The sequence below is a fragment of the Streptomyces sp. NPDC086787 genome (assembly GCF_044745865.1).
Classification (GTDB): domain Bacteria; phylum Actinomycetota; class Actinomycetes; order Streptomycetales; family Streptomycetaceae; genus Streptomyces.
The window spans coordinates 1-57671 of record NZ_JBIVBC010000015.1 but is presented as its reverse complement, the minus strand read 5'-3'; the positions used below and the strand labels follow the sequence as shown (position 1 = coordinate 57671).

Below are 57671 nucleotides of genomic sequence, written 5' to 3'. Positions count from 1 at the left end.
TTGCGTAACCAAAAGGCAACAACGGAATCACTTGTTGGAGTGCCGTCCCTCTGTCAGGATCGGCACTCAAATCGAGCTGGAGCTACGCCACCCACCCCGGAAAGGGGTGCCGGCGGAGGAGAGCGAGACATGGACAACCCGGGCACCGCCACCCCGGACCGGTTCCCCGCGCGGGAGCGATTCGCGGACGGCGCGCAGTTCATCGCCGGCCGTCTGACCAAGGGCACGTCCGGCCGTCACCACAGCGTGGTCGACCCCGCCACCGGCGCGGACGTGTACACGTACGAGCTGGCCGGAAAGGACGACGTCGACGCCGCGGTCGCGGCGGCCCGGGACGCCTTCCCGGGCTGGGCGTCCGCCACCCCGGGCGAGCGCTCGGACGCGCTGCACCGCTTCGCCGCGGTGGTCGCCGACCGGGCCGAGGAGTTCGCCCGCGCCGAGTCCCTCCAGTGCGGCAAGCCGCTCAAGCTGAGCCGGGAGTTCGACGTCCCGGGGACGATCGACAACATCGCCTTCTTCGCGGGCGCGGCCCGGCACCTCCAGGGCCAGTCCGCCGGGGAGTACTCGGGCGACCACACGTCGTACATCCGCCGCGAGCCCATCGGGGTCGTCGGGTCCATCGCCCCCTGGAACTACCCGCTCCAGATGGCCGCCTGGAAGATCCTCCCGGCGATCGCCGCGGGCAACACCATCGTGCTGAAGCCCGCCGAGCTCACCCCGCTGACCTCCCTGCTGTTCGCCGAGGCCGCCACGGAGGCCGGGATCCCCGACGGCGTGATCAACATCGTCACCGGCGCGGGCCGTGAGGCCGGAGAGCACCTCGTCGGTCATCCCGACGTGGCCATGACCTCCTTCACCGGCTCCACCGCCGTGGGCAAGCGGGTCGCCGAGATCGCCACCGCGACCGTCAAGCGCCTCCATCTGGAGCTCGGCGGCAAGGCGCCGTTCCTGGTCTTCGACGACGCGGACGTCGAGGCCGCCGCCCACGGCGCGGTCGCCGGTGCGCTGATCAACACCGGGCAGGACTGCACGGCCGCCACGCGCGCGTATGTGCAGCGGCCGCTCTACGAGGCCTTCGTGGAGAAGACCGCGGCCCTGATGGCGACCGTCCGGCTGGGCGACCCCTTCGCGGCCGGCACCGACCTCGGCCCGCTGATCTCGCACACCCAGCGCGACCGGGTCGCCGGTTTCGTGGACCGCGCGCGGGCCTACGCAGACGTGGTCACCGGTGGTGAGGCCCCGCAGGGCGAGCTGAAGAACGGCGCCTTCTACCGCCCCACCCTGATCACCGGCGCATCCCAGGACAGCGAGGTCGTCCAGTCGGAGATCTTCGGGCCGGTACTGGTCGTTCTGCCGTTCGACAGTGATGATGAAGGGATCCGGCTGGCCAACGACACCCCGTACGGTCTGGCCGCCTCCGCGTGGAGCCGTGACGTCTACCGGGCGAACCGCGCCACCCGCGAGATCAAGGCGGGGTGTGTGTGGGTCAACGACCACATTCCGATCCTCAGCGAGATGCCGCACGGCGGCCACAAGCAGTCCGGCTTCGGCAAGGACATGTCGGCGTACTCGTTCGAGGAGTACACACAGATCAAACACGTCATGTTCGATAATACGGCGGTGGTCCGCAAGGACTGGCACCGCACGATCTTCGGGGACCGCTAGCGACAACAGGCCGCACGACCGCGGCCGCATCTCCCGAAAGGGCACCACGCGCATGGACCAGTACGAGCCCGACCGCCCGACGGCGGCCCAGGCGGCCGCCCTGCGGCGCAGTCTGCGCAATGGCAGGGCAGCCATGAACCGGCGGTCGCTGCTGCGCGCCTCCGCGGGCGGCGCGCTCGCGGCGGGCGGACTCGGGGCGCTCAGCGCCTGCGGGATCCCCGCCGCGGGTCAGACCAAGGGCGGCACCTCGGCCCAGGACCACTCGAAGGTGGAGAAGACCGTCAACTTCTCCAACTGGACCGAGTACATCGACCTGGACGACGGCGGCAAGCACCACCCGACGCTGGACACGTTCCGCAGGCGGACCGGCATCCAGGTCAAGTACACCGAGGACATCAACGACAACAGCGAGTTCTTCGCCAAGGTCAAACCGCAGCTCGCCGCGGGCCAGGACACCGGCCGCGACATCATCGTCGTCACGGACTGGCTGGCCGCCCGGCTGATCCGCCTGGGCTGGGTCCAGAAACTGGACGCCTCCAACCTGCCGAATGCCTACACCAACCTGTCGCCGCAGTTCCGCGACCCCGACTGGGATCCGGGCCGCGCCTACTCGTACCCGTGGCAGGGCATCTCGACCGTCATCGCCTACAACAAGAAGGCCCTCGACGGCGTCGAGGTGAAGTCGGTCTCCGACCTGCTCGACAACCCCAAACTCAAGGGCCGCGTCGGCTTCCTGTCGGAGATGCGCGACAGCATGGGCATGACCCTGCTCGACATGGGCAAGGACCCCGCGAACTTCACCGGCGACGACTACGACGCGGCGATAGCCCGGCTCCAGAAGGCCGTCGACAAGGGCCAGATCCGCCGCTTCACCGGCAACGACTACACGTCCGACCTCACCAAGGGCGACCTGGCGGCCTGTGTCGCCTGGGCCGGTGACGTCGTACAGCTCAAGTCGGACAGCCCCGACGTCGACTTCGTCATCCCCGACAGCGGCTACATGACGTCGACCGACAACATGCTCATCCCCAACAAGGCGCGGCACAAGACGAACGCCGAGCGGCTGATGGACTTCTACTACGAGCCCGCGCAGGCCGCCGCCCTCGCCGCCTACATCAACTACGTGACTCCGGTCGACGGCGTGAAGCCCTACCTCGCGAAGATCGACAAGGATGCGGCGGACAATCCGCTGATCGTTCCCGACAAGGCCATGCAGGCCAAGTCCCATGCCTTCCGCTCACTGAGCCAGAAGGAAGAGACGGCCTACGAAGCACAGTTCGCGAAGCTCACAGGGGCGTGACGATGATGACGAAAGACACCAGCGGCGACGTCCGCCTCACCGGGATCGGCAAGACCTACGGCTCCTTCACCGCCGTACAGCCGCTCGACCTGACCGTGCCACAGGGCTCCTTCTTCGCCCTGCTCGGCGCCTCCGGCTGCGGCAAGACCACCACCCTGCGCATGATCGCCGGTCTGGAGGAACCTTCCTCCGGCACCGTGCACCTCGGCGACCAGGAGGTGACCCACCTGCCGCCGTACAAGCGGCCGGTGAACACCGTCTTCCAGTCCTACGCCCTCTTCCCGCACCTGGACATCTTCGAGAACGTCGCCTTCGGCCTGCGCCGGCGCGGCATCAAGGGCGTGAAGAAGCAGGTCGTGGAGATGCTCGACCTCGTCCAGCTCGGCGAGCAGGCGCGCAAGAAGCCGCACCAGCTCTCCGGCGGCCAGCAGCAGCGTGTCGCGGTCGCCCGCGCACTGATCAACCACCCGAAGGTGCTGCTCCTGGACGAGCCGCTCGGCGCCCTCGACCTCAAACTGCGCCGCCAGATGCAACTGGAGCTCAAGCGCATCCAGACCGAGGTCGGCATCACCTTCATCCACGTCACGCACGACCAGGAGGAGGCCATGACCATGGCCGACACGGTCGCCGTGATGAACGCGGGCCGCGTCGAGCAGCTCGGCTCGCCCGCCGACCTCTACGAGGCCCCGCAGACCACCTTCGTCGCCAACTTCCTCGGCACCTCCAACCTCATCGAGGCCGAGGTCGACACCAAGAACGGCGAGGACATCATCGTCAGGGCGGGCGGCGGCAAGCTGGTGCTGCCCGGGGCGCGCTGCTCCGCGCCGACGACGACCGGCGGCAAGGTGCTGGTGGGCGTCCGTCCGGAGAAGATCTCCCTCACCCACGCCGACGACGCGGGCGCGATCGCCGAGGGCCGCAACCGCATCACCGGCAGGATCGCCGACTCCAGCTTCATCGGCGTCTCCACCCAGTACGTCATCGACAGCCCGGTCTGTCCCGAGTTCGAGGTCTACGTGCAGAACGTCGACCGTGACGCCCGGCTGGTGCCCGGCGCCGAGGTCGTCATGCACTGGAACCCGGCCCACACCTTCGGTCTCGACGCGGCCCAGGACATCGACGCCGGCGTGGAGAGCGTCGAGGAAGAGGCCGCGTAGACATGTCGACGCTCACCGAGGCGCCCCCGCCGCTCGCCCCCGCCGAGCCCGAGAAGAAGCCCCCGCGCAAGCGCGGCAGATGGACCCCCTACCTTCTGCTGCTGCCCGGCATCCTCTGGCTGATCGTCTTCTTCGCGCTGCCGATGGTCTACCAGGCCTCCACATCCGTGCAGACGGGTTCCCTGGAGCAGGGCTACAAGGTCACCTGGCACTTCGCGACCTACTGGAACGCGCTGACCGACTACTGGCCGCAGTTCCTGCGCTCCCTCTACTACGCCGCCGCCGCGACCGTGCTGTGCCTGCTGCTCGGCTACCCGCTGGCGTATCTGATCGCCTTCCGCGCGGGCCGCTGGCGGAACCTGATCATGGTGCTGGTGATCGCGCCGTTCTTCACCAGCTTCCTGATCCGCACCCTGGCCTGGAAGACGATCCTCGCGGACAACGGCCCGGTCGTCGGCGCCCTCAACTCGCTGCACGTACTGAACGTCACCGACTGGCTCGGCTGGACCGCCGGGGACCGGGTGCTGGCCACACCGCTCGCCGTGGTGTGCGGACTGACGTACAACTTCCTGCCGTTCATGATCCTGCCGCTCTACACCTCGCTGGAGCGCATCGACGGCCGGTTGCACGAGGCGGCGGGCGACCTGTACGCCCGGCCGTGGACGACCTTCCGCAAGGTCACCTTCCCGCTGTCGATGCCGGGCGTGGTCTCCGGCACGCTGCTCACCTTCATCCCCGCCGCCGGTGACTACGTCAACGCCGAACTCCTCGGCTCCACCGACACCCGGATGATCGGAAACGTCATCCAGACCCAGTTCCTGCGGATCCTGGACTATCCGACGGCGGCCGCTCTCTCCTTCATACTCATGGCCGCGATTCTCCTCATGGTCACCCTCTACATTCGCCGGTCCGGGACGGAGGATCTGGTTTAAATGCCCTTCGTCAACTGGCTCAAGCGCCGCCTTGTCGTCATCGCTGGACTGGTGACACTCGGCTATCTGCTGCTGCCCAATGTCGTCGTCACGGTGTTCTCCTTCAACAAACCGAAGGGGCGCTTCAACTATGAATGGCAGCAGTTCTCCACGGACGCCTGGAAAGACCCCTGCGGTGTCGCCGACATGTGCGGCTCGCTGTCCCTGAGTCTCCAGATCGCCGTGTGGGCGACGATCGGAGCCACCGCCCTCGGCACGATGATCGCCTTCGCACTGGTCCGCTACCGATTCCGCGCGCGCGGCGCCGTGAACTCGCTGATCTTCCTGCCGATGGCGATGCCCGAGGTCGTCATGGCGGCCTCGCTGCTCACCCTCTTCCTCAACCTGGGCGCCCAGCTGGGCTTCTGGACCATCCTGATCGCCCACATCATGTTCTGCCTCAGCTTCGTCGTCACCGCGGTCAAGGCGCGTGTGATGTCGATGGACCCGCGCCTGGAGCAGGCGGCCCAGGACCTCTACGCCGGCCCGGTGCAGACGTTCCTCCGGGTCACCCTGCCCATTGCGGCCCCCGGAATCGCGGCGGGCGCGCTGCTCTCCTTCGCGCTCTCCTTCGACGATTTCATCATCACCAATTTCAACGCGGGTTCGACCGTCACCTTCCCCATGTTCGTATGGGGCTCGGCGCAGCGCGGCACGCCCGTCCAGATCAATGTCATCGGTACGGCCATGTTCCTGGTCGCCGTACTGTTCGTGCTGACCTCGATGGTCATCACCCATCGCCGCAACAAACAAAAGGCATGACCGCAAGAACTCTGTAGGGAGTTGAAATCATGGCCCCAAGCGCCATGACCCGTTGGACCAAGTCTCTCTCCGAAGCACAGCCTGTTCCGTACTGGTTCGAAGACCCCGGAAAGCCCCACCCCGAGCCCGCCCTCACCGGCGCCGAGACCTGCGATCTGCTGGTCGTCGGCGGCGGGTACAGCGGACTGTGGACCGCGCTCATCGCCAAGGAGCGCGATCCCGGGCGGGACGTCGTACTGCTGGAAGGCCGCGAGGTGGGCTGGGCCGCCTCGGGCCGCAACGGCGGATTCTGCGCCGCCTCCCTCACCCACGGACTGGCCAACGGACTCGCCCGCTGGCCCGGCGAGATCCACCAGCTGGAGGAGCTGGGCGCGCGCAACCTGGACGAGATCGAGAAGGCGGTCGCCCGCTACTCGCTGGACTGCGAGTTCGAGCGCACCGGCGAGATCGACGTCGCCACGGAGCCGTACCAGGCGCGGGAACTGCGCGATTGGCACCAGGAACTGGAGAAGCAGGGCCTGGCCGACGGCATCGAGTACCTGGACGCCGACGCCGTGCGGGCCCAGGTGAACTCGCCCACCTTCGTGGGGGGCCTGTGGGACCGCCGGGGCGTGGCCATGATCAACCCGGCCAAGCTCGCCTGGGGACTCAAGCGGGCCTGCCTGCAACTGGGCGTGCGGGTCTACGAGCACACTCCGGCCCTGGATCTGAAGACGTATGGCGCCGGAATGGCCGTACGCACCCCCTACGGCTCGGTCCGCGCCCGTAAGGTCGCGCTCGGCACCAACATCTTCCCGAGCCTGCTCAAGCGGGTCCGCTCGTACACCGTCCCGGTCTACGACTACGCCCTGATGACCGAGCCGCTGACCACCGAGCAGCTCGCGTCGGTCGGCTGGCAGGGGCGCCAGGGACTCGGCGACTCGGCGAACCAGTTCCACTACTTCCGGCTGTCCGCCGACAACCGCATCCTGTGGGGCGGCTACGACGCGATCTACCCGTACGGCGGCAGGATGCGCGCGGAGTACGACGACCGCCCGGAGACGTACGCCAAGCTCGCCGAGCACTTCTTCACCTGCTTCCCGCAGTTGGAGGGGCTCCGCTTCACGCACGCGTGGGGCGGCGCGATCGACACCTGCTCGCGCTTCTCGGCGTTCTTCGGCACCGGCCACCACGGCAGGGTGGCCTACGCGGCCGGCTACACGGGGCTCGGCGTCGGCTCCACCCGGTTCGGCGCCGATGTGATGCTGGACCTGCTGGACGGCGAGGACACCGAGCGCACCCGCCTGGAGATGGTGCGCAAGAAGCCGTTGCCCTTCCCGCCCGAGCCCTTCGCCTGGACCGGAATCGCCCTCACCAAGTGGTCGCTGGCCCGCGCGGACGCGCACAGCGGACGGCGCAACCTGTGGCTGCGGGCGATGGACCGGCTGGGGCTGGGCTTCGACAGCTGAGGAACCGCTGTTCGTGGGGGAACCCGCGTAATGCCCGCACGGAACCTCCCTCTCCCCCTTCGACGCGATCGCGTCACGAGGCAGAGGGAGGTCCTGTGATGGCTGGGGCGAGGACGGCGGTCGAATGGCTGGCATCCGTGGCACCGGATCCCGACGCCTGCCGCTGGGAGTGGGAGCGCAGCCCCCAGGGCATCGCGCTGCTGCCCGCCGGCCGTGCCTGGGACGTCCTCATCCTGCCCGCCGCACTCGGCTACCCCACGCTCGACGTGCTCACCCGGGTACTGGACCGCCCCGGCCCGGTACTGGTCGACTTCGGCGACGAACGCATGGGCTTCCTGGTGCCGCCGGGCACGGCCGCCCGCTGGCTCGGCACCGGCATCCGCACGGCAGGTCCGGGCACCTGGATCGTCGTGCCGTACCCGGGCCGCCCCTCCCGGGGAGCCCGCTGGCTGATCCCCCCGGACGGCTCCGGCACCCTCACGGACCCCGTTCTGCTGGAGCTCGCGATGCACGAGGCTGCGGCGTGCCTGGCGCGGAGACCGGCTACGAAGGAGGACGGCCGCCGGGCCGACGGGTGCCGTGACTGACCACCGGCCACAGCCCGCACAGGAGCACGGCACACAGACACCAGCCGGCCAGCACGTCCAGCGGCCAGTGGTAGCCGTGCCGGACCAGGCCGAAGCCGACGGCGAGATTGACCGTCACACAGGCGGCGAGCAGCAGGCGGCGGGCCCGCGCCGTGCGCGGCCAGGGCAGGAGGAGCAGCGTGGCCGCCCCGTAGGCGAGGGCGGCGGTGGCGGTGTGGCCCGAGGGGTAGTAGCCGACGCCCGGGGGCATGACGGAGGTTCCCCGGCGCGCGGTCCAGTCTTTCAAGGGGACGACCAGCGCCGGGAGCAGAGCCATCAGGGCAGCCGCGGCGGCCGGTGGCAGCCACCACCGGTCCAGTCCGGCGGCCCGTCCGCGCCAGGCCGCGTAGCCCAGGGCCAGGACGAGCACCGGTACCGCCACCTGGACGTTGCCCAGGTCGGCCAGGAGCCCGGAGAGCCGGTCGGGGTGGACGAGGGCGCGGCTCAGCCGCACGTCCGCGCGCAGCAGCGGACCGGCGGCGGCGACCTGCCAGGTGATCAGTGCGAAGAGCAGAGCGGGAACCGCCCCGAGAAACCACGGCCACAGCCGGACGGGGAGCCTCATCGGCCGCGCCCGCTCCCCTTGAGCACCTCGATGCCGCTCAGGTCGGTGTCGTCGGGATCGCCGCCGAGCCGGTGGACGAGCACCCAGCGGCCGTCGTCGGTCGCACCGGCGAAGACCGACGCGTCGCGGGTGGCGCCGTTGTGCCAGTGCAGCGGGCCGGTCCGCTGCCAGGTCGGCGCGGGCTCCCCCAGCCGTCGTTCGACCAGGAGCCGTACGACCAGGTCGGCCGCCGCGCGCGGAGTGGCCCACAGGCCGCCGGCCGGCAGGATCGGACCGCTCATCGTCCAGGGTTTGCGCGCCCTGCCGAACAGGCCGGGCGCCGACAGCCGGCGGGCGGGATCGGGGTCCGCGGATATCTCGGTCACGTCCAGTGGTCCGAGCACGTACGCGTCGACCAGCTCCTCGTAGGTCGTGCCCGAGGCCGCGGTCAGCGCCGCGCCGAGTACGGCGTAACCGAGGTTGGAGTACTCCTCCTGCTGTCCCGCGGGGCGCACCGCGACCGAGTCCAGCCGGCTCAGCACGTCGTGCAGCGCGGCGGTGTCGAACGGTACGTAGGGGTCCCGGCCCGCCGCCTGTGGAGGCAGCCGGGGCAGGCCGGAGGTGTGCTCGGCCAGGTGCCGCAGGGTGATCCCGGTGCCGGGTGCCGCGGGCAGCCAGCGCTCCACGGGGTCGTCGGGGCTGAGCGCGCCGATGGCCGCCAGCCGCAGCAGTGCGGTACCGGTGACGACCTTGGTGAGCGAGCCGATCTGCACGAAGCGATCGAGGGCGTGGCCGTCGCGGACGCTCGGGGGGCCGAAGTCACCCAGGACACATGTAGGAATGCGGCGCATGGCCACCAGTGTCCGGGAAGGAGGTCGGCCGCCTCGGAACAGGGGGGGTGGTTCCGAGGCGGCCGTCCGGACCGGAACGCCGCGCGCCCCGGGGGGTTTGGGGCGGGCGACCGTCCGATCGGTGAGGAGATCCGAAACCGTGGGCTTCGGTTGTGTGCGCGAGGCACGACCAGGTCGAAGCTGGGGAGGCCGCGACCCGATGCCGCCCACAGTCCCCTGTGGGCGGGGTGTATCTCTCATCTGGAGATGAACCTACGGCAGGGTGTGGCTCCGAGACAGACGGAATCGCGTCCCGACATCCACCTCGCACACCTTCTTCACATGCCCTGCCGTTCGCCGGGTCAAAGGACCGGAATCCTGTGCCTGAGCTGGGATCCCATTGTGTGTCAGATTCGCGCGAACGCCTGCTCGATGATGTCGAGGCCCTCGTTCAGCAGGTCGTCGCCGATGACCAGCGGGGGCAGGAAGCGCAGCACGTTGCCGTAGGTGCCACAGGTCAGGACCAGCAGACCCTCCTGGTGGCAGGCCTTGGCGAGGGCTGCGGTGGCCTCGGCGTTCGGCTCCTTCGTCGTGCGGTCCTTGACCAGCTCGATGGCGATCATCGCGCCACGGCCGCGGATGTCGCCGATGATGTCGAACTTCTCGGCCATGGCGGCGAGGCGCTCCTTCATGATCGCCTCGATGTGCTTCGCCTTGCTGTTGAGGTCCAGCTCCTTCATCGTCTCGATGGCGCCGAGCGCACCCGCGCAGGCCACCGGGTTGCCGCCGTAGGTGCCGCCGAGGCCGCCCGCGTGCGCGGCGTCCATGATCTCGGCGCGGCCGGTGACGGCGGCGAGCGGCAGACCGCCCGCGATGCCCTTCGCCGTGGTGATCAGGTCGGGAACGATGCCCTCGTCCTCACAGGCGAACCACTGGCCGGTGCGGCAGAAGCCGGACTGGATCTCGTCGGCGACGAAGACGATGCCGTTGTCGGCCGCGAACTGGCGGACGGCCGGGAGGAAGCCCTTCGCCGGCTCGATGAAGCCGCCCTCGCCGAGCACCGGCTCGATGATGATCGCGGCGACGTTCTCGGCGCCGATCTGCTTGTTGATCATGTCGATGGCCTGGGCGGACGCCTCGGCGCCCGCGTTCTCCGCGCCGGTCAGCCAGCGGTAGCCGTAGGCGACCGGGACGCGGTAGACCTCGGGGGCGAAGGGACCGAAGCCGTGCTTGTACGGCATGTTCTTCGCGGTCAGCGCCATGGTGAGGTTGGTGCGGCCGTGGTAACCGTGGTCGAACACGACGACGGCCTGGCGCTTGGTGTACGCACGCGCGATCTTGACCGCGTTCTCGACGGCCTCGGCGCCCGAGTTGAACAGCGCCGACTTCTTGGCGTGGTCGCCCGGGGTCAGCTCGGCGAGGGCCTCGGCGACCTCGACGTAGCCCTCGTACGGGGTGACCATGAAACAGGTGTGGGTGAAGTCGGCCAGTTGGGCGCTCGCCCGGCGTACGACGGCCTCGGCGGAGGCGCCGACGGAGGTCACGGCGATGCCGGAGCCGAAGTCGATCAGACGGTTGCCGTCGACGTCCTCGATGATGCCGCCGCCCGCGCGTGCGGTGAACACGGGCAGCACGGAGCCCACGCCCTGCGCGACCGTGGCGAGACGGCGGGCCTGAAGCTCCTGCGACTTCGGGCCGGGGATGGCGGTGACGACGCGGCGCTCCTGCGGAAGGTCGCTCATGGGGGGCTCCTGGGGTATTGCGGACTCTTGTCTTCTTTTATCTCGCAGGCTAGGACCGGTGATGGAGGGTGGGCATGCTCCATGTGGGCGTTGTCAGGACGTCTGCTTGTCCGCCGTGGACATAGCGAGCCGGACCGGCAGGTGGAGCCCGGTCGGTGCTCTCGGCCACGTAAGCGGTGAACTCCCCTTGCCGGGGCGTTAGATTGACTCGCTGATGGTGCACGGAACGGCAGGTCAGGGGGCAACGGCGATGGACGGCGACGGGACACAGGACGCGCGGGGCACGCACGCCAACCCCGTACCCCGTCCGGCGGTGCCACAGGACGCCGCCATCACCCCACGGGAGGCCTCCGCGCCGCCACCGCGGCCCGCGCTGCCACCAGGGGTGCCCCCGCTGCCCGACGGCTCGCAGTTCCTGGCGTGGCTGCGGGCGCCACGGCCGGAGGCGGCACCGGGAGTGTGGCGGTTCGGGCACCGGGCACGGCCGGACCAGGAGCCCGAGAGGATTCCTACGCGCCAGCTGCTGAGCGGTGCGCTGATCGCCTTCCTGGTGGGGTGGCTGGTCTGGTCGCTGCTGTGGAACGGATACCTGGGCGGCTGGTGGCTGCTTCCGCTCTTCGCGATGATTCCCGACTCGTGGGCGCCCCCGCAGTCCACGAGCGCGGCGGTCTTCGGGTACGTCTGGTACGCGATCGTCGCCGCCGCGATCCTGATCACCGTCGGCCGGCTGGGCCGCTGGGGCGACGTGTGGCGCCGGTTCGTCGCCCCCCACGTGAAGCAGAAGGAGCAGCGGGAGGTCGTACCTCCCGTCGAGGAGGACCCCGCCCAGTGGCCCCATCTGCGCGCCGCCGGGGCCGACGCCGCCGCCGACCGGCTCGCCACCGAGGCCCGCGCCGGGCTCATGCGGGACGTGGACCACGCCCGGATCGCCCGCGCCTGGCAGGGCGTGCGCAGTGGCCGGCACAGCCTCACCGCCTTCACCGACGCCGTGGTCAGGGAGGGTGCCGCCGCCTGCCTGCACCCCTCCGGGGAGCGTGACCTGCCGGGCCGGTTCGCCCGGCACGACCTGGTCACCGGGCAGGTGCGGATCGGCACGACGGCGGACGACCCGCGCAACCCCTATCACTACCGTGCCACCGGAATCGCCCTCGGCACCGACCTGCTCGGCACCTCGCTGCTCGCCGTCGGGCCGCCCGGCTCCGGCAAGACCGGGAGCGTCGTGCGCCCGCTCGCCGAGTCGCTGTGCCTGCACGCGCTCGCCGGACGGGCCGCCGTCGTGGTGGTCGGCGCGGCGGGCGCCGGGCTCGGCACGTCCGACGCGTACGACGTCGTCGTACGGATCGCCCACCCCGACTCCGAGTACGACCTCGACCTCTACGGCGGCACCGCCGACCCGGACGAGGCCGCCGCCATACTCGCCGAAGCCCTGGTCGGAGATCTCGCCGACCCGCACCCCGGCGGCGACAGCCGCCGCTCCACCACCGTCCTCGCCCAGCTGCTCGGCCCGTTCCGGGCGGTCCACGGCCGCTTCCCTTCCGTACCGGAGCTGCGGCAGCTCCTCGACGGCGCCCCGGGTCCGCTCACCGCGCTGCGGCAGGCGCTCCAGGACAGCGGCCAGGAGTCGCTGCTGCGCGAACTCGACGCGCGCGAGCGTCAGCTGGGCCACCCGGGGGACGTGGGCGCGGTCCTCGCCGACCGGGTCGCCCTGCTCGACCGGCCCGCCTTCGCCGGGTTCTTCGACACCTCGGGACACTCCCGGCCCTTCTCGCTCAAGGCGCTCGACCATCCGGTCCGGGTCCGTATCGACCTGCCCGAGCGCGGCCACGCCGACGCCTCACGGATCCTGGCCCGGCTGGTGCTCGCCCAGTTCACGGCGAGCGTGTCGGTCCGCGAGGACCGGTCGCTGTTCGCGTGTCTGCTGCTGGACGACGCGACCGGCGCCGTCACCCCGGACGCCGTCCGCGGCATCCAGCGGCTGCGCTCCGCCAACGCCGGCGCCGTGCTCACCCTGCGCACCCTGGACGACGTACCCCGGCCGCTGCGCGGCCCGCTGCTGGGCGCGGCCGGCTGCCGGATGGCGCTGGCCGGACTGACCCCCTGGGACGGGCAGGACTTCGCCGAGGTCTGGGGCAAGGAGTGGACCGAGACCCGGGACGTGACCGACCGGCAGATCATTGCCGAGACCCCGGCGGGCAAGGCCGTGCACATGCTGCGCCGGGTGGTCACCGGCAAGGCGCCGACCGCCCGGGCCGTGACCGTCCGCCAGGTCGAGCGTGAGCGCTGGTCCGCCTCCGAGCTGGCGCACGGGGTGCCGCCCGGGCACGCGGTGCTGTCGCTCACGAATGTCAGGGGCGAGCACGCGCCACCGCTGCTGGTGAACCTTCGCGGCTGACGTGTTTTTCACCCCGTTTCCCCGGTACGTCCATAACACCACCGGGGCACCGTACGGTGAGGCAGAATCGACATAGGCTGTTCATACGAACCGGCCAAATGATCGTGATGATCGCCTGATCTCCCCAGACCTGAAGGCCTCATGCCCCCGACGCTCGCCTCGCTCGTCCACCACTCCGCGCTCAAACTCACCGTGCGCGCGGGCGAGGACCGCCTCGACGTACCCGTCCGCTGGGCGCACGTGAGCGAGCTGGCCGACCCCGTGCCCTACATGGAGGGCGGGGAACTGCTGCTGATCACCGCGCTCAAGCTCGACGCGGCCGACCCCGACACCATGCGGCGGTATGTGAAGCGGCTGGCCGGCGCCGGAGTCGTCGGCCTCGGATTCGCCGTCGGCGTCAACTACGACGAGATCCCCGGCGCCCTCGTCGACGCCGCCGAACAGGAGGGCCTGCCCCTGCTGGAGGTGCCCCGGCGCACCCCCTTCCTCGCGATCAGCAAGGCGGTGTCCGCGGCGATCGCCGCCGACCAGTACCGTGCGGTCACCGCCGGGTTCGCCGCGCAGCGGGAACTGACCCGACAGGCACTGAGCGCGGGCCCCGAAGGACTGCTCGCCGCGCTCGCCGCGCAGGTCGACGGCTGGGCGGCCCTCTACGACGCCTCCGGCGCCGTCGTCGCGACCGCACCGGAGTGGGCGGGCCGGCGGGCGGCCCGGATCACCGCCGACGTGGAGCGGCTGCGGGAACGGCCCGCGCCCGCCTCGTCCGTGGTCGGCGGCGCCGAGAACCCCGAGAACACCGACCGGGTCGAACTCCACACCCTGGGCACCGGCAGGCGTCCGCGGGCCGCCCTCGCCGTGGGCACCGCCGCCGCCCTGGGCACCGCCGAACGGTACGCCGTGCACTCCGCCATCGCCCTGCTCACCCTCACCACCGAACGCTCGCGTTCGCTCCAGGAAGCCGAGCAGCGGGTCGGCGCGGCCGTGCTGCGCATGCTGCTCGCCGGACAGCAGGACCACGCCCGCGCGGTCGCCGGGGACCTGTACGGCGGGCTCCTCGACGCTCCCTTCCGGGTGATCGTCGCCGAGTCGGGGTCGGCGTCCACCGCCCGCGACCCGCTGGGCGGCCTCACGGAGGCCGTCGAGGCCGCCGCCGCCCGCTCCGGCGAGGCCGTACTCGTCGTGCCGGAGGGCGAGCGGCTGATCGTCCTCGCCGCGGACCAGGGCGCGGCGGTCGCCTCCTGCGCCGAGTACGCGGCGGCTCTCGATGCGGCACGGGCCGTACCCGAACCGACCCCCGTGGAGGAGGACGAACTGGTCGTCGGCCTGTCCGCGCCCGCGGGGCCGATCGCCGCCGCCGCCGCGTACAAGCAGGCCGAACAGGCGCTGTCGGTGGCCCGGCGGCGGGGCCGGGTGCTCGTCGAGCACGAGCAGCTGGCGGCCGGTTCGGTGCTGCCGCTGCTCGCCGACGACGCGGTCAGGGCGTTCGCGGACGGGCTGCTGAGGGCCCTTTACGAACACGACGCCACCGGGCGCGGGGACCTGGTCGCGTCCCTGCGCGCCTGGCTCTCCCGGCACGGGCAGTGGGACGCGGCCGCGGCCGACCTCGGTGTGCACCGGCACACCCTCCGGTACCGGATGCGCAGGGTCGAGGAGATCCTGGGACGCAGCCTCGACGACCCGGATGTCCGGATGGAGCTGTGGCTGGCGCTGAAGGCGACCAGCCCCGATTAGTGCCGGGCCACTGGCCAATCCGGCGCATGCCCGCTTCCCACCAGTACGACTCGGACAAGCGCCCTCGGCACACCCCCGTCCTACCGTGGGAAACGAAAGAAAACGAAACAAGACACACCACCCCCAACTCGGAAGGGCCGGGACTCGCACATGACTTCCACCTACGCCTTCTGGCTCGCCGGCCGCCAGGTCACCGGCGAGGACAGCTTCGACGTCACCTCCCCGTGGGACGGACGGCTGGTCGGCAAGGTCAGCGTGCCGACGGACGCCCAGGTCGAGGAGGCCGTGGCCGCCGCGCACGCGGTGCAGGACGAGTTCGCCGCCACCCCGGCCCACGTACGTGCCGCCGCCCTGGACCACGTCAGCAGGCGTCTCGCCGAGCGCACCGAGGAGATAGCCCGGCTGATCTCCGCCGAGAACGGCAAGCCGATCAAGTGGGCGCGCGGCGAGGTCGGCCGTGCCGTGTCCGTGTTCCGCTTCGCGGCCGAGGAGGCCCGGCGGTTCAACAGCGGCGAGGCCCAGCGCCTGGACACCGACCTCGGCGGCCAGGGCCGGCTGGCGCTCACCCGCCGCTTCCCGAAGGGCGTCGTCCTCGGTATCGCGCCGTTCAACTTCCCCCTGAACCTGTGCGCCCACAAGGTCGCCCCGGCCATCGCCGCCGGCGCCCCCATCATCCTCAAGCCCGCCCCGGCCACCCCGCTGTCCGGCCTGATCATCGGCGACCTGCTCGCCGAGACCGAGCTGCCCGCGGGCTCCTGGTCGATCCTCCCGGTCGCCAACGAGAAGATGCCCGCCCTGGTCCAGGACGAGCGCCTGCCGGTCATCTCCTTCACCGGTTCCGAGCAGGTCGGCTACGCGATCATGGACTCGGTGCCCCGCAAGCACTGCACCCTGGAGCTCGGCGGCAACGGCGCGGCCGTCGTCCTCGGTGACTTCGCCGGCGACGAGGACCTCGACTGGGCCGCGACCCGTATCGCGACCTTCTCCAACTACCAGGGCGGCCAGTCCTGCATCTCGGTGCAGCGGGTGATCGCGGACGCAGCCGTGTACGACCGGCTGCTGCCGCGCATCGTCGCCGCCGTCGAGGCCCAGGTCACCGGCGACCCGTCGGAGGACGGGACGGACGTCGGCCCGCTGGTCAGCGAGGCCGCCGCCGAGCGCGTCGAGTCCTGGGTCAAGGAGGCGGTCGAGGCGGGCGCCACGCTGCTCACCGGCGGCGACCGCGACGGCGCCTCCTTCGCGCCGACCGTCCTCGCGGACGTCCCGGCCGACACGAAGGTCGCCTGCGAGGAGGTCTTCGGACCGGTCCTCACCGTGCAGAAGGTCACCGGCGAGGCCGCGGCCTTCGCAGCCGTCAACTCCTCGAAGTACGGCCTTCAGGCGGGCGTGTTCACCCACGACCTGCAGACCGCCTTCCGCGCCCACCGCGCGCTCGAGGTCGGCGGCGTGGTCATCGGCGACGTCCCGTCCTACCGCGCCGACCAGATGCCGTACGGCGGCGCCAAGCAGTCCGGCGTCGGCCGCGAGGGCGTGAAGTTCGCGATGGACGACTACACCTACGAGCGGGTACTGGTCCTGACGGGCCTCGCGCTCTGACCCACCTCCGAGAGAGCCCGGCACCGCTGTCTGCGCTGCCGGGCTCTTTTCACTGCCCTGGACACCGGACCTCCCGCCAACGCGGCGCCTCGTCGTCGGGATCGTCCGGCGAGGCGAAGTGGAACGGCACCCCCAGGTGACGGGCCGGAGCCCGTCCCGCCTCACCGGCGACCACCGCCGGCCCGGGCTCGCCCCGACGCCAGTACACGGTCGCCAGGCAGACTTCCCCCGCCGGCTCCTCCAGTACGGCGACCAGGACCACGAACCAGTCGTGGACCGTGTCGCCGTCCCAGACGGCCTCCACCGCGACCACCCTGCCCGGCTGCGCGGCGGCACGGGCGGCGAGCGAGGCGACGTCCAGCGGATCGGGCGGCGCCCTGCGCACCCGATCACCGAGCACCTCATAACGCTCGTGGACGACCCGCTGCGCGTCGTACAGCCCCACCCCCACCCCCAGCGGGCGCAGCGCCTCCCACACGACCCTGATCGCCTGGACAGGGCGATCGGCCGGCACGTCCGCGTCGACCTCCCCACGGGTCGGCTCGTCCAGGTAGGGCCACCACGTCGTCATGAGCCGGACAGTAACGTCAGGCCCGGTCGACCTCCGCGCGCAGGGCGTTGTAGTCCGCGAACGCCGTCGCGACGTCGGTGTCGGTCAGGCCGTAGCGGGTCAGGTCGTAGCGGTGGGGGCGGGTGCCGTGGGGGCGGGCGGCCACCTTCGGGAGGCGGGCCGCGTCGGCGTCGGTCCAGCGGGCGCCGACGGCCGCGTAGAGCTTCGGGGCGCCCGCCGCGGGGTCGGATCCCAGCCAGGAGTAGGGGACGTCCACCAGTGACTCCGGGGGGATCGCCGCGCGGGCGGCGAGGCCGCGGGTCACGGACCGGCTCAGCAGTTCCAGCCAGGTCGCGCCGATGCCGTGCAGGTCGACGGGGCGGGTGCTCACCGCCATGCCGTGTTCGACCAGGCTGCAGAACGAGGCCACGGCGGTGGCCGGGTCACGGTGCGTCCACACGATCGTGGCGTCCGGAAAGACCGCGCGCAGCGCGTCCAGGTTCTCCAGGTGCAGCGGGGACTTCAGCACCCAGCGGCGGCGCGGACGGCCGTACTGGAGGACCTGGTACACCTCCTTGAGGTGGCGGTAGTCGGGGACGAAGTCCCGTCGGTCGTGCCAGCCCAGGTACTGCGGGATACGCGCCTGGGACAGCGGCATCACGGTGTGCGGCAGCGCGAAGGTGCACTCCTCGGGGCCCTCCGGCCGCAGCGCGTGGATGTCCCGGAAGCCCGGCGTGAACCGGTCGATCGAACCGACCAGCAGCCGCGCGGCCCTGACCGACTTCGCGTCCCCCTCCGGCCCCCGGTCGAGATCCGGGGTGAGCAACTCCCACAGCAGCGGACAGCGGTGCTCCTCGGACAGCGACAGCACCCCGTGGGTGAGTGTGGTGGCGGTGCGCGGCAGACCCACCACGAACACCGGTCGCTCGACCGGCTCGGCCGCGATCCGGGGGTGCTCGGCGATCAGCCGCCGTATCCGGGCCCGGTTGGCCAGATGCCGGCCGACGTGCCCCCGGGCGGACACCCAGCCCACCGGCGTGAGGTTCTCCGCACCGGCCCACCAGCGCAGCAGGGTCCGGAAGTCGTCCGCGAACCGCTCGTCGCCGTCGGCGAGACCCGACTCGGCGAGCAGCCGGTCGAACACCCGGTCGGGGGTGCGGCGGGAGCGGAAGTCGAGCCGGAGCAGCAGATTGGCCAGCGTGAGGGAAAAGGGGCCGGAGGACACGAGGGGGAGTCCCTTCTGCGGGCGGGCGGGGAGAGAGGCGCGGGGGAAGGCGGGGAGAACGCGGGGGAGCGATGCACGGAGACCGACCGAAAGCTACCTCGTGCCCCTCCGGTAACTGACGCTCCATACCGGCCAGTTGAGAGACGTGTACGGCGGAAACCGGACCGCTCCGCACCCGGCCCCGACGACTTGCGCCGCCGCCTCGCCGACACCCGTTCGGCGCAGTGCGTCCCATCCCTCCCGGATCCGCCCCGGGACCGGGCACCGCAGGGGGCCCCAGGGCCCGCCGCCGGCCGCCCCGCGCACCGAACCCTCGCGCGAGGACTGGTGGGGTCGCCCCATTTCGGGTACCAACGATCCAGTAGCACTGGTCGGTAGTGAACGGTCCCCTGACTCCCTATTCGCGGCGAGGTGAACCTCATGTCCGCCCCCACCACCAAACCCACGGTCACCGAGCGCGAGGCACGTCAGGTGGCGGAGGCCGCCCGGGAACAGGACTGGCGCAGGCCGAGCTTCGCCAAGGAACTGTTCCTCGGCCGGTTCCGGCTCGACCTGATCCATCCGTATCCGCTGCCGGCCGACGAGGACGCGCAGCGCGGCGAGGAGTTCCTCGCCAAGCTCCGTGACTTCTGCGAGACCCGCATCGACTCGGCCCGCATCGAACGCGAGGCGCGGATCCCGGACGAGGTCGTGGACGGGCTCAAGGAGCTCGGCGCCCTCGGCATGAAGATCGACACCAAGTACGGCGGCCTCGGCCTCACCCAGGTCTACTACAACAAGGCGCTCGCCCTGGTCGGATCGGCCAGCCCCGCGATCGGGGCCCTGCTCTCCGCCCACCAGTCGATCGGTGTCCCGCAGCCGCTGAAGATGTTCGGCACCCAACAGCAGAAGGAAACCTTTCTGCCCCGTTGTGCCCGCACCGACATCTCGGCCTTCCTGCTCACCGAGCCGGACGTCGGCTCCGACCCGGCCCGGCTGGCCACCACCGCCGTCCCGGACGGCGACGACTACGTGCTCGACGGCGTGAAGCTCTGGACGACCAACGGCGTGGTCGCCGATCTCCTCGTCGTGATGGCACGTGTGCCCAAGTCGGAGGGGCGCAAGGGCGGGATCACCGCGTTCGTCGTGGAGGCGGGCTCGGAAGGCATCACCGTCGAGAACCGCAACGCCTTCATGGGCCTGCGCGGCATCGAGAACGGCGTCACGCGCTTCCACCGGGTCCGGGTCCCGGCGGCCAACCGGATCGGCCCCGAGGGCGCGGGCCTGAAGATCGCGCTCACCACGCTGAACACCGGCCGGCTGTCGCTGCCCGCGATGTGCGTGGGCGCGGGCAAGTGGTGTCTGAAGATCGCCCGGGAGTGGTCGGCGGCCCGCGAGCAGTGGGGCAAGCCGGTCGCGCTGCACGAGGCCGTCGGCTCGAAGATCAGCTTCATCGCCGCCACCACCTTCGCGCTGGAGGCGGTCGTCGACCTGTCCTCGCAGATGGCGGACGAGCAGCGCAACGACATCCGCATCGAGGCCGCCCTCGCCAAGCTCTACGGCTCCGAGATGGCCTGGCTGATGGCCGACGAGCTGGTCCAGATCCGTGGCGGCCGCGGCTTCGAGACGGCGGAGTCCCTGAAAGCGCGCGGCGAGCGCGCGGTCCCCGCCGAACAGCTGCTGCGCGACCTGCGCATCAACCGCATCTTCGAGGGCTCCACCGAGATCATGCACCTGTTGATCGCCCGCGAGGCGGTGGACGCCCACCTCTCGGTCGCCGGTGACCTCATCGACCCCGAGAAGTCCCTGTCGGACAAGGCGAAGGCCGGCGCGAACGCGGGCGTGTTCTACGCCAAGTGGCTGCCCAAGCTGGTCGCCGGACCGGGCCAGCTGCCCTCCGCCTACGGCGAGTTCAAGCACGGGGTGGACCTCTCCCCGCACCTGCGCTACGTCGAGCGGCACGCCCGCAAGCTCGCCCGCTCCACCTTCTACGCCATGTCCCGCTGGCAGGGCCGGATGGAGACAAAGCAGGGCTTCCTGGGCCGAATCGTGGACATCGGCGCGGAACTGTTCGCGATGAGCGCGGCCTGTGTCCGGGCCGAGCGGCTGCGCCGTGACGGAGACCACGGCCGGGAGGCCTACCAGCTCGCCGACGCCTTCTGCCGGCAGTCCCGGATCCGGGTCGACGAGCTGTTCCAGCGACTGTGGAGCAACACCGACGACCTAGACCGCAAGGTGGTCAAGGGTGTCCTCGGCGGTGCCTACGAGTGGCTGGAGCAGGGCGTCGTCGACCCGTCGGGCGAGGGTCCCTGGATCGCGGACGCGACCCCGGGCCCGAGCACCCGGGAGAACCTGCACCGTCCCATCAGGTGACGGTCAGCCGGTGTCAGCGGGTATCAGCAGGTAGCGGTCAGCACCACTTGTCGCTGGGATCCCGCGTCGTCCAGGAGCAGGAGTCGACCTTGGCGCCGTTCGCCTTGGTCAGCGTCGCCGTGTCGCTGGTGTTGTTCCACACGTAGGCGCGCCGGTTCTGGTACTTGTCCGACGTGGTGTCCCGGCCGCTGCCGGTATGGATCTTCATGTACTTCCCCGCGCCGATCGTGACGTTCGGGAAGGCGTACCTGTGGTTGGAGACGTCCTTCAGGACCCAGCCCCTCAGCGAGACCGCCGAGCGGCCGGTGTTCCTGATCTGCACCCACTCGCCGTTCAGGCTCGCGTTGGACCGGGTGTCCGAGCCGGGGCTGTCGAAGTAGACGTGATGGATGGTCACGCCACCGGCGGCCTCGGCCGGGGTGCTGAGTACGGTGCCGGTGAGCAGTGCGGCGCCCGCGAGAGCGGGCAGCGCGGCGCGTATGCGCAGGGTGAGCATGGCGAGATCCCCCCAGGATGTCGTCAGGACGTCGTCCTCGGGCCGGTCGGAGTACCGGCCAGGACTGAAGTGCTATCACATGATCTTCACGTGTACTTCACAAAGGGGATTTCGTCCCATTCGCTCACGAGCCCTGATAAGGCACCCGCGCGGGGGACGCGCTGTCCACCCGGCCTCCGGTTGCGGCAACAATGGGGGAATGACCGACAGTCCCGCCAGTCCGGCGCCGCTCGCCGACCCGCACCTCGTCTACGACCCCGTCGGCACCGACGGCCCCAAGGACGTGGTGATTCTCGGCTCCACCGGGTCCATCGGCACCCAGGCCATCGACCTAGTCCTGCGCAACCCCGACCGCTTCCGGGTCACCGCGCTGTCCGCCAACGGCGGCCGGGTGGGCCTCCTCGCCGAGCAGGCGTACCGGCTGCGGGCGCGGACCGTGGCGGTCGCCCGCGAGGACGTCGTACCGGCACTGCGTGAGGCGCTCGCCGAGCAGTACGGCGCCGGTGAGCCGCTCCCCGAAATCCTCGCCGGACCCGACGCGGCCGCCCAGGTCGCCGCGTCCGACTGTCACACCGTTCTCAACGGCATCACCGGTTCCATCGGCCTGGCCCCGACGCTCGCCGCCCTGGAAGCGGGCCGTACCCTCGCGCTCGCCAACAAGGAGTCGCTGATCGTCGGCGGCCCGCTGGTCAAGGCGCTGGCCAAGCCGGGCCAGATCATCCCGGTGGACTCCGAGCACGCCGCGCTCTTCCAGGCGCTCGCCGCCGGCACCCGCGCCGACGTGCGCAAGCTGGTCGTCACGGCCTCCGGCGGCCCGTTCCGCGGCCGTACCAGGGCGGAGCTGGACCGGGTGACCGTCGAGGACGCCCTGGCGCACCCCACCTGGGCGATGGGCCCGGTCATCACCATCAACTCCGCGACCCTCGTCAACAAGGGCCTGGAGGTCATCGAGGCACACCTGCTGTACGACATTCCCTTCGACCGCATTGAGGTTGTCGTGCACCCGCAGTCGTATGTCCACTCGATGGTTGAGTTCACCGACGGATCCACGCTTGCCCAGGCGACGCCCCCCGACATGCGCGGGCCGATCGCCATCGGTCTCGGCTGGCCCGAACGGGTGCCGGACGCGGCGCCCGCCTTCGACTGGAGCAAGGCGTCCACCTGGGAGTTCTTCCCACTCGACAACGACGCCTTCCCGTCCGTGAACCTCGCCCGGCACGTCGGACAGCTCGCGGGCACCGCGCCGGCGGTGTTCAATGCGGCCAATGAGGAGTGCGTCGAGGCGTTCCGGGCCGGTGTCCTGCCCTTCAACGGGATCATGGAGACCGTCACCCGGGTCGTCGAGGAGCACGGCACTCCGAACACGGGAACCTCGCTGACCGTGCCGGACGTCCTCGAAGCGGAGACCTGGGCACGAGCCCGGGCCCGGGAACTGACAGCGCACAAGGCGACTGCGGAGGCGCGTGCATGACAGCCCTGATGATGATCCTCGGCATAGTCGTCTTCGTGGTCGGCCTGCTGGTGTCGATCGCCTGGCACGAGCTGGGGCATCTGTCCACCGCCAAGCTCTTCGGCATCCGCGTGCCCCAGTACATGGTCGGCTTCGGCCCGACCATCTGGTCACGCAGGAAGGGCGAGACGGAGTACGGGATCAAGGCGATCCCGGCCGGCGGCTACATCCGCATGATCGGCATGTTCCCGCCCGGCGAGGACGGAAAGATCACCGCACGCTCCACCTCGCCCTGGCGCAGCATGATCGAGGACGCCCGCTCGGCGGCCTTCGAGGAACTCAAGCCCGGCGACGAGACCCGCCTCTTCTACACCCGCGCCCCGTGGAAGCGGGTCATCGTGATGTTCGCGGGCCCCTTCATGAACCTCGTGCTCGCCGTCGCCCTGTTCTTCACGGTCCTCATGGGTTTCGGCATCTCCCAGCAGACGACCACCGTCAGCGAGGTCTCCAAGTGCGTCATCTCGCAGAGTGAGAAGCGGGACACCGACACCTGCAAGAAGTCCGACCCCGTCTCCCCGGCCGCCAAGGCCGGACTGAGGGCCGGTGACAAAATCGTCTCCTTCGACGGAGTGCGCACCGACAACTGGAACACGCTCTCCGACCTGATCCGCGCCAACCCGGACAGGACCGTCGCCATCGTGGTCGACCGCAAGGGCCACGAACTGACCCTGCACGCCACTCTGGTCAGCAACACCGTCGCGAAGAAGGACTCGCGCGGACAGGTGATCGACGGGTTCACCCCGGCCGGCTTCCTCGGCTTCAGCGCCGCCAACGGCATCGCCCGGCAGGACTTCGGCCAGTCCGTCACCTGGATGGGCGACCAGCTCAGCCACGCCGTCGACTCCATCGCGGGCCTGCCCGGCAAGATCCCGGCCCTGTGGAACGCGGCCTTCGACGGCGCCCCGCGCGAGGCCGACTCCCCGGTCGGCGTGGTCGGCGCGGCCCGCGTCGGCGGCGAGATCTTCACCCTCGACATCCCGCCGACCCAGCAGCTGGCCATGGCCCTGATGCTGGTCGCGGGCTTCAACCTCTCCCTGTTCCTCTTCAACATGCTCCCGCTGCTCCCGCTCGACGGCGGCCACATCGCCGGCGCCCTGTGGGAGTCGATCCGCCGCCACCTCGCCAGGGTGTTCCGCCGCCCGGACCCCGGTCCGTTCGACGTGGCCAAGCTGATGCCGGTGGCCTACGTGGTGGCCGGGATCTTCATCTGCTTCACGATCCTGGTCCTGATCGCGGACGTGGTTAACCCGGTGAAAATCTCCTAGCCACACCGAGTTCGCGGCGGCCCGGGACGATCTGTCCCGGGCCGCCTTCCATCGAGTGGGTTTGCGGGTGGGGATGTGCTCCGATTCCGCGGTGTGACGTAATCTCGAAGCCTGGAGCCCGCCCGTACGGGACCGGAACCTGATCCACGACATGGGGTTGCACAGCAGATGACTGCGATTTCTCTCGGCATGCCGTCCGTCCCGACCAAGATCGCCGAGCGCCGCAAGAGCCGGCAGATCCAGGTCGGCTCCGTGGCGGTCGGCGGGGACGCGCCGGTGTCGGTGCAGTCGATGACCACGACGCGTACGTCCGACGTGGGCGCGACCCTTCAGCAGATCGCGGAGCTGACCGCGTCGGGCTGTCAGATCGTGCGGGTGGCCTGCCCGACGCAGGACGACGCGGACGCCCTCGCGACCATCGCCCGCAAGTCGCAGATCCCGGTCATCGCGGACATCCACTTCCAGCCGAAGTACGTGTTCGCCGCGATCGAGGCGGGCTGCGCCGCCGTCCGGGTGAACCCGGGCAACATCAAGCAGTTCGACGACAAGGTCAAGGAGATCGCCAAGGCGGCGAAGGACCACGGCACACCGATCCGTATCGGTGTGAACGCGGGCTCGCTGGACCGCAGGCTGCTCCAGAAGTACGGCAAGGCCACGCCGGAGGCCCTCGTCGAGTCGGCGCTGTGGGAGGCGTCGCTCTTCGAGGAGCACGACTTCCGGGACATCAAGATCTCCGTCAAGCACAACGACCCGGTCGTCATGGTCGAGGCCTACCGTCAGCTCGCCGCCCGGTGCGACTACCCGCTCCACCTCGGTGTCACCGAGGCGGGACCGGCCTTCCAGGGCACCATCAAGTCCGCCGTGGCCTTCGGCGCCCTGCTCTCCCAGGGCATCGGCGACACCATCCGCGTCTCCCTGTCGGCCCCGCCCGTCGAGGAGGTCAAGGTCGGCAACCAGATCCTGGAGTCCCTGGGCCTCAAGCAGCGCGGCCTGGAGATCGTCTCCTGCCCGTCCTGCGGCCGGGCCCAGGTCGACGTCTACAAGCTGGCCGAGGAAGTCACGGCGGGCCTGACCGGCATGGAGGTCCCGCTCCGGGTGGCCGTCATGGGCTGCGTCGTCAACGGACCGGGCGAGGCCCGCGAGGCCGACCTCGGTGTCGCCTCCGGCAACGGCAAGGGCCAGATCTTCGTCAAGGGCGAGGTCATCAAGACCGTCCCCGAGTCCAAGATCGTGGAGACCCTCATCGAGGAAGCCATGAAGCTGGCCGAACAGATGGAGGCGGACGGAATCGCCTCGGGCGAGCCGTCGGTCTCGGTCGCGGGCTGAGCCACCGGACCCGGGCTGTGCCACCGGCCCGGGCGGCCCCGGGCCGACGCCGCGTAGTGGGCGTTACCGGGCGGCGCCGCAAAGGCACGCCAGGTACAGTGCGGAGATCAGCAGATCCCAGGGTGAGGCTCCCGCACTTGTTGACGCAGACCACCACCAGGGTGCTCGAACCGGGCGACCTGGATGCCGCGCTCGCGGTCCTCGACCGTGAGCCGGTCACGAACGCCTTCGTGACGTCCAGGGTGCGCGTCGCGGGCCTCGACCCCTGGCGGCTCGGCGGAGAGATGTGGGGCTGGTACGAGGGCGGCATGCTGACCTCACTGTGCTACGCGGGCGCCAACCTCGTCCCCGTCTGCGCCACCCCGCGCGCGGTGCGCGGCTTCGCGGACCGCGCCCGCAGGGCCGGCCGCCGCTGCTCCTCCATCGTCGGTCCCGCCGAGTCCACCGGCGCACTGTGGCGACTCCTCGAACCGCACTGGGGACCCGCCCGCGAGATCCGCGCCCGGCAGCCGCTCATGGTCACCGACCGCATGCCCACCGACATCGCCCCCGATCCCTATGTCCGCCGCATCCGCAAGGACGAGATGGACACGATCATGCCGGCCTGCGTGGCGATGTTCACCGAAGAGGTCGGCGTCTCCCCGATGGCCGGTGACGGCGGACTGCTCTACCAGGCCCGGGTCGCCGAACTGGTCGGATCCGGCCGTTCCTTCGCCCGTCTCGACGACCACGGCAAGGTCCTCTTCAAGGCGGAGATCGGCGCCGCGACCCCCGAGGCCTGCCAGATCCAGGGCGTATGGGTGGCCCCCGAGTACCGGGGCAAGGGCCTCGCCGCCCCCGGCATGGCCGCCGTCCTGCGCTACGCGCTGGCGGACGTGGCCCCGACGGTGAGCCTCTACGTCAACGACTTCAACACCGCGGCCAGAAGGACGTACCGCCGGGTCGGGTTCAAGGAAGTCGGCGCGTTCATGAGCATCCTCTTCTAGAGCAAACGTTCCGGCGTGGCCCGTGCGACCGGCACACCGTGTCGTGTTCCGGCCGCGCCCCACAGCGCACTCCTGAGCCCGCTGCGATCCCTGTAGTCTCCCCGCATGTTGCGCTTTCCCGGTCACGGTCATGGTCACCGCAACCCCGACGACGTCGTGATCGGCCCGCTCGACCTGCCGGCCCACGTGGACGAGGCCCTCGCCGTACAGGCCGTCGCCTTCGGGCTCGGCGCCGACGAGGTCGCCGTGCGCAGGCAGATCGTGCTGCGCCACATGACCTTCCCGGGAGCCCGCGCCCTCGGCGCCACCACCCCCGACGGCCGACTGGCCGGGTTCGTCTACGGCATGCCCAACGACCGCATCCACTGGTGGTCGACCGTCGTGGAGCCCTATCTGCGCGCGCAGGGCCACGAGGGATGGCTGGACGACTCCTTTGTGATCACCGAGCTGCACGTCCACCCGGACCGCCAGAACCAGGGGATCGGCCGCGCCCTGATCACCACCATCACCGACAGCGCCCCCGAACCCCGCTCGATCCTGTCCGCCATCGACACCGACAGCCCAGCCCGCGGCCTCTACCACTCCCTCGGCTACCAGGACCTGGCCCGCCAGGTCCACTTCCCGAGCGCCGCCAAGCCGTACGCCGTGATGGGCGCCCCGCTCCCGCTGCGCCGTCCGCAGTCCGCCCCTTAGGACCCCATAACCGATTTCCACCGGCCCCGCGCACCCGGCTAACCTCCTAGCCATCACCACTTTCCCGGCAGGAGTACGAGAACCATGGCCAACGCACCGGTCCAGCGCATGTCCCAGTTGATGGCGAAGACGCTGCGCGACGACCCGGCGGATGCCGAGGTCCTCAGCCACAAGCTCCTCGTCCGCGCGGGCTACGTCCGCCGTACCGCGGCCGGTATCTGGAGCTGGCTGCCGCTCGGCAGGAAGGTCCTCGCCAACGTGGAGCGCGTCGTGCGCGAGGAGATGGACGCGATCGGTGCCCAGGAGGTGCTGCTCCCCTCCCTGCTGCCGCGCGAGCCGTACGAGGCGACCGGCCGCTGGGACGAGTACGGCCAGGAACTGTTCCGGCTCCAGGACCGCAGGGGCGGCGACTACCTCCTCGGACCCACCCACGAGGAGATCTTCACCCTGCTGGTGAAGGACCAGGCGTCCTCCTACAAGGACCTGCCGGTGATCCTCTACCAGATCCAGAACAAGTTCCGTGACGAGGCCCGCCCCCGGGCCGGCATCCTGCGCGGCCGCGAGTTCCTGATGAAGGACTCGTACTCCTTCGACCTGGAGGACGAGGGCCTCGCCCAGTCGTACGCCCTGCACCGCCAGGCCTACCAGCGGGTGTTCGAGCGCCTCGGCCTCGACTACCGCATCTGCGCGGCGACCGCCGGCGCGATGGGCGGCTCCAAGTCCGAGGAGTTCCTCGCCCCGGCCGGAGCCGGCGAGGACACCTTCGCCGACTGTCCGAACTGCGACTTCGCGGCCAACACCGAGGCGATCACCTACGAGCTGAAGCCGGTGGACGGCTCCGGCGTGGCCGCCGCCGAGGAGATCCCGACCCCCGACACCCCGACCATCGAGACGCTCGCCGCCCAGCTCGGCGTCCCGGCCTCCGCCACGCTGAAGAACCTCCTCGTCAAGGTCGACGGCGAGATCGTCGCCGTCGGCGTGCCCGGGGACCGCGAGGTCGACCTGGACAAGGTCGAGGCGCACTTCGCCCCGGCGACCGTCGAGATGGTCACCGAGGCGGACTTCGCGACCCGCCCGGACCTGGTCCGCGGCTATGTCGGCCCGCAGGGCCTGGAGAAGGTCAAGTACCTCGCCGACCCGCGGGTGGCCCCCGGCACCTCCTGGATCACGGGCGCCAACAGGGAGGGCATGCACGCCAAGAACGTCGTGGCGGGCCGTGACTTCGAGGTGGACGAGTACGTGGACGTCGTGGTCGTCCAGGAGGGCGACCCCTGCCCGAAGTGCGGCACCGGCCTGAAGCTGGACCGCGCCATCGAGATCGGGCACATCTTCCAGCTGGGCCGCAAGTACGCCGACGCCCTCAAGCTCGACGTCCTCGGCCAGAACGGCAAGCCGGTCCGCGTGACCATGGGCTCCTACGGCATCGGCGTCTCCCGTGCCGTCGCCGCCCTCGCCGAGCAGACCGCCGACGAGCACGGCCTGGTGTGGCCCCGCGAGATCGCCCCGGCCGATGTGCACGTGGTCGCCGCGGGCAAGGCCCTCCAGACCGAACTCGCCCTCGACGTCTCGGAGAAGCTGCGCGCGGCCGGACTGCGCGTCCTGGTCGACGACCGGCCCGGCGTCTCCCCGGGCGTGAAGTTCACCGACGCCGAACTCATCGGCGTCCCGCAGATCCTGGTCGCCGGCCGCCGCTCCGCCGAGGGCGTCCTCGAACTCAAGGACCGCAAGACCGGCGCACGCGAGGAACTGACCGTCGAGGAGGCGATCACCCGTCTGACGGCGGAGTAGAACCTGGCACGCTGCCATCGCCCGCCCTCGACCGGCGCCGACCGGTCGGGGGCGGGGGTGTGTCGGCCCAGGGACGAGGGTCGCCGAAGGGGCGGCCGTAACCCGGCCGCCCCGGCGCCTACAGCCAGCCCGCGAACTCCAGCAGCAGCTCCGCGTCACGGGCCCGGCCCACCCGCAGGGCCCGGACACCGGACTCCACCGCCCGGAACAGGGTCCAGCCCCGCAGCCGTTCCTGGTCCACGTCCAGGGACTCCGCGAGCCGCTTCACACGGCGCCGGGTCGTCGCCGCTCCCGACGGGGAGGCGATGAGATCCTCCACCCGGTCCCGTACCAGGCGCGCCAGATCGAAGGCGCACTCGCCGAGCACCGGGTCCGGGCCCACCGCCAGCCACGGCGACCGCTCACCGGCGAGAACCTTGCTCTGCCGGAAGGTGCCGTGCAGCAGCCGGTGTTCGGGCGGCGCGGCCAGCAGCTCCTCGCGAGCCGCGAGCGCCCGGTCGACCAGCGGGGCGGCCTCGGGCTCGGCCAGGGCACTCGCCCGCATCGCCGCCGCCTGCCGTCCGGTTCGCTCGGAGACGGTCTCGAACACCCGGGCGGCGTCCGCCTCGGGCGGCTCCACCCACAGTCGCCGCAGCGTCCCCGCCGCCTCCAGCAGCGCCTTCGCCTCAGGCAGAGAGCGCACCGACACATCCGGGTGCAGCCGTTCGAGCAGCAACACCCCTTCGGCGGCGAACGGTTCCAGCAACTGCACCGCGCCCCGCCCGTCCCAGTGGGCGAGCGCCGCCCGTTCGCTCTCCGGCCGGGCCCGCGGCGGGGCCAGCTTCAGCACGGCCGGGGTCCCGTCCGGCCGCCGTACCAGCACCACCAGACTGCCGCGCCCGCCCGGCATCTGCACCCGCTCGACGGTCAACTCACGCGCCGCTACGGCCTGTCGGGCCGCCTCCGGCAGCTTCTCCAGCCAGTCGTCACCCTCGGGCGCCGTCTCACCGAGCGCCCGCACCAGGCGCTGCGGCGGTTCGAAAGCCATGCGCGAGTCGTTTCCTTCCTGCTGTCACCGGCCGACGTACGGCGTCACGCCGTCGCGGTCGCCGAGGGGGTGGGCGTCGGCGTGGACCTGGGCGAAGCCGTAGCGGCCGTCTCGCCGGCCCGTTCGGCGAGACCAGGGAAGGCTACGCTCTCCCCGCGCCAGCGCACCGCGCGCACCGCTGCCTCACGCAGCGCCGCTGCGGCCGCGCCGCGCCGTGCGCCGTCGCTCGCCCGCACCAGGTCGGAGTACACACCGGCCACCCGGTCCTCCAGTTCGGCCGCGAGCCGTACCGCCGCCGCCGAGTCCGGAACCGCGAACGGCAGCGCGTAGGCGGCGCTCGCGGCGACCGGCTCCGCGCCCAGATCGCCCACCTCCCGCGCCAGCGCGTCCCGCCGGGCGCGGTGCGCGTCGTAGGCCGTACGGGCCTGGGCCTGGCGCGCCGTGCCGATCCGGCCGCCGACCACGCCGTAGCCGTACACCGCCGCGTGTTCGGCGGCCAGGGCAGCCTGAAGAGCCGTCAGCTCGTCCTTCCCGGCCGCGTCCTTGGTCCCGTCGCTCACTTGGCGCCCTCCGTCAGCAGATACGCGTGCGCCGCCCCGGCCGCCGCCACCGAGGCCAGCAGCCGCGCCAGTTCGCCGGGGGCGTCCAGCAGGTCCTTGGCCCGGCGGTCGGCCAGCGCCCGCTCGTCGGCGGCGAGCGCGGCCACCGCGCCCTGTGAGTCGGCCGGCGCCGACGGGGACGCCGAGCCGGAAGCGGAAGCCGAGGCGGACGGGTTGGCCGGGCCGGGCGCCCCCGACGCGTCGTCCGCGAACGCCTTCGCGTGCGCCGCGACCTCCGCCCGCAGCGGCCGCAGCCGCTCCGCCAGCGCCGGATGCGCGGCGATCACCGCGTCGTACCGCGCCACCAGCCCCAGGCTGTCCCGCGACGCACGCGCGCGTGCCCGTTCGACGGCCGACCGGACGGCGGCCGGGCCGCCGTCCGCACCGCCGGGGGAGCAGCCCACGAGCAGGGCGGCCCCCGCGGCCGAGGCGAGCAGGGTTCTTCTGCGCGGTCCCGAAGGGGTGCGCGACGGCGGGGGGAACGGCACGGCAGACGTCCTCGGAGAACTCGTACGAAGAAAAGGGCGGGCACGCCACTGATCACGGTACCCGCGCACCCCACCGGCACCGCTCACCGGCACCGTCGGCCCGAGGGTGGACGGCAACACACCCCACGACCGGATACCCTTTGACCAGACACGCGATCAATCCCACAACAGCACACGCGGCCGAGGAGTCACCCGGATGAGCACCACCCAGAGCGAGAGGCTGCGAGAACTTCTGGAACCGCTCGTCATCTCACAAGGCCTCGATCTCGAAGAGATCGCTGTGGACTCCGTCGGACGCAAGCGGGTGCTGCGCGTCGTCGTCGACTCCGACACCGGTGCGGACCTGGATCAGATCGCCGATGTGAGCCGCGCGCTCTCGGCGAAGCTCGACGAGACGGAAGCAATGGGCGAGGGCGCCTACGACCTGGAGGTCGGCACCCCGGGCGCGGAGCGCCCCCTCACCGAGTACCGCCACTACGCGCGCGCCGTGGGCCGGCTGGTCCGGTTCCAGCTGGGCGACGGTGGTGAGCTCGTCGCCAGGATCCTGGAGGCCGACGCGGAGGGCCTCGACCTGGAGGTGCCCGGCGTCAAGGGCCGCAAGGCCACCGCGCGCAGGCTCGCCTTCGCCGACGTGGACAAGGCACGCGTGCAGGTCGAGTTCAACCGCAAGGACTCGAACGAGAAGTCCATCGAGAACGAGAAGGAAGAGGAGGCGTAGCCGTGGACATCGACATGAGTGCCCTGCGGGGCTTGGTTCGGGAGAAGGAGATCTCCTTCGACCTGCTGGTCGAAGCGATCGAGTCGGCCCTCCTCATCGCCTATCACCGCACCGAGGGAAGCCGCCGGCACGCGCGCGTGGAGCTCAACCGGGAGACCGGGCATGTGACCGTGTGGGCGAAGGAGGACCCCGAGGACGTCGAAGAGGGCCAGGAGCCCCGCGAGTTCGACGACACCCCGTCCGGCTTCGGCCGTATCGCCGCGACCACCGCCAAGCAGGTGATTCTCCAGCGGCTGCGCGACGCCGAGGACGACGCGACGCTCGGCGAGTACGCCGGGCGCGAGGGCGACATCGTCACCGGTGTCGTCCAGCAGGGCCGCGACCCGAAGAACGTCCTGGTCGACATCGGCAAGCTGGAGGCCATCCTGCCGGTGCAGGAGCAGGTGCCGGGGGAGACCTACCCGCACGGCATGCGGCTGCGTTCCTACGTCGTCCGGGTGGCGAAGGGCGTGCGCGGGCCGTCGGTCACCCTTTCGCGTACCCACCCCAATCTGGTGAAGAAGCTCTTCGCCCTGGAGGTGCCGGAGATCGCCGACGGATCCGTCGAGATCGCCGCCATCGCCCGTGAGGCGGGGCACCGCACCAAGATCGCCGTTCGCTCCACCCGTTCGGGCCTGAACGCCAAGGGTGCCTGCATCGGCCCCATGGGCGGCCGCGTCCGCAATGTGATGGGCGAGCTGAACGGCGAGAAGATCGACATCGTCGACTGGTCGGACGACCCGGCCGAGATGGTGGCGAACGCCCTGTCCCCCGCCCGGGTCTCCAAGGTCGAGGTGGTCGACCTGGCCTCCCGCTCCGCCCGGGTCACCGTGCCGGACTACCAGCTGTCGCTGGCGATCGGCAAGGAGGGCCAGAACGCCCGGCTCGCGGCGCGTCTCACCGGATGGCGTATCGACATCCGGCCGGACACCGAGCAGCCGTCGGACCGGCCGGAGGAATAGATCTCAGCCGGTAACGGTTCAGATCTCGTCAGTAACAACGCGGCAGACGTTCGATCGCCTACCCAAAAGGGTGAGGTCGCCGCGGGGAGGTAGACTTAGCTGTGTCTGGCCGGATGCGAGCCCGAGCATGCCCTGAACGCACCTGTCTGGGGTGTCGGGAGCGGTCGGCCAAGACGGAGCTGCTGCGCATCGTGGCGATCAAGGGCGCTTGCGCCCCCGATCCTCGCGGTACGCTGCCCGGCCGGGGTGCGTATGTGCACCCCGCACTGGTCTGTCTCGACCAGGCAGAACGCCGCCGGGCGTTCCCGAGGGCGTTGCGCGCCCCGGGAGCGCTCGACACAAAGGCGTTGCGCCAGTACGTCGAGCAGACGACAGTTGCCGATCAGGCAACACCGTAAAAGCGTCGTGCGGAACGTCCGTGCGGCTAGGTACCCCGCGAGTTGGAAGTAGGTCGAGATTGCGATGAGCACTCGATGAGCACGCGATGAGTACGCGCATGAACTAGCGACGGTCCGGCCGCAACCCGGACCTCAAAGGAGCGAAGTGGCTAAGGTCCGGGTCTACGAACTCGCCAAGGAGTTCGGTGTGGAGAGCAAGGTCGTCATGGCCAAGCTCCAGGAACTCGGTGAATTCGTCCGATCGGCGTCCTCGACGATCGAGGCGCCTGTAGTACGCAAACTGACTGACGCCTTCCAGGGCGGCGGCAAGCCCGCCCCCCGCAAGGCTGCCCCCAGGCCCGCCGCGCCCTCTCCGGCGCAGGCGGCACGTCCGGCTGCTCCGAAGCCGGCCGCCCCCAAGCCTCCCGCGGCCCAGGAGCCCGAGGCCCCCGCGGCTCCGGCTCCCGCTCCGGCCCCGGTGACCCCCGCGCCCGCCGCCGGCTCGCGCCCGGTGCCGGGCCCGAAGCCCGCGCCGCGCCCGGCCCCGGCCGCGCCCGAGTTCACCGCCCCGCCTGCGGCCCCGGCTCCGGCCCCGGCCGCCGCGCAGGGCCCGCGCTCCGGTGCCCGTCCGGGTCCGGCCGCTCCGAAGCCGAGCGGTGCCCGTCCGGCCACGCCCGGTCAGGGTCAGGGCCGTCCGGGCCAGGGTGCCCAGCGCCCCGGCGGTCAGGCTCCGCGACCGGGCGGTCGTCCGGCCGGTCCGCGTCCGGGCAACAACCCGTTCACGTCCGGTGGCTCCACCGGCATGGCCCGCCCGCAGGCGCCCCGCCCGCAGGGCGGCGCCCGTCCCGGCGGTCCCGGTGCCCCCGGCGCCGGTCCCCGTCCGCAGGCTCCGGCCGGTCAGGGCGGCGGTCCGCGTCCGCAGGGTCCGGGCGGCTCCCGGCCGTCCCCGTCCGGCATGCCCCGCCCGCAGGGTGGCGGTCCCCGTCCGGGTGGCGGTCCCGGTGGCCCGCGTCCGAACCCCGGCATGATGCCGCAGCGTCCCGCGGCCGGTCCCCGTCCCGGCGGTGGCCCCGGCGGTGGCCGTGGTCCGGCCGGTGCCGGTCGTCCCGGTGGCGGCGGTGGCGGTCGTCCGGGTGGCGGCGGCTTCGCCGGTCGCCCGGGTGGTCCCGGCGCCCGTCCCGGTGGTGGCGGCTTCGCCGGCCGTCCCGGTGGCGGTGGCCCCGGTGCCGGTGGTGGCGGCGGCTTCGGCGGTGGCGGCGGTGGCCGTCCCGGCTTCGGCGGTCGTCCCGGTGGCCCCGGTGGCCGTGGTGGCACGCAGGGCGCCTTCGGTCGTCCCGGTGGTCCGGCGCGTCGTGGCCGCAAGTCGAAGCGGCAGAGGCGCCAGGAGTACGAGGCCATGCAGGCCCCGTCGGTCGGCGGCGTGATGCTGCCTCGCGGCAACGGCGAAGCCATTCGCCTGTCGCGCGGTGCGTCGCTCACCGACTTCGCCGAGAAGATCAACGCCAACCCGGCGTCGCTCGTCGCGGTGATGATGAACCTGGGCGAGATGGTCACGGCCACGCAGTCCGTCTCCGACGAGACGCTGCAGCTCCTCGCGGGCGAGATGAACTACACGGTTCAGATCGTCAGCCCCGAGGAGGAGGACCGCGAGCTGCTCGAGTCCTTCGACATCGAGTTCGGCGAGGACGAGGGCGACGAGGAGGACCTGGTGGTCCGTCCGCCGGTCGTCACCGTCATGGGTCACGTCGACCACGGAAAGACCCGACTGCTCGACGCCATCCGCAAGACGAACGTCATCGCGGGCGAGGCCGGCGGCATCACCCAGCACATCGGTGCCTACCAGGTCTCGACCGAGGTCAACGCCGAAGAGCGCAAGATCACCTTCATCGACACCCCGGGTCACGAGGCGTTCACCGCCATGCGTGCCCGTGGTGCGAAGTCGACGGACATCGCGATCCTGGTCGTCGCGGCCAACGACGGCGTCATGCCGCAGACGGTCGAGGCGCTCAACCACGCCAAGGCGGCCGACGTCCCGATCGTCGTCGCGGTCAACAAGATCGACGTCGAGGGCGCCGACCCGACCAAGGTGCGCGGTCAGCTGACCGAGTACGGCCTGGTGGCCGAGGAGTACGGCGGCGACACCATGTTCGTCGACATCTCCGCCAAGCAGGGTCTGCACATCGACAGCCTCCTGGAGGCCGTCGTCCTCACCGCGGACGCCTCGCTCGACCTGCGGGCCAACCCGAACCAGGACGCGCAGGGCATCTCGATCGAGTCCCGCCTCGACCGCGGCCGTGGTGCCGTGGCGACGGTCCTCGTTCAGCGAGGCACCCTGCGGGTCGGCGACACGATGGTCGTGGGCGACGCCTACGGCCGAGTCCGCGCCATGCTCGACGACAACGGCAACAACGTCGCCGAAGCGGGCCCGTCGACGCCGGTCCAGGTCCTGGGCCTGACCAACGTCCCGGGTGCGGGCGACAACTTCCTGGTGGTCGACGAGGACCGTACGGCCCGTCAGATCGCCGAGAAGCGTGCCGCCCGTGAGCGCAACGCCGCGTTCGCCAAGCGCACGCGTCGTGTCTCCCTCGAGGACCTGGACAAGGTGCTCAAGGCCGGCGAGATCCAGCAGCTCAACCTCATCATCAAGGGTGACGCTTCTGGTTCCGTCGAGGCCCTGGAGTCCTCCCTGCTCCAGCTGGACGTCGGCGAAGAGGTCGACATCCGCGTCCTGCACCGCGGCGTCGGTGCGGTCACGGAGTCCGACATCGACCTGGCGATGGGCTCGGACGCCATCGTGATCGGCTTCAACGTCCGCGCGGCCGGCCGCGCGGCGCAGATGGCCGAGCGCGAGGGCGTGGACGTCCGCTACTACTCGGTCATCTACCAGGCGATCGAGGAGATCGAGGCAGCCCTCAAGGGCATGCTCAAGCCGGAGTTCGAGGAGGTCGAGCTCGGTACGGCGGAGATCCGCGAGGTCTTCAAGTCGTCCAAGCTGGGCAACATCGCGGGTGTCCTCATCCGCTCGGGCGAGGTCAAGCGCAACACCAAGGCGCGCCTCATCCGAGACGGCAAGGTCATCGCGGAGAGCCTCACCATCTCCGGTCTGCGCCGCTTCAAGGACGACGTCACCGAGATCCGCGAAGGCTTCGAGGGTGGTATCAACCTCGGAAACTTCAACGACATCAAGGTCGACGACGTCATCGCGACGTACGAGATGCGCGAGAAGCCGCGGGTGTAACAACCCATGGTTGGTGCTGGCCGACGGGACTTCGGTCCCGTCGGCCAGCACGCCGTTCCGGGGGCTTCGCAGCCGGCCGGGACAGCGCCCGAGGGCGCGGAAAACCCCGTCGAGCCTCCGGGCGGAACGGGGTAACGTTCTTGATGTCCCCGCCCGGATCAGGCGGGGCCATCGATCCCGCACCGGCGGGTCATCCGGCACACACATGTACGTGGGGACTCTGTCCTTCGACCTGCTCCTCGGCGACGTCCACTCGTTGAAGGAGAAGCGCTCCGTCGTCCGCCCGATCGTCGCCGAACTCCAGCGGAAGTTCGCGGTGAGCGCGGCCGAGGTGGACCATATGGACCTACACCGGCGGGCCCTCATCGGCCTCGCCGTGGTCTCCGGCGACGCGGCGCACCTCACCGACGTACTGGACCGGTGCGAACGGCTGGTCGCCGGCCGCCCCGAGGTGGAGCTGCTGTCCGTACGACGACGGCTGCACGGCGACGACGACTAGACCACCGAACACCACAGAACGCAGAAGAAGAAAGAACGGGAGACGGACCAGTGGCCGACAACGCGCGGGCGAAAAGGCTGGCGGACCTCATCCGAGAGGTGGTGGCCCAGAAGCTGCAGCGCGGGATCAAGGACCCGCGGCTCGGCTCGCACATCACCATCACGGACACCCGGGTCACCGGGGACCTGCGGGAGGCGACCGTCTTCTACACCGTCTACGGCGGTGACGAGGAGCGGGCGGCCGCGGCCGCCGGCCTGGAGAGCGCCAAGGGCATCCTGCGCTCCGAGGTCGGGCGCGCGGCCGGCGTGAAGTTCACGCCGACCCTCGCCTTCGTCGCCGACGCCCTCCCGGACACCGCCAAGAACATCGAGGACCTCCTCGACCGGGCGCGGCAGTCCGACGCGAAGGTGCGCGAGGCGTCCGCGGGTGCCGCGTACGCGGGTGGAGCCGACCCGTACCGCAAGCCCGAGGACGACGAAGAGGCCGACGAGACGGACGACGCCGCCGAATGACCAGCAAGCCCACCCCGCCCGACGGCCTCGTCATCGTGGACAAGCCGTCGGGCTTCACTTCGCACGACGTCGTCGCCAAGATGCGCGGCATCGCCCGAACCCGCCGCGTGGGACACGCCGGCACCCTCGATCCGATGGCCACCGGTGTCCTCGTCCTCGGTATCGAGAAGGCGACCAAGCTCCTCGGGCATCTCGCCCTCACCGAGAAGGAGTACCTCGGCACCATCCGCCTCGGGCAGAACACGCTCACGGACGACGCCGAGGGCGAGATCACCTCGTCCACCGACGCCTCCGGGGTCATCCGCGAGGCCGTCGACGCGGGCATCGCCAAGCTGACCGGCGACATCATGCAGGTGCCGTCCAAGGTCAGCGCCATCAAGATCGACGGCGTGCGCTCGTACAAGCGGGCCCGGGAGGGCGAGGACTTCGAGATTCCCGCGCGGCCCGTCACCGTCTCGTCCTTCACGGTGTACGACGTCCGGGACGCCGTCGCCGAGAACGGCACCCCCGTGCTCGACCTGGTGGTCTCGGTCGTCTGCTCCTCCGGCACCTACATCCGGGCGCTCGCCCGCGACCTGGGCGCCGACCTCGGTGTGGGCGGCCACCTCACCGCCCTGCGCCGCACCCGCGTCGGGCCGTACAAGCTGGACACGGCACGCACCCTCGACCAGCTCCAGCAGGACCTGGCCATCATGCCGGTCGCCGAGGCGGCGACCGCCGCCTTCCCGCGCTGGAACGTGGACGCGCGCCGCGCCCGGCTGCTCATCAACGGCGTCCGGCTGGAGACTCCCGAGGTGTACGCGGGCGCCGGACCCGTGGCCGTCTTCGGCCCGGACGGCCGTTTCCTCGCGCTCGTCGAGGAGCAGAAGGGCAAGGCCAAGAGCCTGGCCGTGTTCGGCTGACCGCGGGTTCCGTCCGTGGAGCGACGACCACGGGGTGTCCTCACTGTCGCCGTCGCTCCACGGTCCCCCTCGGTTCCCCCACCCCTAGGGTTATCCACCCACCCGCGCCCATTCACCCGACCGAGCAGGCGCTCGGAGTGAACCGGGGGAGTGGAAGGGGGCGCTTTTCCCGCACCATCCGTACCATCGACCATTCCGGGCATACCTGTCGAAGACTGGTCACGGATGGACGAGCGGGGAGATTTTCACATGGTGGTACGGGATCCGCGAGCGGGCCTGGTGCGGATCCGCGACCTGGCCGGCCGCCCGCGCGGCACCGGATTCCTCGCCGACGACCAGGGCACGCTCATCACCAGCCACGAGGCCGTCGAAGGTCTCGACCGGCTGGTCCTGAACGGCGACTTCCTCGTCACCGCCGATGACGTCACCCCGCTGCCGGAACTCGGACTGGCCCTCGTGCGCACCGACGGCCTCGGCCTGGACCCGCTTCCGGTCACCGTGCGGGACCGGATCCCCACGGGCACCGAGGTGTGGATCGCCGCCGGCCACTGGCGCCAGGCCCGAGTCCTCGGCGCGACCGATGTGACGTACACGGCAACGGACCGCCCCCGCCACCTCCACGACGCACTGGAACTGGCCATCGGCACGGCCGGACAGGACGCTCTCCGGCCCGGCGGTGGCGCGAGCGGCGGCCCGGTGCTGGACGCCGCGACGGGCACCGTGCTCGGCGTGCTCGGCACGGCGCTCCGCTCGGACCACCGGGACACGGGCTTCGCGATCCCGCCGCGCTCCCCGGCCGGCCCGCTCGCCGAACTGCTCGCCCGCAACGCGGCGACCGTCCCCGCCTACGGCCCCGACCTCAACCTGGCCGGAGTGCTGGAGCTCACGGCCACTGCCACGGCCGCGGCGATGACACAGGACGGCACCCCCGGCACGGTGGAACCGGCGGAGCGGCCCGCGACGGCGGCCGCACTGGACGCGTTCGCCTCCGGCCCGGGCACCGTCCTGCGCCTCGTCGGCGCCCCGGGAAGCGGTCGTACGACGGAACTCGCGGCCCTCGCCGCCCGGCACTCCCGAGGTACCCGGAAGGCCCCCACCCTGTGGCTGCGCGGCACCGACCTGAAGGACACCGACGACTCGGTGGCCGACGCCGTGCAGCGGACCCTCACGCGGGTGCGCGACCTCACCGCGGACGACCTCACAGCGGAAGACCTCACCGCGGACGACCTCGCCCGGGTCGCCGGGCAGGCCGGACGCCCCCTGCTGATCCTGCTGGACGGCTCCGAGGGGATGCCGCCCGCCCTCGCCGACCGCACACCCGCGTGGACGGAGCGGACGGGGGAGTGGCTGCGGGAGCACGGGGCACGGTTGGTGGTCGCGTGCCGAGAGGAGTTCCGGGAGGAGTGCCGGGGGGACACCGGTACACCGCCTCTCCGGCTCACCGGACTCACCCCCGACGAGGCCCGCCTGGCCCGCTCCCGCTACGAAGTGCCCGACGACACCCTCACCGGCCAGGACGCCCGCCACCCGCTCACCCTGCGGCTGCTGTCCGAGGTCCGCGCCGCCCAGCGGGACGCCCCCGACGCCGCCGGGCTCGACCGCCACGACGTCTTCTCCGCGTACCTCGACCTGATGTGCCTGCGCATCGCGGTCCGGCTCGCCGCCGAAAACGGCACGCGCGGTACGGCCGTACGGCGCCTCGCGGCCCGGGTCGCCGGTCAGGTCCATGGGGCTGCCCGACGCGGCCTCGGCTCCGAGCGGGGCGACCTGGACCGACGGTCCTTCGAGGAGCTGTTCCCCCGGGGAACGGCCCCGGCCCGGCTCGGCGGCGGCTCCGGCTGGGCGTCCGCAGTCCTCGCCGAAGGGCTCCTGGTGCAGGCCGGTGACGGCTACCGCTTCGCGCACGAGGAGTTCGCCGACTGGATCCAGGGACTGCACCTCGACCTGGACGACGCCCTGCGCACCCTGGTCCACCCACCCGGCCCGCCGTCCCGCCTCCGCGCGGGCCCCGTGGCGCAGGCCCTGCTCCTGCTCGGCCGCCGGCACGGGGCCTGCTGTCTCGCCCCCCGCCTGGAGCAACTGATCCACGCCCTGGACGCCGATCCGGACGCCTGGTGGCCCGCCCGGCTGCTCGCCCGGACTCTCCTGGGCGTGCCCGACGCGACGCCGTACACCGGAGTGCTGAGCCTGCTCGCGGACCGGATCGTCGTCTGGCGCCGCCGCAAGGACGCCGTGCCCGCCGAGTTCGGCCCCGCCTTCTGGACCGCCCTGACCCTCCCGGACACCGAGCGTCACGACCTGCTGCGCCGGCTCGTCCTGGCCGACGAGGCGCCCGCGCCCGGGAGCGGCGGCCGGTACCTCGACGCCGTCGCCCGTCTGCTGGCCGCCGACCCCGCCGCCGTACAACCGCAACTGACCCGCTGGTTCGCCGACGAGCGCCCGCTGCCCGCGACCCCGCACGCCACCGTGGCCACCGCCGCCCAGGCGCTGCTGCACACCCACCGGCACGGCGCACTGGACGCCCTCACCGAGGTACTCGTGGACAGCGCGCACCCAAGAGCGGACGAACTGCTCGCGGTGCTGGCCGAGGACGAGACGTCCGTGGTCTGCCGGGCGGTCGACCGCTGGGCCCACGACCCACGGCCCGCCCGGCGGGCCGCCGCCGTGACACACGGGCTGCACGCGGCACCCCACCTGCGCACCGATGCCCACCACGCACTGCTGCGGCACGCCGCGCTCACCCTGCTCACCCGCCCCGCCGACCACGCCCTGCACGGTGGTGCCCTCGCCCTGCTGGTACGCGACCCGCACACCCGCGCCCGCCATCTCCCCGCGGCCCTGCGGCACTTCGCGGCAGGCGACCCGCGGTTCCCGGCGAGCGCCCTGGCTCCGGCCCTGGCCACGGACCCGGACCCGGTTCTCGACGCCTTCCGGGCCCGACTGCGGACCGAGCCGGACGTGGGGAAAACCGGCGAGGCGCTGCGTGCGCTCGCCGAGGTCACCACGCCCGCGCTCGCCCGCCGGATCTCCGTCCTCGTCCGGGAGACCGCCGAACTGCGCCCGGAGACCGCGGCGCACGTGGCGGCGTACGTCGACCGCGGCCTCGACCAGGGGCCCGCGGTTCGCGCCGTACTCCTGCCGCTGGTCACCGGCCTCCTGGCGGACGGACCCGAGCCGGTGCGGGCCGCCCTCGCGGCGGTGCTCGGCGCGCCCGGCACCCCCGCGTCCCGCCCGCTGCGCCGGGAACTCCTGGAGTACCTCCTGGACCACGAGCGCGAGCCCGCGGTGCTGGACGCCGTGCCGGACGCCGTGCCGGACAGGGCCGCGCGCGACGGCGTACGGGTCCCGGTCTGACCGGTGCCGGTGCGTGCGCCCGGTCACACCCCCGCGTCGAAGCCGGGCCGATGCCGGTCGGGAGCCCCCGGCATGGCACCCTTAGAGCTGCGTAAAAGGTCGGTAGACACGGACACGGGTTCGAGGAGCGGTCACAGTGCAGCGCTGGCGTGGCTTGGAGGACATCCCTCAGGACTGGGGGCGCAGCGTCGTCACCATCGGTTCCTACGACGGAGTCCACCGCGGCCACCAGCTGATCATCAAGCATGCCGTGGACCGCGCCCGCGAACTGGGCGTTCCCTGCGTCGTCGTCACCTTCGACCCGCACCCGAGCGAGGTCGTCCGGCCCGGCAGCCACCCGCCGCTGCTCGCCGCGCACCACCGGCGCGCCGAACTGATGGGCGAACTGGGCGTGGACGCGGTGCTCATCCTCCCGTTCACCACCGAGTTCTCGAAGCTCACGCCGGCCGACTTCGTCGTCAAGGTGCTGGTCGACAAGCTGCGTGCCAAGGCGGTCGTCGAGGGTCCGAACTTCCGGTTCGGGCACAAGGCCGCGGGCAACGTCGAGTTCCTCGCCGAACAGGGCAAGGTCTACGACTTCGAGGTCGAGGTCGTGGACCTGTATGTGAGCGGGGCGGCGGGCGGCGGCGAGCCGTTCTCCTCCACCCTCACCCGGCGCCTGGTCGCCGAGGGCGACGTCGAGGGCGCCCGCGAGATCCTGGGCCGCCCGCACCGAGTCGAGGGCGTGGTCGTCCGCGGCGCGCAGCGCGGCCGTGAACTGGGCTTCCCTACCGCCAACGTCGAGACGCTGCCGCACACCGCCATTCCCGCCGACGGCGTGTACGCCGGGTATCTGCACGCGCAGGGCGAGGCGATGCCGGCCGCGATCTCGGTCGGCACGAACCCGCAGTTCGACGGCACCGAGCGCACGGTGGAGGCGTACGCAATCGACCGCGTGGGCCTCGATCTGTACGGCCTGCACGTGGCCGTCGACTTCCTCTCCTATGTGCGGGGCCAGGCGAAGTTCGACTCCCTGGAGGCCCTGCTGGAGCAGATGGCCGAGGACGTGAAGCACTGCCGGGAGCTGATCGCGGCGGACGCGGCCGAGTAGCCGCGCCCCCGACGACGAACGGCAAGGGCGGCCGATGCCATGAAGGCACCGGCCGCCCTTCGCGTTCGGCCGGCCTACTGCTGAGCCGGGTCCTGCGGCGGGTACGGCTGACCGGGCTGCGGCGGGTACGGCTGGCCCGGGGCCGGGGCCTGCGGGTAGGGCTGCGCCTGCGGGGGATAGGGCTGGTCCGGCATGCCCTGGCCGGGCATCGGCTGACCGGGCACAGGCTGACCGGGGAGAGGCTGACCCGGCATGGGCGGGGCGGGCATGGACTGGCCGGGCATGGGCGGGGCGGCCACCGGCGGTGGGTTGCCGTCATTGGTCCACAGGCCGTGCGACTGCTGATGCCGTACGAAGTCCTCGGCGACCATGGCCGCGAGGTTGAAGTACGACTCGCGCACCTTCGGCCGCATCATGTCTAGGTCGACCTCGGCACCGGCCGAGAGGTGCTCGTCGAAGGGCACGACCACGACACCGCGGCAGCGCGTCTCGAAGTGGCTGACGATGTCGTCCACCTTGATCATCTTGCCGGTCTCGCGCACCCCCGAGATGACGGTGATGGAGCGTGAGACGAGGTCGGCGTACCCGTGCGCGGACAGCCAGTCGAGCGTCGTGCTGGCGCTGCTCGCGCCGTCCACCGAGGGCGTCGAGATGATGATCAGCTGGTCGGCGAGGTCCAGCACACCGCGCATGGCGCTGTAGAGCAGACCGGTGCCCGAGTCGGTGAGGATGACCGGGTACTGCTTGCCGAGCACGTCGATGGCGCGCCGGTAGTCCTCGTCGTTGAACGCGGTGGACACGGCCGGGTCGACGTCGTTCGCGATTATCTCCAGGCCGGAGGGGGCCTGGGAGGTGAACCGCCTGATGTCCATGTACGAGTTGAGGTACGGGATCGCCTGGACGAGGTCACGAATCGTCGCCCCGGTCTCGCGCCGCACGCGGCGGCCGAGCGTACCGGCGTCGGGGTTGGCGTCGATGGCGAGGATCTTGTCCTGGCGCTCGCTGGCGAGCGTCGAGCCGAGAGCGGTGGTGGTCGTGGTCTTGCCCACGCCGCCCTTGAGGCTGATGACCGCGATCCGGTAGCAGGACAGCACGGGCGTCCGGATCAGTTCGAGCTTGCGCTGCCGCTCGGCCTCCTCCTTCTTCCCACCGATCTTGAACCGGCTGGACGCCGCCGCGGTTCGTCCGCTCTTCGCCTTCTGCCGCTTGGTGTTGAGCAGTCGGTCGGACGACAGCTCCACGGCAGCGGTGTAACCGAGCGGCGCGGCCCCCGGGTTGGTGGGCTGCCGCTGATCGTGCCGTATGGGCTGCGGCCACGCGGAACCCGCCCGCGGGTCGACGGGCTGCTGCGGCATCTCCGGGGCCGGCGCCTGCGGGACCTGTCCCTGCGTCACTTCGGGCTGCGGCTGGGCGACAGGCTGCGGGAAGCCGTAACCGGCGGGCTGCCCGGGAACCTGGTCGAAGGGCGCCGGGGGAGCCGCCGGGCTCGGCGCGGGCTGCGGGGCGTTGGGCTGGGGCGCCTGCGCCCCGGGCTGGGGGAAGCCGTAGCCGCTGGGTGCCGGCGGGATGGGCGCACCGGGGTGCGGGAAGCCGTAGGCAGGCTGGGGGTTGACCTGCTGGGGCGCGGGCTGCGGTGCCGAGGCGGGAGGCGGGGGCGCCTGCGTGTTCGGCTGCGGCGCCGGGGCCGGAGCAGGGGGCTGGGGTGCTTGGACGCCCGGCTGAGGGAAGCCATAGCTGTTCTGGGGGCCGGGTGCCTGCGGGGTCGGCGGCTGGGGGGTTGCCGGGGCCGGGTTGCCGGGGTGGGGGAAGCCGTAGGCGGGCTGGGAGTTGGGCGCGACGGGTGCCTGCGGGGCCGAGGGCTGGGGTGTCGTGGGGACGCCGGGGGCGTACGGCTGGCCGGGCTGCGGCGGCATCTGCTGGTTCCAGGCGGCGGGGGCGGGTTGCGGGGCCTGGGGTTGGAAAGGCTGCGGGGGAGCCGGGGGCATGGCGCCGGCTCCCTGCGCGGCCGACGGCTGCGGCTGGCCGGGTACAGGGCCGGGCTGCTGGGGCGCGGGCTCGGCAGGCCACTGAGCCGCCGGGGCGGGAGCGGCGGGCTGGTACGTCGGCGGGAGCGGCGGCAGCCCACCCTCCGGTGACGGCAGGGGCGGCCAGGCGGGCGGTGCGCCCTGGGGGACGCTGTCCTCGGGGGCCTTGTCCTCGGGGGCCTTGTCCTCGGGCACGGCGTCCTGCGGTACGGCGTCCATGGGCTCGCCGTCGGCAGCGGCGGCGTCCTGGTCCTGGGGCGTCTCGTCATGGACGTGCTCGGCCTCAGCGGACTCGTCGACGTCGCTGTCGTCCTCGGCGGAGTCGTCCTCGGTGTCACCGGTGGGTGAGGTGTCCTCCGTGGACTCGGCGTCCGCGGCCGCGACTACCTCCGCGTCTGCCTCCGCCTCCGCCTTCGAATCCGCGTCTGCCTCAGCCTCCGAAACCGTGTCCGTGTCCGTGTCCGTGTCCACGGCCTCGTCCACGGGCGCGGCGGCCTCCGCCTCGTCGCCCTCACGCTGGCTTTGGCTCTGACTCTGGTTCTGGCCCGAGGAGCTTTCGGCGGTCGCCGCCTCCTCCGCGTCCGCGCGCTCGGCGATCTCACGCTTCAGCGCGGCGGCGGAGAACCGCATGGTCGCGCCGCTCTCCAGATCACCGCCGCCGAACGCGGGGGCCTGGTATCCGGTCGCCGGAATGTTCGGCACCGACGTGGGCGACGCGGCATCCGCGACCCCCTGCTCGGACGGCCCGGGCTGCGGCGGCTGGGGCTCGAACCCGCTTCCCGTCGGCAGCTTCGGCACGGCGACAGGGCCTCCGCCCTGCGGTGCGGGCGGGGTGAACGGGGCGCCAGGGGCCGGAGTCGGCGGAGCCGGAGGAACCGGCGGAGTGAAGGGCGCACCCGGCGCGGGTGCGGGCGGAGGCGGAGTGAACGGGGCACCGGGAGCCGGGGCAGCCGTACCCCCGGCGGCCCCGGCCGCCTGAGCGTGCGGAGGAGGCGTGAGGCCGGGGATCGCGGCGCCGGGCGGGAACAGCGGGCGTGTCACGTTGGGCCCGCTCGTAGCTGCCTGTTGACCGGAGCCGTCCGAGCTCCCCGAGTCGCCGCCCTCGGACGCCTCCGACGAACCAGACGCCCCGGACGCGCTCTGCGTGTACCAGGCGGGCGGGGCGTAGTCGATGGTGAACTCGCCCGTCGTCTCGTTGGCGGACTCGGCGTCGGGCTGGTCATCGCCGGGCGTGGCCCAGCCCCCGCGGATCCCGTCCCGATCGCTGCTCACAATGCCTCCTGGTGCGGTCATCCCCTCAAGCCGTGCCGGGGCGACCATGTTTGTATCGTTCTGAGTCGTCCGTAGTCGTTTCGAGGCAGTCCGGTCCACCGGCTCTCCCCCTGGGCCGACGACGCCTGTCCACGGATTCTGGCCACGGATTCTGGAGTCGCGCCCACTCCCAGCCTAGTCACCGTGGCGCACACCCCGGCAGGCCCACCCACCCCTCGGCCAACGCCCGGCGGTACGAACCCGGAACAAACAGCCGAGGACCGCTCGGCGGCCGCGTCAACTGACGTGCTCCGCCGGAGGATGCGCGGCATAGTGGGCCGGTCGGGCAAGGTCCCCAAAGAGAAGTGGACTTGGTCCACGCGCCCGGCACCTGGGACACCGACAGGATCCTCGTCCGGGGCATCGCCAACCAGATCGTGGGCATCAGGATCCAGGCGAAGCCGACCTCGGCGCCGGCAAGAAGCTGTTCAGGAGAAGGTGCCTCGGCCCGGTCGGCGTACGTCACCAACACCAATCTCACCCTCACCAAGGGCGTTGTCGCCGTGGCCTGGGGGCAGGGGTCGGTGGCGTACGACATGAGGAACGGCAAGCAGCTCTGGGACACCGCGAGCGTCTCCCGTGCGAGGACACCGGATTCGCCGGTGGCCGCGCCCTGCTCGCCCTCGAGAAGTGCGGTGACGGGGCCGCGCCCGGCTACCAGGTCCAGAAACTCGACCCGCGCACCGGCAAGGCCCGATGGACCTACAAGATCGCCGCCGGTGTCAGCACCGCCTACCTGCGAAGATGCCCGGGAGGGTGGCACACGCGCGTGTCACCCTCGCCGCCGGCACGTCACTCGACGTCGAGCCCACCGTTGTGCGCCATCGGCTTCAGGTCGAACTCACCGTCCCGCGCGCCCAGTACGAACGCCCGCCACTCCGCCTCCGTGTACCGCAGCACGGTCTCCGTGTCGAGGGACGACCGCATGGCCACCGCCCCGTCCGGCAGGTACGCGATCTCGACCCGCTCCTCGTGCTGCTCCGTACCCGGTGCGCAGTGCCACTCGACGTCCGAGATGTCGAGCGCGTACAGCTCGTCCCGCTCCCGCTCCTTGCGCGCCTTGATCTCCGCTTCCGTCTCCGTCATCCCGACATGACCCCTTCCCGACTTCCGGCGAACGTACGATCAGCAGGCTCACCCTAGTCCGGGCCGGTCCGGACCAGGGTCGTGTGAGAAGACCCCGGTCGACGCCTGGTAACCTGGTCGACGGCCGTTTGTGTACGCACCCCCGGAATCCTGTGACAGGGCTCTGGAGGCCGCGCCCAGCGGATCCCCGCCACCCGAGTAACGGAAGCTTCCCGAGATGAAGACCGGGGGCACTCGGTGGCCACACAGACATGAGGAGTACGCGTGTCGCTCGACGCCGCTACGAAGAAGCAGATCATCTCCGAGTTCGGTACCAAGGAGGGCGACACCGGCTCCCCCGAGGTCCAGGTCGCGATGCTCTCCCGTCGGATCTCCGACCTGACGGAGCACCTCAAGACCCACAAGCACGACCACCACTCCCGCCGCGGTCTGCTGATCCTCGTCGGTCAGCGCCGCCGCCTGCTCCAGTACCTGGCGAAGAAGGACATCCAGCGCTTCCGTGCGCTGGTCGACCGCCTCGGCATCCGCCGTGGCGCCGCGGGCGCCAAGTAAAGACGCAGTGAAGGGGGCGGTTCCCGAGACGATCGGGAGCCGCTCCCTTTGCCGTACGTGCGGAAACATGCGGAGTGTCACTCACGCTTTGTAGTGTGGTAGCACAACGCATTACGCACGACATCACGCACGACGCAGCACGACACAGCACGACAAGAAGAGGAGAAGCGCACCGCGCCGCCGCCGGTCCTCGGTAGTGGCCCCCGGGGGGAAGCGAGCCCCGGGTGCTTCGATCGAAGACCGGCCCGCACAAGCCACGGCGCGCTTCTCCGCAACCGTCCCCCTGCCACACGGGCAGCCCGGGACGAAGACGAGGAGAAATCACTAGTGGAGAACGAGACCCACTACGCCGAGGCCGTTATCGACAACGGCCCCTTCGGCACCCGTACCATCCGCTTCGAGACGGGCCGCCTGGCCAAGCAGGCCGCCGGCTCCGCCGTGGCGTACCTGGACGACGACACCATGGTGCTGTCGGCCACCACCGCCTCCAAGAACCCCAAGGACCAGCTCGACTTCTTCCCCCTCACGGTGGACGTCGAGGAGCGGATGTACGCCGCCGGCAAGATCCCCGGCAGCTTCTTCCGCCGTGAGGGCCGTCCCTCCGAGGACGCCGTCCTCACCTGTCGCCTCATCGACCGTCCGCTGCGCCCGTCCTTCAAGAAGGGCCTGCGCAACGAGATCCAGGTCGTCGCCACGATCATGGCGCTCAACCCCGACCACCTGTACGACGTCGTGGCGATCAACGCCGCGTCCGCGTCCACGCAGCTGGCCGGTCTGCCCTTCTCCGGCCCGGTCGGCGGCGTCCGCGTCGCGCTGATCCGCGGCCAGTGGGTCGCCTTCCCGACGCACACCGAGCTCGAGGACGCCGTCTTCGACATGGTGGTCGCCGGTCGCGTCCTGGAGGACGGCGACGTCGCGATCATGATGGTCGAGGCCGAGGCCACCGACGGCACCATCAAGCTGATCGAGGGCGGCGCCGAGGCGCCGACCGAGGAGGTCGTCGCGGCCGGTCTGGACGCCGCCAAGCCCTTCATCAAGGTCCTCTGCAAGGCCCAGGCCGACCTCGCGTCGAAGGCCGCCAAGCCGACCGCCGAGTTCCCGATCTTCCTCGACTACCAGGACGACGTCCTGGAGGCGCTGTCCGCCGCCGTCCGCCAGGAGCTGTCCGCCGCGCTGACCATCGCCGGCAAGCAGGACCGCGAGGCCGAGCTGGACCGCGTCAAGGCGCTGGCCGCCGAGAAGCTCCTGCCGGAGTTCGAGGGACGCGAGAAGGAGATCTCCGCCGCGTACCGCTCGCTCACCAAGCAGCTGGTCCGCGAGCGCGTGATCAAGGAGAAGAAGCGCATCGACGGCCGCGGCGTGACGGACATCCGTACGCTCGCCGCCGAGGTCGAGGCCATCCCGCGGGTTCACGGCTCCGCGCTGTTCGAGCGTGGCGAGACCCAGATCCTGGGCGTCACCACCCTCAACATGCTCCGCATGGAGCAGCAGCTGGACACCCTCTCCCCGGTGACCCGCAAGCGCTACATGCACAACTACAACTTCCCGCCGTACTCCGTCGGCGAGACGGGCCGCGTCGGCTCCCCGAAGCGGCGCGAGATCGGCCACGGCGCCCTCGCCGAGCGCGCCCTCGTGCCGGTCCTGCCGACCCGCGAGGAGTTCCCCTACGCGATCCGTCAGGTGTCCGAGGCCCTCGGCTCCAACGGCTCGACGTCCATGGGCTCGGTCTGCGCCTCCACCATGTCGCTGCTGAACGCCGGTGTGCCCCTGAAGGCCCCGGTCGCCGGCATCGCCATGGGTCTGATCTCCCAGGAGATCGAGGGCGAGACCCACTACGTCACCCTCACCGACATCCTCGGTGCGGAGGACGCCTTCGGCGACATGGACTTCAAGGTCGCCGGCACCAAGGAGTTCGTGACCGCCCTCCAGCTCGACACCAAGCTGGACGGCATCCCGGCCTCCGTCCTGGCCGCGGCCCTCAAGCAGGCCCGCGACGCCCGTCTCCACATCCTCGACGTGATGATGGAGGCCATCGACCGGCCCGACGAGATGTCCCCGAACGCCCCGCGGATCATCACCGTCAAGATCCCGGTCGACAAGATCGGTGAGGTCATCGGCCCCAAGGGCAAGATGATCAACCAGATCCAGGAGGACACCGGCGCCGAGATCACGATCGAGGACGACGGCACCATCTACATCGGTGCCGCCGACGGACCGGCCGCCGAGGCCGCCCGCGCCACGATCAACAGCATCGCCAACCCGACCATGCCGGAGGTCGGCGAGCGCTACCTGGGCACGGTCGTCAAGACGACCACCTTCGGTGCGTTCGTCTCCCTGATGCCCGGCAAGGACGGTCTGCTGCACATCTCGCAGATCCGCAAGCTGGCCGGCGGCAAGCGCGTGGAGAACGTCGAGGACGTCCTCGGTGTGGGCCAGAAGGTCCAGGTCGAGATCGCCGAGATCGACTCCCGCGGCAAGCTCTCCCTCGTCCCGGTCATCGAGGGTGAGGACGGGGCCGACAACGGCTCCGACGACACGAAGGACGACGCCGAGCAGTGACGTCCCGTAGCTTGAAGGCGACGGCCCGCACCTCTTCGGAGGCGCGGGCCGTCGCCCGTACCCAAACCCTGATCAAGGGCGAGAACGGCATCGGCACGGTCCGCAGGACCACCCTCCCGGGCGGCCTGCGCGTCGTCACCGAGACCCTGCCCTCCGTCCGCTCCGCCACCTTCGGCATCTGGGCGCACGTCGGCTCCCGCGACGAGACCCCGGCCCTGAACGGCGCCACCCACTACCTGGAACACCTGCTCTTCAAGGGCACCGCCCGCAGGTCGGCGCTGGACATCTCCTCCGCCCTCGACGCCGTCGGCGGCGAGATGAACGCGTTCACGGCCAAGGAGTACACGTGCTACTACGCACGTGTACTCGACACCGACCTGCCGCTCGCCATCGACGTCGTCTGCGACATGCTGACCGGCTCACTGATCCTCGAGGACGACGTCAACGTCGAGCGCGGCGCCATCCTCGAAGAGATCGCCATGACCGAGGACGACCCGGGCGACTGTGTGCACGACCTGTTCGCGCACACCATGTTCGGCGACAACGCCCTCGGCCGCCCCGTCCTCGGCACGGTCGACACGGTCAACGCACTCACCGCCGACCGCATCCGCCGCTTCTACAAGAAGCACTACGACCCCACGCACCTGGTCGTCGCGGCCGCCGGCAACGTCGACCACAACAAGGTCGTACGACAGGTCCGTGCCGCATTCGAGAAGGCGGGCGCCCTCGGGAACCCGGACGCCCAGCCGCTCGGCCCCCGGGAGGGCCGGCGCACCCTGCGCACCGCGGGCCGCGTCGAACTCCTCGGTCGCAAGACCGAGCAGGCCCACGTCGTCCTCGGCATGCCCGGCCTGGCCCGCACGGACGACCGCCGCTGGGCGCTCGGCGTGCTGAACACCGCCCTCGGCGGCGGCATGTCCTCCCGCCTCTTCCAGGAGGTCCGGGAGAAGCGGGGACTGGCGTACAGCGTCTACTCGTACACCTCCGGCTTCGCCGACTGCGGTCTGTTCGGCGTGTACGCCGGCTGCCGCCCGAGCCAGGTGCACGACGTGCTGAGGATCTGCCGGGACGAACTCGACCAGGTCGCCGAGCAGGGCCTGTCCGACGACGAGATCGGCCGCGCCATCGGCCAGCTCCGCGGCTCCACCGTCCTGGGCCTGGAGGACACCGGCGCGCTGATGAACCGGATCGGCAAGAGCGAGCTGTGCTGGGGCGAGCAGATGTCCGTCGACGACATGCTGACCCGGATAGCGGCCGTGACCCCGGACGAGGTCCGCGCGGTCGCCCGCGACATCCTGGGGCAGCGCCCGTCGCTGTCGGTCATCGGCCCGCTGAAGGACAAGCAGGCGGCCCGGCTGAACGACGCGGTCGCCTGAGCCCGGCCAAGCAACCACCCGTAAGGAAGCAACAGACATGAGCAAGCTGCGCGTGGCGGTCCTCGGTGCCAGGGGCCGGATCGGCTCCGAGGCCGTACGGGCGGTCGAGGCCGCCGACGACATGGAGCTGGTCGCCGCCCTCGGCCGGGGCGACAGGCTGGAGACCCTCACGGAGACCGGCGCCCAGGTCGCGGTCGAACTGACCACTCCCGCTTCGGTCATGGACAACCTCGACTACTGCGTGGGCCACGGCATCCACGCGGTCGTGGGCACCACCGGCTGGACCGAGGAACGCCTCGCGCAGCTCCGGGACGGGCTGGACCGTTCCCCGGGGACCGGCGTGCTGATCGCGCCGAACTTCTCCATCGGAGCCGTGCTGACCATGAAGTTCGCGCAGATCGCAGCGCCGTACTTCGAGTCGGTCGAGGTCGTGGAGCTGCACCACCCGAACAAGGTGGACGCCCCGTCCGGCACCGCCACGCGCACCGCCCAGCTCATCGCCGAGGCCCGCCGGGCCGCCGGCACCGCACCGGCACCGGACGCCACGACGACGGCCCTGGCGGGCGCCCGCGGCGCCGACGTCGACGGTGTCCCGGTGCACGCGGTCCGCCTGCGCGGTCTGCTCGCCCACCAGGAGGTCCTGCTGGGCGGCGAGGGCGAGACCCTCACCATCCGGCACGACTCCCTGCACCACAGCAGCTTCATGCCCGGCATCCTGCTGGGCGCGCGCCGCGTGGTCACCACTCCGGGCCTGACCTTCGGCCTGGAGAACTTCCTGGACCTCGGCTGACCCGGGACCCACGACATGCGCGCGAAACTCACCTACGCCGTCACGGCCGCCGTCCTGGTCTTCTACTTCGTCCTGGTCGGCAGCCGCGGCGTCATGCTCATCCAGTCCGGCACGCTCATCACCGTCACCTTCGGGGCCGCGGTGCTGATCCTGCCGGTCATCGGCCTGTGGTTCCTCTGGAAGAACACCCAGTTCGTCCGTAGCGCCAACCGGCTCGCCGCCGAACTGGACGCCGAGGGCGGTCTTCCGGTCGACGAGCTGAGGCGGACCCCCGGCGGCCGTATCGACCGGGACTCCGCCGACGAGGTCTTCGCCAGGCGCAAGGCCGAGACCGAGGCGTCCCCCGCCGACTGGCGCAGCTGGTTCCGCCTCGCCGTCGCCTATCACGACGCCCGTGACACCCCTCGTGCCCGCAAGGCGATGCAGCGGGCGATCGCCCTGCACGACGGCAAGCCCGTCCAGGCCTGAACCGCGCGCGTCACGGCGGCCCGGCCGGCCCAGTCGGCCAGCCCTGCCCGGTCAGCCCCGGCCGGACTCCGCGGCCCAGGCCTCCAGGGCATCCGTGGCCCGGTCGAAGGCCGAGAGCCGCCCGAGGAAGTCCATGGTGTGCGTGGTGAGCAGCGGCGCGCTGTCGTCGGCGGTACGGTCCCTCCGTGCCAGCAGCAGCGCCTGCCCCTGCACCGTGCGCGGTAGCCCCAGCCAGCGCACCGGCTGCTGAACCGTGCGTACCCCGGCGACCTGTCCCCAGGGCACCGTGCGGGTGACGAGCGGGCCCACCTGGCGCACGCCGTGCGCGCTCACCCAGATGCCCATACGGAGCAGCCTGAGGGCACAGGCGATGACGGCCAGCGCGATCGCGAAGATGATCCCGGCGGACGACGCGGAACCGGTCAGGGCGATGAGCACGGCCGCGAACAGCACATACGAGGCGAACAGCAGCCACAGCGCGGCCACACCCACCCGCAGTGGACCGGGGCGGTAGGGGCGGCGCCAACGGGAGTGGTCGTCGTGCGGCAGCGCGACGTCGTCGGTCTGCTCGAAGGTGTGGTCGGCCGTAAGGAAGGGCAGGGGCACGGCTGGTCCTCACTCATTCCATGCATGGGCTGTGCCCGGTGAGGCTATCCGCCTGTGTGCCCTCCCACCACTTGTGGGGGGCCGGAAGGGTGGTCGGCGCCCCGTAGAGTGGGCGCCGACCAAAGACGTGATGGGAAGGACCCTTCGTGCCCTCCGGCGAATCCACCGTTTCCACCCGCAGCGACGTCACCGTTGAGCTGGTCAAATCCAGCGCCTCGGACGCGGACGTCCTGTTCGCCGCGCGTGTCTCGACCCTTGGCGAGCAGTCGCTGGAAGAACTGCAGAAGGACCCCGAGCGTTCCAAGGGGTTGATCAACTACCTGATGCGGGACCGGCACGGCAGCCCCTTCGAGCACAACTCGATGACCTTCTTCATCAGCGCCCCGATCTTCGTGTTCCGCGAGTTCATGCGGCACCGCGTGGGCTGGTCCTACAACGAGGAATCCGGGCGCTACAGGGAGCTGGAACCGGTCTTCTACGTCCCGGACGAGTCCCGCAAGCTCGTCCAGGAGGGCAGGCCCGGCAAGTACGTCTTCGTGGAGGGAACGCCCTCGCAGCAGGCGACGGTCAGCAGCGTCCTGGACGAGTCCTACCAGCAGTCGTACGCCGCCTACCAGAAGCTGCTCGCCGAAGGTGTCGCCCGCGAGGTCGCCCGCACCGTCCTGCCGGTCGGCCTGTTCTCCTCGATGTACGCCACCTGCAATGCCCGCTCGCTGATGCACTTCCTCGGTCTGCGCACCCAGCACGAGCTGGCCAAGGTGCCGTCCTTCCCGCAGCGGGAGATCGAGATGGTCGGCGAGAAGATGGAGGCCGCGTGGGCCCAGCTCATGCCGCTCACCTACGCCGCCTTCAACACCAACGGCCGCGTCGCGCCGTAGGGCGGTACCCCTGCGCGGCACACATGTACGGGTCAGCCTGGTGAAGTGTCCGTATTGCGGCATTTAGAGAAGTTCATCTAGCCTGATCAAACGGACCCGGCACTGCTTGAACCCCCGAGCAGGCAGTGCCGGGCTCCGCATTTGTCCGGACTTTCCCCGTACCCCGAGGGCAGACCCCGCGGGAGGCAGCGAGTAGCGTGTAACCCATGGCTCCGACCTCCACTCCGCAGACCCCCTTCGGGCGGGTCCTCACCGCCATGGTCTCGCCGTTCACGGCGGACGGCGCACTCGACCTCGACGGCGCACAGCGGCTCGCCACCCACCTGGTGGACGCAGGCAACGACGGCCTGATCATCAACGGCACCACCGGCGAGTCGCCCACCACCAGTGACGCGGAGAAAACGGACCTGGTACGAGCCGTCCTGGAGGCCGTCGGCGACCGCGCCCACATCGTGGCCGGAGTCGGCACCAACGACACCCACCACAGCATCGAGCTGGCCAAGGCCGCCGAGCGGACGGGCGCACACGGCCTCCTGATCGTCACCCCGTACTACAACAAGCCCCCGCAGGAGGGCCTGTACCGCCACTTCACGGCCGTCGCCGACGCCACCGGGCTGCCGGCCATGCTCTACGACATCCCCGGCCGAAGCGGCGTCCCCATCAACACCGAGACGCTCGTCCGTCTCGCCGAGCACCCGCGGATCGTCGCCAACAAGGACGCGAAGGGTGACCTCGGCCGCGCGAGCTGGGCCATCGCCCAGTCCGGTCTGGCCTGGTACTCCGGCGACGACATGCTCAACCTGCCGCTGCTCTCGGTCGGCGCGGTCGGCTTCGTCTCGGTCGTCGGCCACGTGGTCACACCCGACCTGCGGGCCCTGGTGGACGCCTTCACCTCCGGCGACGTCCAGAAGGCCACCGAGATCCACCAGAAGCTGCTCCCGGTGTACACGGGTATGTTCCGCACCCAGGGCGTCATGACCACCAAGGCCGCGCTCGCCCTCCAGGGGCTGCCCTCCGGACCGCTGCGCGCGCCCATGGTCGAGTGCTCTCCCGAGGAGATCGCCCAGCTCAAGATCGATCTTGCCGCGGGCGGGGTACAGCTCTGACAACAGGACTTCACAACTTCACAACTGAATAGGCCAACTGAATACGCAGGACACCGGTGCCTGCACCCCACAACGACAACTGCTTCTGCACGAACGTCACGCGCGCCACGTGCCCCACCGGTACGTGGCGTGCGTGGTGAGGAGAGTCTTTTGAGTCATCCGCATCCTGAACTGGGCTCGCCCCCGCCGCTCCCCGAAGGCGGTCTGCGGGTCACCCCGCTCGGCGGCCTCGGCGAGATCGGCCGGAACATGACGGTCTTCGAGTACGGCGGCCGTTTGTTGATCGTCGACTGCGGAGTGCTTTTCCCCGAGGAGGAGCAGCCCGGAATCGACCTGATCCTGCCGGACTTCTCGTCCATCCGGGACCGCCTCGACGACATCGAGGGCATCGTCCTGACGCATGGCCACGAGGACCACATCGGCGGTGTGCCGTACCTCCTGCGCGAGAAGCCGGACATCCCGCTCATCGGCTCCAAGCTGACCCTCGCTCTCATCGAGGCGAAGCTCCAGGAGCACCGGATCCGTCCGTACACCCTTCAGGTGGCCGAAGGCCACCGTGAGCGTGTCGGCCCCTTCGACTGCGAGTTCATCGCGGTCAACCACTCCATCCCGGACGCCCTGGCCGTGGCCATCCGCACCCCCGCCGGCATGGTGGTGCACACGGGCGACTTCAAGATGGACCAGCTCCCGCTGGACAACCGCCTCACCGACCTGCACGCGTTCGCCCGCCTGAGCGAGGAGGGCATCGACCTCCTGCTCAGCGACTCCACGAACGCCGAGGTCCCCGGTTTCACCGCGCCCGAGCGGGACATCTCCAACGTCCTGCGCCAGGTGTTCGGAAGCGCCGGCAAGCGGATCATCGTGGCGAGCTTCGCCAGCCATGTCCACCGCATCCAGCAGATTCTGGACACGGCGCACGAGTACGGCCGCCGGGTCGCCTTCGTCGGCCGTTCGATGGTTCGCAACATGGGCATCGCGCGGGACCTCGGCTATCTGAAGGTCCCACCGGGCCTGGTGGTCGACGTCAAGACGCTCGACGACCTTCCGGACCACGAGGTGGTGCTGGTCTGCACGGGCTCCCAGGGTGAACCGATGGCCGCCCTGTCGCGCATGGCCAACCGTGACCACCAGATCCGGATCGTCCACGGCGACACCGTGATCCTCGCGTCGTCCCTCATCCCGGGCAACGAGAACGCGGTCTACCGCGTGATCAACGGTCTCACCCGCTGGGGTGCGAACGTCGTCCACAAGGGCAACGCCAAGGTGCATGTCTCCGGCCACGCGTCCGCGGGCGAGCTGCTGTACTTCTACAACATCTGCCGGCCGAAGAACCTGATGCCGGTGCACGGCGAATGGCGTCATCTGCGGGCCAACGCCGAGTTGGGCGCCCTGACCGGCGTACCGCACGACCGGATCGTGATCGCCGAGGACGGTGTGGCCGTCGACCTCGTCCAGGGCAAGGCGAAGATCTCCGGCAAGGTCCAGGCCGGCTATGTCTACGTCGACGGGCTCTCGGTCGGCGACGTCGGCGAACCGGCACTGAAGGACCGCAAGATCCTCGGCGACGAGGGAATCATCTCGGTCTTCGTGGTGATCGACTCGTCCACCGGGAAGATCACGGGCGGTCCGCACGTCCATGCCCGGGGTTCCGGCATCGACGACTCGGCCTTCGGAGGCGTCATCCCGAAGATCACCGAGGTGCTGGAGCGGTCGGCCCAGGACGGTGTCGTGGAGCCCCACCAGCTCCAGCAACTCATCCGTCGCACCCTGGGCAAGTGGGTCTCGGACACCTATCGGCGCAGGCCGATGATCCTCCCGGTGGTCGTGGAGGTCTGACCCGCGTTCGACCCCGTCGTACGCGTCAACACGGAGCGGGGCGCCTCGATTTGCATCGAGGCGCCCCGCTCCAGTACGTTTACGGCTCCGCCAGCGAGGGAACGCCTGGGCGCCACATGTGCGCCTGGGAGGCTCCCGGAAGCGGGTGGAAATTCCGACTCAGAACTTCTGATAAAGTCGGAGTCGCCGGAAAGGGAAACGCGAGAGCGGGAACCTGGAAAGCGCCGAGGAAATCGGGTCGAGAAAAGATCTGATAGAGTCGGAAACGCAAGAACGAAGGGAAGCGCCCGGAGGAAAGCCCGAGAGGGTGAGTACAAAG

The 57671-nt window shown here is 71.0% G+C and carries 46 protein-coding genes; 34 read left to right on the top strand and 12 right to left on the bottom strand.

Features of this window, described 5'->3' with window-relative positions; all coding sequences use genetic code 11:
• Positions 1 to 129: 129 nt before the first annotated feature.
• From ACIPK3_RS27775 to ACIPK3_RS27745, 7 genes are all read left to right on the top strand, one after another.
• Complete coding sequence (locus ACIPK3_RS27775) at positions 130 to 1665, top strand: gamma-aminobutyraldehyde dehydrogenase (RefSeq protein WP_402573969.1); 1536 nt, start codon at positions 130 to 132, stop codon at positions 1663 to 1665.
• Between the two features lie 52 nt (positions 1666 to 1717).
• Entirely contained in the window at positions 1718 to 2965 is a 1248-nt protein-coding gene (locus tag ACIPK3_RS27770) for a spermidine/putrescine ABC transporter substrate-binding protein (protein WP_402573967.1), read from the top strand.
• Between the two features lie 5 nt (positions 2966 to 2970).
• Entirely contained in the window at positions 2971 to 4122 is a 1152-nt protein-coding gene (locus ACIPK3_RS27765) for an ABC transporter ATP-binding protein (RefSeq protein ID WP_402574119.1), read from the top strand.
• Positions 4123 to 4124: 2 nt separating this feature from the next.
• Positions 4125 to 5054 (top strand): ABC transporter permease, encoded by a 930-nt coding sequence (locus ACIPK3_RS27760; protein WP_402573965.1) that lies wholly within the window; start codon positions 4125 to 4127, stop codon positions 5052 to 5054.
• Positions 5055 to 5855 (top strand): ABC transporter permease, encoded by an 801-nt coding sequence (locus ACIPK3_RS27755; RefSeq protein ID WP_402573963.1) that lies wholly within the window; start codon positions 5055 to 5057, stop codon positions 5853 to 5855. It abuts the gene before it with no gap.
• A 29-nt stretch (positions 5856 to 5884) separates the two neighbouring features.
• Positions 5885 to 7303 (top strand): NAD(P)/FAD-dependent oxidoreductase, encoded by a 1419-nt coding sequence (locus ACIPK3_RS27750; RefSeq protein ID WP_402573961.1) that lies wholly within the window; start codon positions 5885 to 5887, stop codon positions 7301 to 7303.
• A 98-nt stretch (positions 7304 to 7401) separates the two neighbouring features.
• The gene (locus ACIPK3_RS27745) at positions 7402 to 7890 is read left to right on the top strand and encodes a hypothetical protein (protein ID WP_402573959.1); all 489 of its coding nucleotides are present in this window, start codon (positions 7402 to 7404) and stop codon (positions 7888 to 7890) included.
• On the opposite strand, the gene ACIPK3_RS27740 is transcribed toward ACIPK3_RS27745, so the two are convergent.
• From ACIPK3_RS27740 to gabT, 3 genes are all read right to left on the bottom strand, one after another.
• A complete protein-coding gene (locus tag ACIPK3_RS27740; protein ID WP_402573958.1) occupies positions 7847 to 8494 on the bottom strand; it encodes a phosphatase PAP2 family protein in 648 nt (215 codons plus the stop codon). The two genes, ACIPK3_RS27745 and ACIPK3_RS27740, sit on opposite strands and share 44 nt — an antisense overlap.
• The gene (locus ACIPK3_RS27735) at positions 8491 to 9324 is read right to left on the bottom strand and encodes a serine hydrolase domain-containing protein (protein WP_402573956.1); all 834 of its coding nucleotides are present in this window, start codon (positions 9322 to 9324) and stop codon (positions 8491 to 8493) included. Before ACIPK3_RS27735 ends, ACIPK3_RS27740 begins: the two co-directional genes overlap by 4 nt.
• Positions 9325 to 9710: 386 nt before the next feature.
• On the bottom strand, positions 9711 to 11045 hold the full coding sequence (gene gabT, locus ACIPK3_RS27730) for a 4-aminobutyrate--2-oxoglutarate transaminase (protein WP_402573955.1): 1335 nt from the start codon (positions 11043 to 11045) through the stop codon (positions 9711 to 9713).
• 250 nt (positions 11046 to 11295) lie between these two features.
• Here gabT and ACIPK3_RS27725 point away from each other — a divergent pair, with 250 nt between their 5' ends.
• The 3 genes from ACIPK3_RS27725 to ACIPK3_RS27715 all read left to right on the top strand — a co-directional run bounded on the left by ACIPK3_RS27725 (position 11296) and on the right by ACIPK3_RS27715 (position 16764).
• Positions 11296 to 13437 (top strand): ATP-binding protein, encoded by a 2142-nt coding sequence (locus tag ACIPK3_RS27725; RefSeq protein WP_402573953.1) that lies wholly within the window; start codon positions 11296 to 11298, stop codon positions 13435 to 13437.
• Positions 13438 to 13578: 141 nt separating this feature from the next.
• Complete coding sequence (locus tag ACIPK3_RS27720; RefSeq protein WP_402573951.1) at positions 13579 to 15168, top strand: PucR family transcriptional regulator; 1590 nt, start codon at positions 13579 to 13581, stop codon at positions 15166 to 15168.
• A gap of 150 nt (positions 15169 to 15318) precedes the next feature.
• Positions 15319 to 16764: an aldehyde dehydrogenase family protein gene (locus ACIPK3_RS27715; protein WP_402573949.1), complete on the top strand. Its 1446-nt coding sequence runs from the start codon at positions 15319 to 15321 to the stop codon at positions 16762 to 16764.
• A gap of 49 nt (positions 16765 to 16813) precedes the next feature.
• On the opposite strand, the gene ACIPK3_RS27710 is transcribed toward ACIPK3_RS27715, so the two are convergent.
• Positions 16814 to 17335: a hypothetical protein gene (locus tag ACIPK3_RS27710; RefSeq protein ID WP_402573947.1), complete on the bottom strand. Its 522-nt coding sequence runs from the start codon at positions 17333 to 17335 to the stop codon at positions 16814 to 16816.
• 16 nt (positions 17336 to 17351) lie between these two features.
• Positions 17352 to 18539, bottom strand: coding sequence for a sulfotransferase family protein (locus tag ACIPK3_RS27705; protein WP_402573945.1), 1188 nt, complete (start codon positions 18537 to 18539; stop codon positions 17352 to 17354).
• A gap of 420 nt (positions 18540 to 18959) precedes the next feature.
• Here ACIPK3_RS27705 and ACIPK3_RS27700 point away from each other — a divergent pair, with 420 nt between their 5' ends.
• Positions 18960 to 20891 (top strand): acyl-CoA dehydrogenase family protein, encoded by a 1932-nt coding sequence (locus tag ACIPK3_RS27700; RefSeq protein ID WP_402573943.1) that lies wholly within the window; start codon positions 18960 to 18962, stop codon positions 20889 to 20891.
• A 37-nt stretch (positions 20892 to 20928) separates the two neighbouring features.
• Here the strand turns inward: ACIPK3_RS27700 and ACIPK3_RS27695 are convergent, their stop codons facing one another.
• Positions 20929 to 21387, bottom strand: coding sequence for a lamin tail domain-containing protein (locus ACIPK3_RS27695; protein ID WP_402573941.1), 459 nt, complete (start codon positions 21385 to 21387; stop codon positions 20929 to 20931).
• Positions 21388 to 21586: 199 nt separating this feature from the next.
• Here ACIPK3_RS27695 and dxr point away from each other — a divergent pair, with 199 nt between their 5' ends.
• The 6 genes from dxr to ACIPK3_RS27665 all read left to right on the top strand — a co-directional run bounded on the left by dxr (position 21587) and on the right by ACIPK3_RS27665 (position 28955).
• Entirely contained in the window at positions 21587 to 22858 is a 1272-nt protein-coding gene (gene dxr, locus ACIPK3_RS27690; RefSeq protein WP_402573940.1) for a 1-deoxy-D-xylulose-5-phosphate reductoisomerase, read from the top strand.
• 8 nt (positions 22859 to 22866) lie between these two features.
• Positions 22867 to 24162 (top strand): M50 family metallopeptidase, encoded by a 1296-nt coding sequence (locus ACIPK3_RS27685; RefSeq protein WP_402574118.1) that lies wholly within the window; start codon positions 22867 to 22869, stop codon positions 24160 to 24162.
• A 168-nt stretch (positions 24163 to 24330) separates the two neighbouring features.
• Positions 24331 to 25488, top strand: a complete 1158-nt coding sequence (gene ispG / locus ACIPK3_RS27680) for a flavodoxin-dependent (E)-4-hydroxy-3-methylbut-2-enyl-diphosphate synthase (RefSeq protein ID WP_402573938.1) — start codon at positions 24331 to 24333, stop codon at positions 25486 to 25488.
• A 137-nt stretch (positions 25489 to 25625) separates the two neighbouring features.
• Positions 25626 to 26474: a GNAT family N-acetyltransferase gene (locus tag ACIPK3_RS27675; RefSeq protein WP_402573936.1), complete on the top strand. Its 849-nt coding sequence runs from the start codon at positions 25626 to 25628 to the stop codon at positions 26472 to 26474.
• Between the two features lie 105 nt (positions 26475 to 26579).
• Positions 26580 to 27167, top strand: a complete 588-nt coding sequence (locus ACIPK3_RS27670) for a GNAT family N-acetyltransferase (protein ID WP_402573934.1) — start codon at positions 26580 to 26582, stop codon at positions 27165 to 27167.
• An 84-nt stretch (positions 27168 to 27251) separates the two neighbouring features.
• Entirely contained in the window at positions 27252 to 28955 is a 1704-nt protein-coding gene (locus tag ACIPK3_RS27665) for a proline--tRNA ligase (protein WP_402573932.1), read from the top strand.
• A 118-nt stretch (positions 28956 to 29073) separates the two neighbouring features.
• Here ACIPK3_RS27665 and ACIPK3_RS27660 read toward each other — a convergent pair whose 3' ends face one another.
• The 3 genes from ACIPK3_RS27660 to ACIPK3_RS27650 are packed head-to-tail and all read right to left on the bottom strand — an operon-like array spanning position 29074 to position 31069.
• A complete protein-coding gene (locus ACIPK3_RS27660; RefSeq protein WP_402573930.1) occupies positions 29074 to 29982 on the bottom strand; it encodes an aminoglycoside phosphotransferase family protein in 909 nt (302 codons plus the stop codon).
• Positions 29983 to 30026: 44 nt separating this feature from the next.
• Complete coding sequence (locus ACIPK3_RS27655; protein ID WP_402573929.1) at positions 30027 to 30542, bottom strand: ferritin-like domain-containing protein; 516 nt, start codon at positions 30540 to 30542, stop codon at positions 30027 to 30029.
• Positions 30539 to 31069, bottom strand: a complete 531-nt coding sequence (locus tag ACIPK3_RS27650; RefSeq protein WP_402573927.1) for a hypothetical protein — start codon at positions 31067 to 31069, stop codon at positions 30539 to 30541. The genes ACIPK3_RS27655 and ACIPK3_RS27650 overlap by 4 nt, the downstream gene beginning before the upstream one ends.
• 196 nt (positions 31070 to 31265) lie before the next feature.
• Between ACIPK3_RS27650 and rimP the strand changes: the two genes are divergently transcribed.
• The 9 genes from rimP (at position 31266) to ACIPK3_RS27605 (ending at position 42760) form a co-directional block, all read left to right on the top strand.
• Positions 31266 to 31787 carry a ribosome maturation factor RimP gene (gene rimP, locus ACIPK3_RS27645; protein ID WP_402573925.1) on the top strand — a complete coding sequence of 174 codons (522 nt, stop codon included), beginning with the start codon at positions 31266 to 31268 and terminating at the stop codon, positions 31785 to 31787.
• 2 nt (positions 31788 to 31789) lie between these two features.
• Complete coding sequence (nusA, locus tag ACIPK3_RS27640) at positions 31790 to 32788, top strand: transcription termination factor NusA (protein WP_402573923.1); 999 nt, start codon at positions 31790 to 31792, stop codon at positions 32786 to 32788.
• A gap of 101 nt (positions 32789 to 32889) precedes the next feature.
• Positions 32890 to 33186: a YlxR family protein gene (locus tag ACIPK3_RS27635; RefSeq protein WP_402573921.1), complete on the top strand. Its 297-nt coding sequence runs from the start codon at positions 32890 to 32892 to the stop codon at positions 33184 to 33186.
• 145 nt (positions 33187 to 33331) lie between these two features.
• The gene (infB, locus tag ACIPK3_RS27630; RefSeq protein WP_402573919.1) at positions 33332 to 36403 is read left to right on the top strand and encodes a translation initiation factor IF-2; all 3072 of its coding nucleotides are present in this window, start codon (positions 33332 to 33334) and stop codon (positions 36401 to 36403) included.
• Between the two features lie 205 nt (positions 36404 to 36608).
• Positions 36609 to 36902 (top strand): DUF503 domain-containing protein, encoded by a 294-nt coding sequence (locus ACIPK3_RS27625; RefSeq protein WP_402573917.1) that lies wholly within the window; start codon positions 36609 to 36611, stop codon positions 36900 to 36902.
• A 50-nt stretch (positions 36903 to 36952) separates the two neighbouring features.
• Positions 36953 to 37414 (top strand): 30S ribosome-binding factor RbfA, encoded by a 462-nt coding sequence (gene rbfA, locus ACIPK3_RS27620; protein WP_402573916.1) that lies wholly within the window; start codon positions 36953 to 36955, stop codon positions 37412 to 37414.
• Positions 37411 to 38316, top strand: coding sequence for a tRNA pseudouridine(55) synthase TruB (gene truB, locus ACIPK3_RS27615; RefSeq protein ID WP_402573914.1), 906 nt, complete (start codon positions 37411 to 37413; stop codon positions 38314 to 38316). The genes rbfA and truB overlap by 4 nt, the downstream gene beginning before the upstream one ends.
• Before the next feature lie 249 nt (positions 38317 to 38565).
• Positions 38566 to 41670 (top strand): trypsin-like peptidase domain-containing protein, encoded by a 3105-nt coding sequence (locus tag ACIPK3_RS27610; protein WP_402573912.1) that lies wholly within the window; start codon positions 38566 to 38568, stop codon positions 41668 to 41670.
• Positions 41671 to 41806: 136 nt separating this feature from the next.
• The gene (locus ACIPK3_RS27605) at positions 41807 to 42760 is read left to right on the top strand and encodes a bifunctional riboflavin kinase/FAD synthetase (RefSeq protein ID WP_402573911.1); all 954 of its coding nucleotides are present in this window, start codon (positions 41807 to 41809) and stop codon (positions 42758 to 42760) included.
• A gap of 74 nt (positions 42761 to 42834) precedes the next feature.
• Here ACIPK3_RS27605 and ACIPK3_RS27600 read toward each other — a convergent pair whose 3' ends face one another.
• Positions 42835 to 46056, bottom strand: coding sequence for an SCO5717 family growth-regulating ATPase (locus ACIPK3_RS27600; RefSeq protein ID WP_402573910.1), 3222 nt, complete (start codon positions 46054 to 46056; stop codon positions 42835 to 42837).
• An 831-nt stretch (positions 46057 to 46887) separates the two neighbouring features.
• Positions 46888 to 47181 (bottom strand): DUF397 domain-containing protein, encoded by a 294-nt coding sequence (locus ACIPK3_RS27595; protein ID WP_402573908.1) that lies wholly within the window; start codon positions 47179 to 47181, stop codon positions 46888 to 46890.
• A gap of 264 nt (positions 47182 to 47445) precedes the next feature.
• Between ACIPK3_RS27595 and rpsO the strand changes: the two genes are divergently transcribed.
• From rpsO to ACIPK3_RS27570, 5 genes are all read left to right on the top strand, one after another.
• Positions 47446 to 47733, top strand: a complete 288-nt coding sequence (rpsO, locus tag ACIPK3_RS27590; RefSeq protein ID WP_030041128.1) for a 30S ribosomal protein S15 — start codon at positions 47446 to 47448, stop codon at positions 47731 to 47733.
• Between the two features lie 327 nt (positions 47734 to 48060).
• On the top strand, positions 48061 to 50292 hold the full coding sequence (locus ACIPK3_RS27585) for a polyribonucleotide nucleotidyltransferase (protein WP_402573907.1): 2232 nt from the start codon (positions 48061 to 48063) through the stop codon (positions 50290 to 50292).
• Positions 50289 to 51668, top strand: coding sequence for a M16 family metallopeptidase (locus tag ACIPK3_RS27580; protein WP_402573906.1), 1380 nt, complete (start codon positions 50289 to 50291; stop codon positions 51666 to 51668). The genes ACIPK3_RS27585 and ACIPK3_RS27580 overlap by 4 nt, the downstream gene beginning before the upstream one ends.
• Positions 51669 to 51705: 37 nt before the next feature.
• Complete coding sequence (dapB, locus tag ACIPK3_RS27575; RefSeq protein WP_402573905.1) at positions 51706 to 52458, top strand: 4-hydroxy-tetrahydrodipicolinate reductase; 753 nt, start codon at positions 51706 to 51708, stop codon at positions 52456 to 52458.
• Between the two features lie 15 nt (positions 52459 to 52473).
• Positions 52474 to 52926, top strand: a complete 453-nt coding sequence (locus tag ACIPK3_RS27570; RefSeq protein WP_402573903.1) for a hypothetical protein — start codon at positions 52474 to 52476, stop codon at positions 52924 to 52926.
• Positions 52927 to 52977: 51 nt separating this feature from the next.
• Here ACIPK3_RS27570 and ACIPK3_RS27565 read toward each other — a convergent pair whose 3' ends face one another.
• Positions 52978 to 53532 (bottom strand): hypothetical protein, encoded by a 555-nt coding sequence (locus ACIPK3_RS27565; RefSeq protein WP_402573902.1) that lies wholly within the window; start codon positions 53530 to 53532, stop codon positions 52978 to 52980.
• Positions 53533 to 53678: 146 nt separating this feature from the next.
• Here ACIPK3_RS27565 and thyX point away from each other — a divergent pair, with 146 nt between their 5' ends.
• The 3 genes from thyX to ACIPK3_RS27550 all read left to right on the top strand — a co-directional run bounded on the left by thyX (position 53679) and on the right by ACIPK3_RS27550 (position 57352).
• Complete coding sequence (gene thyX / locus ACIPK3_RS27560; RefSeq protein ID WP_402573901.1) at positions 53679 to 54410, top strand: FAD-dependent thymidylate synthase; 732 nt, start codon at positions 53679 to 53681, stop codon at positions 54408 to 54410.
• Positions 54411 to 54616: 206 nt separating this feature from the next.
• Entirely contained in the window at positions 54617 to 55516 is a 900-nt protein-coding gene (dapA, locus tag ACIPK3_RS27555; RefSeq protein ID WP_402573899.1) for a 4-hydroxy-tetrahydrodipicolinate synthase, read from the top strand.
• A 150-nt stretch (positions 55517 to 55666) separates the two neighbouring features.
• Positions 55667 to 57352, top strand: coding sequence for a ribonuclease J (locus tag ACIPK3_RS27550; protein ID WP_402573897.1), 1686 nt, complete (start codon positions 55667 to 55669; stop codon positions 57350 to 57352).
• The last annotated feature ends 319 nt before the right edge of the window (positions 57353 to 57671 follow it).

Excerpts from the sequence above, each read along its gene's own strand:
- ACIPK3_RS27770 (WP_402573967.1), top strand. The coding sequence starts at position 1,718 with ATGGACCAGTACGAGCCCGACCGCCCGACGGCGGCCCAGGCGGCCGCC.
- ACIPK3_RS27775 (WP_402573969.1), top strand. The coding sequence starts at position 130 with ATGGACAACCCGGGCACCGCCACCCCGGACCGGTTCCCCGCGCGGGAG.
- ACIPK3_RS27740 (WP_402573958.1), bottom strand. The coding sequence starts at position 8,494 with ATGAGGCTCCCCGTCCGGCTGTGGCCGTGGTTTCTCGGGGCGGTTCCC.
- ACIPK3_RS27700 (WP_402573943.1), top strand. The coding sequence starts at position 18,960 with ATGTCCGCCCCCACCACCAAACCCACGGTCACCGAGCGCGAGGCACGT.
- ACIPK3_RS27685 (WP_402574118.1), top strand. The coding sequence starts at position 22,867 with ATGATGATCCTCGGCATAGTCGTCTTCGTGGTCGGCCTGCTGGTGTCG.
- dapB (WP_402573905.1), top strand. The coding sequence starts at position 51,706 with ATGAGCAAGCTGCGCGTGGCGGTCCTCGGTGCCAGGGGCCGGATCGGC.
- truB (WP_402573914.1), top strand. The coding sequence starts at position 37,411 with ATGACCAGCAAGCCCACCCCGCCCGACGGCCTCGTCATCGTGGACAAG.
- gabT (WP_402573955.1), bottom strand. The coding sequence starts at position 11,045 with ATGAGCGACCTTCCGCAGGAGCGCCGCGTCGTCACCGCCATCCCCGGC.
- ACIPK3_RS27725 (WP_402573953.1), top strand. The coding sequence starts at position 11,296 with ATGGACGGCGACGGGACACAGGACGCGCGGGGCACGCACGCCAACCCC.
- ACIPK3_RS27670 (WP_402573934.1), top strand. The coding sequence starts at position 26,580 with ATGTTGCGCTTTCCCGGTCACGGTCATGGTCACCGCAACCCCGACGAC.
- ACIPK3_RS27595 (WP_402573908.1), bottom strand. The coding sequence starts at position 47,181 with ATGACGGAGACGGAAGCGGAGATCAAGGCGCGCAAGGAGCGGGAGCGG.
- ACIPK3_RS27610 (WP_402573912.1), top strand. The coding sequence starts at position 38,566 with ATGGTGGTACGGGATCCGCGAGCGGGCCTGGTGCGGATCCGCGACCTG.
- ACIPK3_RS27765 (WP_402574119.1), top strand. The coding sequence starts at position 2,971 with ATGACGAAAGACACCAGCGGCGACGTCCGCCTCACCGGGATCGGCAAG.
- ACIPK3_RS27750 (WP_402573961.1), top strand. The coding sequence starts at position 5,885 with ATGGCCCCAAGCGCCATGACCCGTTGGACCAAGTCTCTCTCCGAAGCA.
- dxr (WP_402573940.1), top strand. The coding sequence starts at position 21,587 with ATGACCGACAGTCCCGCCAGTCCGGCGCCGCTCGCCGACCCGCACCTC.
- dapA (WP_402573899.1), top strand. The coding sequence starts at position 54,617 with ATGGCTCCGACCTCCACTCCGCAGACCCCCTTCGGGCGGGTCCTCACC.
- ACIPK3_RS27755 (WP_402573963.1), top strand. The coding sequence starts at position 5,055 with ATGCCCTTCGTCAACTGGCTCAAGCGCCGCCTTGTCGTCATCGCTGGA.
- ACIPK3_RS27570 (WP_402573903.1), top strand. The coding sequence starts at position 52,474 with ATGCGCGCGAAACTCACCTACGCCGTCACGGCCGCCGTCCTGGTCTTC.
- ACIPK3_RS27625 (WP_402573917.1), top strand. The coding sequence starts at position 36,609 with ATGTACGTGGGGACTCTGTCCTTCGACCTGCTCCTCGGCGACGTCCAC.
- ACIPK3_RS27695 (WP_402573941.1), bottom strand. The coding sequence starts at position 21,387 with ATGCTCACCCTGCGCATACGCGCCGCGCTGCCCGCTCTCGCGGGCGCC.
- ACIPK3_RS27745 (WP_402573959.1), top strand. The coding sequence starts at position 7,402 with ATGGCTGGGGCGAGGACGGCGGTCGAATGGCTGGCATCCGTGGCACCG.
- ACIPK3_RS27715 (WP_402573949.1), top strand. The coding sequence starts at position 15,319 with ATGACTTCCACCTACGCCTTCTGGCTCGCCGGCCGCCAGGTCACCGGC.
- rimP (WP_402573925.1), top strand. The coding sequence starts at position 31,266 with ATGAGCACCACCCAGAGCGAGAGGCTGCGAGAACTTCTGGAACCGCTC.
- ACIPK3_RS27735 (WP_402573956.1), bottom strand. The coding sequence starts at position 9,324 with ATGCGCCGCATTCCTACATGTGTCCTGGGTGACTTCGGCCCCCCGAGC.
- ACIPK3_RS27660 (WP_402573930.1), bottom strand. The coding sequence starts at position 29,982 with ATGGCTTTCGAACCGCCGCAGCGCCTGGTGCGGGCGCTCGGTGAGACG.
- ACIPK3_RS27665 (WP_402573932.1), top strand. The coding sequence starts at position 27,252 with ATGGCCAACGCACCGGTCCAGCGCATGTCCCAGTTGATGGCGAAGACG.
- ACIPK3_RS27760 (WP_402573965.1), top strand. The coding sequence starts at position 4,125 with ATGTCGACGCTCACCGAGGCGCCCCCGCCGCTCGCCCCCGCCGAGCCC.
- ispG (WP_402573938.1), top strand. The coding sequence starts at position 24,331 with ATGACTGCGATTTCTCTCGGCATGCCGTCCGTCCCGACCAAGATCGCC.
- ACIPK3_RS27720 (WP_402573951.1), top strand. The coding sequence starts at position 13,579 with ATGCCCCCGACGCTCGCCTCGCTCGTCCACCACTCCGCGCTCAAACTC.
- ACIPK3_RS27710 (WP_402573947.1), bottom strand. The coding sequence starts at position 17,335 with ATGACGACGTGGTGGCCCTACCTGGACGAGCCGACCCGTGGGGAGGTC.